Below are 57,671 nucleotides of genomic sequence, written 5' to 3'. Positions count from 1 at the left end.
TTGCTGCGCAATTAAAGAAATTTAATGAAATATTGTACAAAATGGTCTCTAACAAGAAGGACAAAATGGCTATCAATAACGTGTACGAAAAAAAATGGGCGTTAAACAGTATTCATAATTTCCCTTATATTTTACATAGTTCAAATTTTTTGCACGCGGGCTCAGAGCATATTAGGGACAAGCCAGTCTTAGTAATATCTGCTGGCCCTTCGCTTAACGACGAAATTGAACACCTGCGACATATTCGTGAGCACAATCTTGCTTATCTGTTTACAGTAGGATCGGCAGTGAACACGCTGGTGGAGCATGGCATTTATCCGCACGGCACGTTCAGTTATGACCCGAACGAATACAACGTAAATGTAATTCAAAAGGTGATCGACAAGCGAATTGATTCAATTCCACTTATTTTCGGCAGTACGGTCGGTAAACACACACTCGATCATTATCCAGGTCGTCTTATGCATATCATCATTTCTCAGGATGAACTCTCCAAGCACGTATTGCGGACACCGGAGGGAAATAAACCAACGATTATTAACGATGCTCCTTCAGTAGCGGTCATTGCACTCCAATGTCTGATCCAGATGAAAGCAGACCCTATTGTGTTGGTGGGGCAAAATTTAGCCTATCGGGATGAACAATATTATGCTGAGGGGATTACTCATGCCCAAGGTGTTCCAGCTAGTGCGGATTTGCCGCGTGTAGAAGGCGTTCATGGCCAACAGGTGGTTACACGACATTCTTTTATCAAAATGAAAACAGAGATGGAGTTTTACATTAGTACAGTGAAGGGAACCGAATTTATAAACACAACGCGTGAAGGTGCTGTTATTAAGGGAACATCTTTTCAGAACTTGGAAGAGATCATCCAGACACGGTTAAAAGGTGTTATTGACGACACGTGGCTGCAAACCAGCAGTAATTCGGAATACGATCTCTTGTTTCTGAGGTCACGCATTGAAGAGCTTCAGCGGGAAAAAGAGGTTTTTCAAGCCATTATGGAGCAGATTCATCATGTATTGCTCGGCATCAAACATAAGCTCAGTCTGAAGCAGGCCAATATGCTGAACGAGTCCTTTGGACAGTTTGACGACTTATTTGCCTCATTATTAGGTAATTGTTTTTTCAAAATATATGTTCTGCCTCGCCATCGTATGCGGTATGAGTTTTTGTACAGTAAAATGGACGCCATTCAGAGCAGCAGGAATCCTCTGATCAGAGGGGAACAAATTTTGCTATACTTCGGAGATTTCATATGGAAATGCCAGCAGGATTATATGGAAATCAAGAACGAGATCCATGAATTTCACCGTTCCATTCACACCTAGATAAAAAGGAGCACGTATATGAGCAAGAATAAAAGAAATAAGAATCATGTAAATCGAATGATTAAGGCAGGTGTGCTGACAACACAGGTGCTCAGCCTGGCAAACCCATATATTTCAGCGACGTTTGCATCGGAGAGCGTAAGCGACAATACGACGGAGAATGTGTCGGTGTCGGACGGGTTCATACAAGACGCTTCCTCATCCCCCGTGGCCTTATCAGTCTATATGCAGGCGCAAATGGACGAGCCTCCATACTATACATGGCTTTCACCTCAGGAAAGCGGCGTTTCTTTGTCCGCAAATCTGGCTATGTCGTTCAGTGAAGAGGTGCAACTGGGCACAGGTCATCTAGTGGTGCACCAGGAGGATGGAAGTGAAACGGGACGGATTAACGTGAGCGGAGGTACGGTCGTAGGTGGTACGGTACATATCAGCGGTCAGAACGTGTCAATGGAGTTGGATTATCCGCTGGCAGATAGTACTCGGTACTATGTAGAAGTTAGCTCGGGTATGTTTGTAGATCGCGCGGGTCAAGGCAACAATGCGATTTGGGACAAGGACATGTGGACCTTCCAGACGGCAGACACCATAGCGCCGAAGCTGGTGAGGAAGGGACCAGAGGGCCCAGACATGAGTGGCGTAAGTCCCTACGATGCGAACTTTATGCTGGAGTTTAATGAGCCAGTGAGATGGGACCACGGCTACGTAAGGTTGCACGAAGCCTCGGGTGGGGCAGTGGTTCGTGAGTTACCGATATCGGGTCAGTGGGGAACGGGGAAATCCCTATCAGTCTGGGAAAATACAGCCTACTTTTCCTTTTCGGGTGGGCTGGAAGAAGGAAAGTCGTACTATCTGGAAATCACTTCGGGAGCACTAACGGATTTGGCGATGAATCCATATGTAGGGATGCATACTTCGGAGGACTGGACATTCCGCACACGAGATGAGAGACCCCGTTATACGCATCTGTATCCAGAGGGGAGTGGTCAAACGCTCACCTCGAACCTGCACATGAGCTTCAGTGAAGAGGTGCAACTGGGCACAGGCCATCTGGTGGTGCACCAGAAGGATGGAAGTGAAGCGGGTCGGATTAACGTGAGCGGAGGTACAGTCGTAGGTGGCACGGTACATATCAGTGGTCGTAATGTGGTGATGAAACTGGATCACCCGCTGATGGACAGCACCCAGTACTATGTAGAAGTTAGCTCGGGTATGTTTGTAGACCGTGCGGGTCAAGGTACCAATGCGATTTGGGACAAGAACATGTGGAACTTCCGGACAGCAGACACCACCGCGCCGAAGCTGGTGAAGAGAAGAACGCCTGAAGGATTGGAGCTCAGTGGTGCAGGCCAGTATGCAGGCTTTATATTGGAGTTCAATGAGCCGATGAAGTGGAACCAAGGCTATGTAAGGCTTCACGAAGCCTCAGGTGGGGCAGTGGTTCGTGAACTGCGAGTATCCGGTGCAGGGAATTTAAACAGTACGCTAGAAGGACATGATAATGTAGTCGAATTTATGCTATCAGGCGGGCTGGAGGAAGGAAAGTCTTACTATCTGGAAATCACCTCGGGAGCCCTAACGGATTTGGCAATGAATCCGTATGTGGGTACGCGTATTCCAGAGGAGTGGACGTTCCGCGTGCAAGATGAGAGACCCTATTATACCTATATGTCCCCCCACGGAAATATGTGGACGCTCACACCGGAGTTGGGAATGGCATTCAGTGAAGAGGTGCAACTGGGCACAGGTCATCTGGTGGTGCACCAGAAGGATGGAAGTGAAGCGGGTCGGATTAACGTGAGCGGAGGTACAGTCGTAGGTGGCACGGTACATATCAGTGGTCAGCATGTGCGGATGGAACTGGATCATCCACTGGCGGATAGTACCCAGTATTATGTGGAGGTCAGCTCGGGTATGTTTGTAGACCGTGCGGGTCAGGGGTCAAATGCGATTTGGGACAAGAACATGTGGAACTTCCAGACAGCAGACACCACCGCGCCGAAGTTGGTAAAGAGAAGAACACCTGAAGGATTGGAACTCAGTGGTGCAGGCCAGTATGCAGGCTTTATATTGGAGTTCAATGAGCCGATGAAGTGGAACCAAGGCTACGTAAGGCTTCACGAAGCCTCAGGTGGGGCAGTGGTTCGCGAACTACGAGTATCCGGTGCAGGAAATTTAAACAGTACGCTAGAAGGACATGATAATGTAGTCGAATTTATGCTATCAGGCGGGCTGGAGGAAGGAAAGTCTTACTATCTGGAAATCACCTCGGGAGCCCTAACGGATTTGGCAATGAATCCGTATGTGGGTACGCGTATTCCAGAGGAGTGGACGTTCCGCGTGCAAGATGAGAGACCCTATTATACCTATATGTCCCCCCACGGAAATATGTGGACGCTCACACCGGAGTTGGGAATGGCATTCAGCGAAAAGGTCCAACTAGGCACAGGCCATCTGGTGGTGCACCAGAAGGATGGAAGTGAAGCGGGCCGGGTTAACGTGAGCGGAGGTACAGTCGTAGGTGGCACGGTACATATCAGTGGTCAGCATGTGCGGATGGAACTGGATCATCCACTGGCGGATAGTACCCAGTATTATGTGGAGGTCAGCTCGGGTATGTTTGTAGACCGTGCGGGTCAAGGTACCAATGCGATTTGGGACAAGAACATGTGGACCTTCCAGACAGCAGACACTACCGCGCCGAAACTGGTGAAAAAGAGATCACCGGAAGGGTTGGAGCTCAGTGGAGTAGGCACGTATGCCGGTTTTATGCTGGAGTTCAATGAGCCCATGAAGTGGAACCAAGGCTATGTAAGACTCCATGAAGCCTCAGGTGGGGCAGTGGTTCGCGAACTGCGAATATCGGGTGCAGGAAATTCGAATTTTACGTTAAAAGGCGAGGAAAATATAGCGTACATTGAGCTATCAGGTGGGTTGGAAGAAGGAAAGTCGTACTATCTGGAAATTACCTCGGGGGCGCTAACAGATTTGGCAATGAATCCGTATGTGGGGATGCATACTCCAGAGGAATGGGCGTTCCGCGTACGAGATGAGCGCTCACATCGTTCTAAGGATAAAGAAACGTCAGCTCAGGATACCTCGTCAGCGGCTTCCCCAACAGAGACTAAGACTGGTGTCCTATTAACAGACGCTAAGACGGTAACTGATAAGAGCCACACTATTCAACTTATTGGTTTGAATGATGGGGACGCCAGCCAAGCCCTGAATGTTACAAATGTTGACCAGAAAGAACTGATAGTTGATGCCTCGGGATACAGCAAAGCAGCAAAAGTAAGTATACCTTCTGACTTTTTAAAGGAATATGAGAGAGAAAATACAAAGGTGCCGATTAGTATTCACACGGCAGTAGCTCAGTTTACTCTTTCTGCTGAATTGGTTGGCAAACTGGCCTCATTATATCCTGAAGACAACCTAATCGTTGAAATTTCAGCGTTGACAGGCGAAAACAGTGCACAAGTAAGGCAGGCTATTGCTGACAGGGGTTTAGCGAATGTTGTGGTAAACCCGGTTGATTTCAAGCTTATGGCTGGAGATCAAGAGATCACTGAATTTTTTGGGCACTATGTGGAGCGAAAATTGATTGTGGATCATGAAGTTGATCCTGAGCATGTAGCGGCCGTATGGTTTGATCCTCAGACAGGTGTGTTGTCATCTGTTCCCGTATTGATTCGGAATGTAAATGGACTAACAGAGGCAATTATCAAATCAAATCATAACAGCATTTATGCTGTAGTCTCAGCAGACAAAAAGTTTAAGGATCTGGAGAATCATTGGGCACGAAAAGATGTCGAGATGCTGGCAAATAGGCTAATTGTCAAAGGCGTCCAGCCTGATATTTTTGAACCAAATCGGGCTGTAACAAGAGCTGAATTTGTGGCAATGCTTGTTCGCGGACTTGGTATGCAGGAGAAGCCGTTAACAGAGCCTTTTACAGATGTGAAAGAAAATGCCTGGTATGCTGGTAGTGTTGGAGCTGCGGTGGAAGCTGGTTTGATTCGTGGTTATGGGAATCAGTCATTTGAGCCAGAAAAGGTGATTACACGTGAGGAGATCGCGGTCATTGCTGAAAAGGCTGCACATTACGCTCAGACTCTAAATGCCAGTCCTTCTAGTGAGAAATATAAAGAGGTTTACAGCGATGCATCTACTGTTTCTCCTTGGGCTCAAGATGCTATGGCGCAGGCTACAGAGCAAGGCTTAATTAAGGGTGTCTCTCCCGACTTGCTTGCGCCCAAACAGCAGGCGGCCCGGGCGGAGGCTACTTCCATAATAAAACGATTTTTGCAACTTATTAAGTTCACGAATTAAAAGTAACGAACTAGACGAATAGGCACCCTCTTTTTTGGCGATCCAGGTGGATCGCCATTTTTTATACTTTATATAGATGATATTATTAGATTTATTCGTGTTAATGATAGAGTTTGTCTAGCAAAAAGGAGGTGCGATGGTGATGGTGGAGGTGACTGGAATTATCGTGGCAGGTGGGCGCTCTAGCAGAATGGGACAGGACAAGGCGCTGCTTCAGCTGGGAGGTGTTACGGTACTGGAGAGAATAGCCGCTGTGTTGGGGCAGGTAGCAAAACGGGTTATTGTAGTGACTCGGGATGCACAACAGTATAGAGAGTTTGATCTGGAAACGACAAAAGACCTGTGTCCCGGCTTAGGGCCTTTGAGCGGCATTCATGCGGGGCTTTCTGCTTCCACAACGGAGTGGGGCATTGTCGTTGCCTGCGATATGCCCTTCGTGCAGCCAGAGATATTGTGTGCTTTGCTTACTCACGCAACGAACTGGGCAGCGGCGCAAGAGACAAATAGTGAACAAGGAAAGCAACAAGTACAAGGAGATCATACAACCTTGACAGGAAATGGCTCATTGCCCCAGCCAGCACAACCTGAGTTACAGGCAGTGATCGCCTCGGTGGATGGACGTATACATCCGCTGCTAGGCATATACCATCAAAGTGTGTTGCCGTCTGCCGAGCAATGTCTGCGTAGTGACCGTCTTCGTCTGATCGACTGGCTAGATTCATTGAACGTTCGTTATGAGACAGCGGGCGATTGGCCAGGTGCGAGCTTAGAGATGTGGCGGCAAGCTGTGTTTAATATGAACTACCCGCAAGATTATCAGACTACAGTGGAGCAATTGGAGCATATACAAAAACGTACCGAACGTGCACAGAACCTGGAAAAACCAGAACGATAACCACATCAAGAACGGAAGGAAATAACAGGAGATGAGAGAGAAGAAGTGTAATGATTTTGAGGGGAGTACATAACATGCTGGAAGCTATTATCCATGCTGTTTTATTGGCATTGGGATTGATTTTGCCTTTGGGGGTACAAAATGTATTTGTGTTTAATCAGGGGGCGTCTCAGTCGCGGTTTCGCAATGCACTGCCTGCTGTCATTACAGCGGGTGTCTGTGACACAATCCTGATCACGCTTGCGGTTGGGGGCGTGTCCCTTATTTTGCAGCAATTTCTATGGCTCACGAACGTACTCTATGCGGCGGGCTGTTTGTTTCTGCTGTATATGGCCTGGACTTTATGGAGATCGAAGGCGGCTTCCTCGGGAGAAAGTCAGGCGATGCGGCCGAAACGCCAGATGATTTTTGCCGCTTCGGTATCGCTATTGAATCCACATGCCATACTCGACACGGTTGGCGTAATTGGAACCAGTTCCCTTCAATATGACGGCGGGGAACGCTGGGCCTTTGGTCTGGCCGCCGTGTCCGTATCTTGGATATGGTTTATCGGTCTGGCAACAGCGGGGCGTCTCGTGGGACGTATGGATTCGGAAGGGAAGTTTGGGACTGTGCTCAACAAAATATCGGCACTGATTATTTTAGGCTTGGCTATTTACATGGCGATAAATTTCATTACTGGTATGTGATCCAAACCTGGTTAGAAGAAAAATTTCAATACAGCGAATACCCCGCTCAAAGCAAAGGGAACACCGATCAAAAACAGCATAAAGGCCAGACAGCCTGCACCATTTACACCGCCTGCAATTCGGGCGTCTCGAGGGTTAGATGGATTGTATAATACCTTGATCTTGCTGCCAACCCGGTTGAGGCTTAGGTTGGTGCTATAAGGATTCCAGAATTCTACGGCTTCAGCTGAAGCTGTATAGAAGCGCACCTTTAATCGGCGGGTGTAGCTAGTATCTACCGGATCATCTCGGTCAAAGGGAACGACATCAATATCTACTTCGATATGCGCATCAACGATTTGCCCCTTGGTACGGACCCAGTGGCGTTTACGATAACGATGACGACGGATCGTTCTGAATCCAAAATAGATGAGTAGCAGTCCAATCAAGCTGAACAATGGCATCAGCAGATCAGAACTAAAATGAAACCAATACACATTGAAATCAGTTGAGATGATAATCTACTCCTTTAAACAAAGCGATAATTAATATATCGGATGTTTTTTAGGAACAGTTTAATTCTTCCATAGAGATAACGACAGAGCTGTATGGAATATAAAAAGATCCTACTTCACCGGGAAGTGGATCTTTTTAATAGCTATGAGAATTACTTATTGCTAGATAAGGACATATCAAAATCAACATCCTCGATAAATTCGATAACCTCACCATTGGGGCTGTGGACTAATGCATTTGTTACAACTAGAGGAGGTTCGCCAAGTGTAAGCTGATTGGGTTCCACAAAGGTTCTTGCTCCGTGGGCAAGGGCTTTTTGATATATTTCATCCACATTGTCTACGTAAAATGCCAAGTGTAATAAAGCCCCGTGGGCAATCTCTTGCTCGGATGCAGCTTTTTTTCCTTGGGCAGGAATGACAGCATCATTATCAAAAATTTCGAGACAGGTTCTCTGATCGGGTGAGATCAGCATGGAAGCCTCTTGAATTCGAAAAGACGGAAGACTCCAGTGATGTCCTCTTTTAAATCCCAATACCTTGGTATAAAATGCAATGGTCGCTTGATAGTCACGGGCTTGTATGGCAACATGCGCTAGTCCCTTCACACTCATTTCAGATCCTCCTTTTGATTCAGGATTTTGCAAAATTCGATTCCAGTCGCTCCGAAGTGCAATATATAGACGAACTAAACCATTTCGATCTATATATTGTTCATTGGAAGTCGCTTATGAGATTTTTGCAAAATCCTCATGTAAGTGAACCTTATTATATGAATAATGTTGTGGTGCTTATATATTTAGAGTAAGGTTTTTATACTATATTAATTATTGAAAAAAAGTTAATTTGGGTGAAAAACGTTATTTTTTAAATTCAGGTTAGGAGGGGCTCGATATGCAGCATCACATTGACGATATAGATCACAAAATCATGAAATTGCTACAGCATGATGCTCGGATAACTATTTCCCAAATCAGTAAAGAAATCTCGATGTCACAGCCGTCTGTTAAAGAAAGGATAACCAAGCTTGAAGAACGAGGGATTATTTCGGGATATAGTACCGTATTTAATTTACGGGAACTGAATCGAGGAACGACTACATTTATTCTAATAAAGACAGAACATTGCCAAGAGTTGGTTGAATTTTGTAGAGAGGCGAAGGAAGTCACCGATTTATTTCGCATCAGTGGGGAATTTAATTATCTCATTAAGGTGCAAACCGCGTCGGTAGAGGAAATTGCAGAGCTTCAGGATTCATTAGTTAAGCTGGGGCCTTCGAAGTCGCATATTTGTATGAAAAATATACTGGAAAACAGGGTTTTGCTGTAAGCAACTCGAAAACCCACATTTGGAATATAGAGCATTCGGAATAACTGTATTTGTGAAATGAAGATAAGCGAATGCTTAAATGAAATAAAAAAAATGACGCTGAATTACAACAGCGTCACCGTAATGCCCTGCTCCAGACGCTTCACGTCCTGGAGCTCGATCTTCCCGGCCATGGCGTGCAGAGCTGCCGCTGTGCCGCAGGCCGCTCCCTGCCGTAGCATGGCAGGGAGATCCAGCCCCGTAGCTGCGCCGGTGACCAGCCCGGCGACCATAGCGTCACCGCTGCCGAGCGCGCTGACAATGTCCGCGTCTGGCAGGCTCACGCGGTAGCGCGCATCGTGCGTTACCGCCAGCGCCCCGCGCGCGCCGAGCGAGATGACGGCCAGCTGCGCTCCGGCTTCCAGCAGCTTCGATGCCGCCGCTTCAGCGGCATCCGGACGCAGTGCGTCGATTCCCGCGAAGTGAGCGGCCTCGTCCTCGTTAGGCTTCACGAGGTCGGGCTTTCCGCGCAGCCCCAAGCGCAGCGCCTCACCGCTCGCGTCCAGCGCCACCCGCGCGCCGCGCGCCTTCGCCAGCGTGCACAGCTCGGCGTACAGATCGGGCGGGCAGCCGGGTGGCAGGCTGCCGGAGAGGACGACCCAAGCCGACTCCTCGGCAAGGGTCTCGATTTTGCGCCGCAGTGCGGCTAATTCAAGCGGCCCAACCGTCGGTCCGCTCTCAATCAGCTCGGTCTGCGTGCGCGCGGACGGGTCGAGCACGGTAATGGCGAGACGGGTCTCCCCATGTGCCGTTTCAATGAAATCGGCGCTTACGCCTTCTGCGCTCAACCCGTCAATGAGCAGCCGTCCGGTGTGTCCGGCAGCAAACCCGGTCGCTCGTACAGGCTCGCCTAGCGAGCGGATGACGCGGGCGGCATTCACGCCCTTGCCGCCCGGTACCGTCAGGCCGCCTTCCATGCGGTGGACGGCATTCAAACCGAAGCCTGCAACCGTGTAGATTTTATCCACAGCCGCGTTAAGCGTTACGGTGGTAATCACAAGGCATCACTCCTTTAAGATCAGCAATTCGCAATATTTGATGCCATTCGCTCATGCTAAGATATTAGCTTTAATCCCAATGCTGCGGCAAGAATCATGGCGATGAATAAAACACGCAGTACGCTTTTTTGTTCACCGTACAAGAACATGCCTGTAATTGTGCTGCCAACCGTTCCGATGCCTGTCCATACGGCATAGGAGGTGCCCATAGGCAAACTTTTCATGGCATAGCTGAGTAGAGAAAAGCTAAGAACAAAGGATAGGACCATGAGCACTAAGGACTTCCAGCCTTTGCCCACCGTAACTCCCTTCATACCGATGACTCCTAACACTTCCGAGCACCCCGCGATAACCAATGCAATCCAAGCCATTATGCGCCACTCCCTTCCTGAACATCACGGTCGGTAACTAACTTCAGACCGACCACACCTGCCAGCAAAAGGGCGATTAATAGCGTTTTGGACCATTGAAACGGTTCTCCGAATAGCAGCATTTCGCCTACGACTGTTCCCCCTGTCCCTAGTCCGGTGAATACAGCATACACTGTGCCTACAGGCAGTCGGTTCGCAGCCTTCATGATCAAATAAAAGCTGGCTACCACAGCCAGCACGGTTACAGCCCAGGCGAGTGCAGAATCCGCATGCTTCAAACCCGATACCCATACGACCTCAATCAGGCCGCCAACAAAAACGTAAATCCAACTGCGATTCATGATGAATGTTCTCCTCAAAAATAGATTTTATAAGTTCGACGGCTTCACGCTTCATGAGGTGAGGTTAACGTAATCCCACGCCAAAAAATAGGCCATGCAGCGTTCAGTCTTCGGTGGTAGTTGATGCTTCCACTGTACAGTAGCTCCACCATGATTCCATCCACCAGTGTCATGAAGGCTAAAGCCACATCCACTGGCTCCATATGCCCAAAGGGTTCCCGATCCCGTGTATTCCGGAGGCGGCGAGTTAATTTTCGCTCCATTTTATCCAGAAAAGGATTAACAATATCCAACATCTCGTTATACAACGATACAGGCGGAAAGAAGGAAAAGCGAAGCATAAACTTGGCTGAGTCGTTGCTCTCATATTCCTGTCCCATCCAAAACAAGAAGTCATGCAGGGTATGCTTAAGCGGCTGATCTTTACGTTCCGTAAAGTATTCGAAAATACGTAAATTCTGCTCTTGAAAAGCGTACCTCGCCACCTGTAGAAACAGATCCTCCTTGCCTTGGAAATGCGCGTATATAGACGGTTTTCGGATACCGACCTCAGCGGCAATACTGCTCAAGGAGGCACCCTCATACCCATTGGTGGCAAACTGAAAAAGAGCGGCCTTTCGAATCTCTTCCATCCCCATTATTTTCACCTACCTAACGTTCGTTAGTTTATTTTTACACGAAAAAAAGTAAGTGTCAACCCAGCATCCTTGCGTTTTGTATAAAGCTTTTCTTTGGATTTTTTTTATCAACATTTTAATAAAAAAGTGGGAAGAAATAAGGGGCTCATGTACAATATAATGAAGAATACCTGTCAAATGCAGTCCACTGGAAGTGAGGTTAGTTATGAGGCGAAGCTTACTGGCCGTATTGATCGCGGCTATGGTGTTTATTATTTATTATTTTGGCTTGTTTAATTACATCGGCAAAAATGAAGGAACTGTCATCAGTATTTTTTCCACCCTGACAGTGATCTCCATCAGTCTGATTATTTTTACGGAGAATCGTAATCCCTCCACTACGATGTCCTGGATTTTGCTGCTGGCATTGCTGCCAGTCGTTGGACTTCCTCTTTATTTTCTGTTTGGGCAAAATGTATTCAAGCGTCGCAAGTATGATAAAAAGGCATTGCGTGACCAACAGGCTTACGACCGCATAGAAAAGGATGCTTTGCGAGTCAAACGAGATCTGACCTGCTTTACAGATGAGCAGCAGCAGTTGATGCGTTTGGCCCGCAGACTGGCCCGATCCCCGATTTATTTTGCGACAGAAACTCAAATTCTGAACAATGGAGATGAAACCTTCTCCACTTTGCTGGAAGAACTGCGCAAGGCGCAGCATCATATCCATATGGAATATTACATTTTCCGGTCGGATGATATCGGTACCAGCATTCAGAAAATTCTGATCGAAAAGGCTAAAGCGGGTGTTAAGGTTCGGTTTATGTACGATGCGGTGGGCAGTATTCAGTTATCGAAGTCATTTTTAAAGGAAATGAGAGATGCAGGAGTAGAGGTCGTTGCGTACGGCGGCGCTCGGATCTTGTTCTTCTCCAGCCGGGTAAACTATCGTAATCACCGTAAAATTGTAGTTATCGACGGTAATATCGGATTAATTGGTGGACTAAATGTAGGGGATGAGTATCTCAGCCGCAACAAAGCCTACGGCTTTTGGCGTGATACGCATATGATTGTGAAGGGCGAAGCTGTGCGGACGTTGCAGCTTATATTTTTACAGGATTGGCTTCACATGACGGGCGAGTCGGTGCTCGATAGCGAATATCTGTCTCCCAATATTGAACCCATTACGGATGGAGGCGTGCAGATTATTGCCAGCGGCCCGGATAATGAGCGGAGAGTACTTAAAAATCTCTTTTTCTCCATGATCACATCTGCCCGAAAATCAGTCTGGATTGCCACTCCTTATTTTATCCCGGATGAAGATATCCTGACTGCCTTACGGATGGCTGCCTTGTCCGGGTTGGACGTGCGTATTCTGTTTCCCGCAAAACCGGATAAATGGCTACCGTTCCTCGCGTCCCATTCGTATTTCCAGTCGTTGCTGGAGGTTGGAGTCAAGGTATATGAATATGAAAAAGGGTTCCTCCACTCCAAGCTCCTCATCATTGACGGGGAAGTTGCGACCATCGGGACAGCCAATATGGATATGCGTAGCTTTCATTTGAATTTTGAAGTTAACGCTCTGTTAATTCAAACGCACAGTGTGCAGCAGATGGTAACGGACTACGAACGAGATTTGCACTCTGCCAGTCTGATCGTACGCGAAGAATTCATGAAAAAACGTCTGTTCAAACGTTTGATGGAATCACTCGCGCGGCTGCTTTCACCGCTGCTGTAAGCATAAACGAATTCGCTACAGCAGTATCCCGTAGTTAAAATGTAGTAAAGCCTAAAATATCCTGTAGACGGTATATAATATCTTTCCAAAATGTTGAATGATCCTCGTAAGCTGCTAGATCCAAACTGTATTCAGCCCCCTGATTATTCCATAGCTTATCAAAATAGGCCGCAACCTGTCGGGTCAGCTTGCTGTCCGCCGGAGCGGCCACCCACAACTCATTTTCCAGATTCAAATCATCCAGATTACGGGGGGTCAGATTGGTAGAGCCACCCCAAATGATATGCTCTCCTTGCGCCTTGGCGATATAAATCAGTTTGGTATGGAACTGCTCATGGGTGGTATGATACCAGCGAATTTGAATGTTCCCGCCCGATTTATCGGACAACTCCTGGGCAACCGGACGATTGGGGATGCCGATTTTTTCCTGACCAAACGCGTTTTGATTGGGGTCCAGCAGCAATTGGATGTTTACACCGCGGGCAGAGGCATCCAGCAGGCTGTTCAATACTTTGCGGTCAGCCAAATAAAACATGCCCATATGAATGCTGTCACCTTTCTTCGTCTGCCCGATGCCATCCAGAACCGAGGTGTACACCTTGCCCTCAGTTAGATATTTGATCCGGTAGCTGTCCTTACCCGATGGAACTTTGGGTTCGGCCTGTGGTGTATAGGCAGGAAGCTGCCCGCCACCCGAGAAGTCCAACACCGCCTGCTCTGTTTGTAAAATGTCTCCGATGATAGGCCCCTTCACCTCCAGCGCTACATTGGAGTGATAGGCGCTCGCGTCGTGCACGTTGCCTGTAGAAATGAGCGCTGTCTGTTCGTTGGCAACCAATTTTCGGTGATTGGCCTTGACGTTTAACAGCTTAAGATAGGAGCGAGCCGTAACATCAGGTCCGTCACTGGCCATAAGGTTGGGAATCCAGCCTGTGCCCTGCTGCCCGAACCATTGGAAAAAGGTACGCCACACCGCCGAATAGATGGGCGTGGAGTCCCGCAACGGGTCTACATCGGTCTGCACGACTTGAATCCCTGCTCGCTTCATATTCTCCAACAAAGGATTGGGGGCAGAATTGTAGTTGGTATTGACTTCATCTGTAATGAAAAAGATAGGCATATCCGGATGAGCTTTCTTTTTGGCAATAAGATGATCGGTCATTTGTGCGCTGACTTGGGGGAAGTGCTGACCTTTATGCTTATAGTCATTGAACAGAAACAGGTCGATGACAATAAATTGTTGGGCTTCATCAATGATCCCGAGCATACGATTCAAAATTTGACCTTCATGCTGTACAGTGCTTCCATCCCCGGTGGGATAGGTCAAATCTGTCCAGAAGTTTACCTCATGGGTCGAATACTCCTGACTCTCATAAGAGACGAACGGAGGCAATGGTTTATGGGTCTGATACAGCATGACGGCAATCAGCCAGAGGATAAGTACCAGAATGGCGATTTTAAAAGCCCGACCCTTTTTCTCAGTTCTTCTTTGATATTCCGGCACAGAATGCAGCGGATCACGTGTAGTCATATGACGATCAACTCCTCAATTGAATGCTGCATTCCATTTTATCGTGCCGGAACATGCAGTTTTATGATGGGATACTGTCAAGTTATTAACGCAAGTGTGCAGGATTGACGCGGATAATAAATGGAATTAAATGGAATTAAATGGAATATAATTTACTATTCGTTGAGGACATATGTCCTTTATAGGAAGTCTGCCCTATAATTTAATATATATAAAAGTCATTTACATGGGGAGAATAACGATTTATGAGAGGAATCTTGTTTGCTTTTCTGGGAGGAGCGTGTATTACGCTACAGGGGGTAGCGAATACACGGATTAGTCAGGATATCGGTACATGGCAGGCGGCCACTGTTACTCAGCTAATAGGCTTTATTTTGGCAGCATTAGTCTGGATGTTTACAAGGGATGGCAATGTGGCTGAACTGAAACAGGTAAAGCCGATGTATCTTTGGGGCGGTGCCTTTGCAGCAATTATTATATTTAGTGAAGTCACGGCAATCCAACATATTGGGGTTACGTTCACGATCTCGGCGTTGTTGATTGCGCAGTTGTGTTTAACCTTCCTGGTAGATATTAAGGGATGGTTCGGTATAGTGAAGCAAAAGATGAAGCTGCCACAATTTATAGGTATTGGTATGATGATCGCGGGTGTAATTATTCTGAAGCTCTAAAATAGAAATTTAACTTGTAAAGAAAGCTTAGAATGAAGAGATTGAAGGTGAGCTTAGGAATGAGAGAAATTCAGGATCAAGAGCAGCTAAAATATTTTTTGCAGCTGCATGAGTTGGAATCCATACTCTACGAGCCACTACATCCTTATTTGTCGTTGCATCGTTTGGAGCAAGGGGAAAAGCTCTGTTTACAGGGGGACCCCATCGAGCATCTATATATACTGGTGCAGGGCAAGGTCAAGATTTATACCAGCTCTACAGAAGGGAAAACCCTGATCCTTTGCTTCAAAACACCGATCGAGGTTATAGGAGATGTTGAATATATTCGGAGTAGTCACGTCATCAACACAGTAGAGGCAGTGTCTCCGATCTATGTGATCGGTATTCACCACCAATGGATGAACAAATACGGCAGAGACTATGCTCCTTTGCTGCAATTTCTATTGGATATTGTCACGCGAAAGTTTTGCCTGGACTCCGACTTTTCCAGTTTCAATCTCATGTATCCGGTGGAAGTCAGGCTGGCGAGCTACCTGCTATCGGTTTCTTTTGACGAATCGAATACGGCTTTTCATGAGGAATTACGTGCATCCAGTCTGGTAGATGTGGCGAATCTGATCGGAACCAGCTATAGACATCTCAACCGTGTTATTCGCAAAATGATTGAAGATGGATGGGTTGAACGGACAAAAGGCTACATTGTCATTCGGGACAGAAAAGGTTTGAGTGAACTGGCAGGACATAATATTTATGAATCATTGTAATATGGGCATTTATGAAAGCAGAAGAATATCAAGGATCATCAAGGGAGAGTTAACATATGTTATTAGGAATTGTATTGGCGATTATCGCAGGTGCCTTGGTCAGTCTGCAAACGATATTCAATAATAAGGTGAATGAACGGACAGGATCGTGGGCTACAACAACATTGGTGCTGGGAACAGGGTTCGTGGCTTCCTTACTCGGAAGTCTTATTTTTGAAGGGAAAAATACATTTACTTTACAGCATATGCAGCCGTGGTACTGGTTTAGTGGCATGATTGGTGTCGGTGTTGTGTTCTGTCTGGTGCAAGGAATGAAGCGACTTGGCCCGACCTATGCGATCTCCATAGTATTGACGGCGCAATTAGGTACGGCCCTGTTGTGGGATTCGTTAGGATGGCTGGGATTAGAAAAGATTCCTTTTACCTTTAACAAGTTGATCGGAGTATTGGTCATTATCGGTGGTATTCTGGTATTCAAATTTGGACATGGGCGTACGAAGGAGCAAGCAGAAAGCATTTCATCTGTACCTGATTCAATGAAGGGATAGAGGAGATTGTAAATGGCCTTTATCTTGCTGGGATAGGGATCGTCCTTTCAAATAGGCATTTTGCAGAAAAGCGGCAGCTCAATTAGGAGCGGCTTTTCTGTAGAGTTTCCGAAATAACTGGTTTATTGCAAATTTTGAACATGGCCATGGGTAAGAAAAAATGTCCACGATCGTGTATATATTTTTCCATCCATGATACAATGAAAGTATCTTAAAATAGCCACTTTAAGGGTTACGATATTTGATATAAGAGACGATAAATAGATCGGTTACCGTGTTCGGGAACGGTCTTATTTGTGCTTCTTGAACTTGATACAATAAACAGAGTGACTTTGGATGAGGTGGAACATAGATGAGTAGTACAGAAAATGAAAAAGGAGCACCTGACGGTTTTAATAGATCCGGCTCTTTGTTGCCTGCCGCGAGGACAGGCGAACGGAAGATTGAGCACGTCCGCCTTTGTTTGCAAGAAGATGTGGCCGGACAAGGCATTACCAGCGGGCTGGAGCGATATGCCTTTAAGCACTGCGCTCTGCCGGAGTTGCATTTTGACGAGGTTCGTCTGGATACTACTTTTTTAGGACGAGCTGTACGAACACCGCTGCTTATTAGCTCCATGACAGGCGGCAGCGCCGAGACAGGAGCGATTAATGAGCGATTAGCAGAGACAGCGGAGAGACGCGGCTGGGCATTGGGGGTCGGTTCGGTACGGGCTGCGGTGGAAAGGGAAGAACTGGCTTCAACCTTTGCGGTTCGCCGTCTGGCACCCAGTATCCCGATCCTTGCCAATCTGGGTGCGGTGCAGCTGAACTATGGATTTGGCGTGGATGATTGTCGCGGTGCAGTGGAAATTGCCGGAGCAGATATGTTGGTGCTGCATTTGAACGGATTGCAGGAGATTTTTCAACCTGAAGGGAATTTGGATTTTAGCGGTTTGCTTCAACGCATTGAGGAGTTGTGTCGTCAGCTTTCAGTGCCTGTAGGAGTGAAGGAAGTAGGTTGGGGCATAGATGGCGAGACGGCATCGAGACTGTATGATGCGGGTGCAGCCTTTATAGATGTCGCTGGCGCAGGCGGGACAAGCTGGAGCCAAGTGGAGAAATTTCGCAATCCTGATCCTGTGCGTCGCGCGGCGGCGGAGGCGTTTGCGGATTGGGGCAACTCGACCGCTGATTGTATCGTGGAAGTCAGAGCCGTTCAGCCACATGGTGCTCTGATCGGCAGCGGTGGACTGAGAGACGGTGTCGATGCAGCGAAGGCGCTTGCTTTGGGAGCTGACATGGCAGGCTTCGGGCGTTCTTTGCTCGGTTCTGCGGTTGCTTCTAGGGAAGCGCTGGAGGCACGTATGGAGCAGGTCGAACTGGAACTCCGCACGGTTATGTTTGGTATTGGGGTAGATGGAATAGAAGGACTCAAAAATACGACTCGACTAAGAAAGAAGGTAAACGGATGAGCGGACTTATTACATTGGTTCCGATGAATGCAAAGCAATATGATCAATTTGAACAACGCTCGCTTGCCGACTACGCGGATGAGAAAATCCAAGCGGGTACATGGACGGTAGAAGAAGCACCAGAACGTGCGGCAGAAAGTTTTGCTCGATACCTGCCACAGAGACTAGACACACCTCATGCTCACCTGTATATGTTGATGTTTTCCGATGCCGGGGGGCAGAGTCAGGAGGAAGCTGGCTACATCTGGTTCAATATTACGGATGGGGTGCAAGGAAAAGAAGCTTTCCTACTGGATATTCTTGTATACGATTCATACCAAGGGAGGGGTCTAGGCACGCTGGCGATGGAGGCTTTGGAACAGGAGGCTCGCAGGCTGGGAGCTGTACGCATCGGTTTGCATGTATTTGGGCATAATGAGCGAGCTTTGCATGTATATCGCAAGTCGGGCTATCGGATTACAGATATCCAGATGAGCAAAGAAATCTAAATAGGGATATAGCAATATCCTGAATTTCATAACCGTATGCTTGCCGCGTGTATAGGTTCTCATATATAATGTGGGTTGGTAAACTAACGGATGGCATAACGCATATTTTATATAAACGGGAGTTGTTCTGATTATGGCTTTAAAAGCGGGGATTGTGGGCTTGCCGAACGTGGGCAAATCAACACTTTTTAACGCAATAACGCAGGCGGGTGCGGAATCCGCAAACTATCCATTTTGTACGATTGACCCCAATGTAGGCGTCGTTGAAGTACCAGACGAGCGGCTGGATAAGCTGACCGAACTGGTTGTGCCGAATAAAACGGTGCCAACGGCATTTGAATTTGTTGATATTGCAGGACTTGTGCGCGGCGCGAGCAAGGGCGAGGGTCTGGGTAACAAATTTCTGGCTCATATTCGTGAAGTGGATGCGATTGTACATGTGGTACGTTGCTTTGAAGATGAGAACATTACCCATGTGGACGGCAAAATTGACCCGATCAGCGACATTCAGACCATTAATTTGGAACTGATTCTGGCGGATATCGAAAGTGTAGACAAGCGTATTGAACGTTCCCGCAAAAACATGAAGGGTGGCAACAAGCAGTACACCCAAGAGGTAGAAGTGTTGGAGCGGATCAAGGAATCGCTGTATGCTGATAAACCTGCGCGTAGCTTAGAGTTGTCGGATGAAGAACGGTTGATTGTACGCGATCTTCATTTGCTTACGATGAAGCCTGTACTCTACGCAGCTAATGTTAGCGAAGATGGCGTAACGGAAGCGGATAGCAATCCATATGTGCAAAAGGTACGCGATTTTGCCGTGGCGGAAAATGCAGAAGTGGTGCCGATCAGCGCCAAGGTAGAATCTGAAATTGCTGAGCTGGAAGGCGAAGACAAGGCGATGTTCCTCGAGGAGCTGGGATTAGCTGAATCCGGATTGAACCGTCTGATTAAAGCAGCTTATCGCTTGCTGGGTCTGTATACGTATTTCACAGCAGGTGTGCAGGAAGTACGCGCTTGGACGATTCACAAAGGAACGAAGGCACCGGGTGCTGCGGGCGTAATTCATACGGATTTTGAGCGCGGATTTATTCGTGCCGAGGTTGTATCCTACAACGATTTGGTCGCTGCTGGTTCGATGAACGGGGCTAAGGAACGTGGTCAGCTTCGTCTGGAAGGTAAGGAATATGTAGTGCAGGACGGAGACGTTATGCATTTCCGTTTTAATGTTTAATATATAATTTCCAGAATACAATACCTGATTCGGATATATAAAAGACGATGACTTCATTATGTGTGTTCTGAAAGGTGCTAGATTACGTGGTCGCTGCCTATATTAGGGCGGCGACTTTTTTATTGTTTTGCATGTTGTGTGGATTTTTGCAAAATCCTAAATTAGTCAGTATTTCTTGTAGCTAATTCATGAATTAGTTGGTATAATAAAGAGCTGTAGCCAGTGAAATTGAAGCTGGTTTCATATTAATTTAACTGAAGAGGTGAATCGCTTGTTGGACCGATTGCAATCATTGGCGGACCGCTACGATAAACTGAGCGAACTGCTCTGCGATCCGGATGTAGCGAACGATAGCAAAAAACTTAGAGATTATTCCAAAGAACAGTCTGATTTACAGCCTGCTTATGAAGCATATACCGAATATAAAAATGTCGTTGAAGAGCTGGAAGCTGCAAAAACCATGCAGGGTGAAAAGCTGGACGACGAGATGCGTGAAATGGTCAAAATGGAGATTGAAGAACTGAGTGTTCGCAAGCGGGAGCTGGATGAAAAAATCCGTATTTTGCTGCTGCCAAAGGACCCGAATGATGATAAGAACGTTATTATTGAGATTCGTGGTGCAGCAGGTGGTGACGAAGCGGCACTGTTCGCAGCTGACTTGTATCGGATGTATACTCGTTATGCCGATACTCAAGGCTGGCGTGTAGAGCTGATGGACGCGAACATGAATGATCTCGGGGGCTTTAAAGAGGTTATTTTCATGATTAACGGTCGTGGTGCATACAGCAAGATGAAATTCGAAAGCGGCGCACACCGCGTACAGCGGATTCCGACGACGGAATCAGGTGGGCGTATTCATACGTCGACATCTACAGTATCCGTTATGCCTGAGGCCGAAGAAGTGGATATTGAAATTTCCGATAAGGATATTCGCGTGGATACGTTCTGTTCCAGTGGTGCGGGCGGACAGTCCGTTAATACGACCAAGTCGGCGGTGCGTGTAACGCATATGCCAACAGGTATTATGGCAACCTGTCAGGACGGAAAATCCCAGAACTCCAATAAGGAGAAGGCGCTGCAAGTTTTGCGTGCCCGTATTTCGGATATGTTGCGTCAGGAAGAGGAAGCCAAATATGCAGGCGAGCGTAAGAGCAAAGTAGGTACTGGAGACCGCAGTGAGCGTATACGTACCTACAATTTCCCGCAAAGCCGTGTAACGGATCATCGTATTGGCCTAACTATGCATAAGTTGGACCAGGTGATGAACGGGGAGATCGAAGAAATCGTATCGGCGCTCACGATTGCAGAGCAGGCTGATTTGATGGAACAAGAGGTTTAAGTTTTGGGAAACGAACGCGATTGTGTGTATCGGATGTCGCCGGAACGGAACATGAGTGTCAGAGAAGCCTTAGTTGAGGCTTCTTCTTTTTTAGGAAGCTGTGGCGTTCTGGAGCCGCAGCATAATGCCCGTTTGCTGCTGGAGCATGTGCTCGGGTTGGAAGGTACGGCGTTTTACGCCGCTCTGGGTGATCCGTTCCCTTCCACCGCCAAGGAGGCGTGGGAACGGATCATAGCCCGCAAAGCTGCGGGTGAACCGGCGCAGTATATTATCGGACGGCAGGAATTCTATGGCCGCCCGTTCATGGTTTCGCCGTCGGTGCTGATCCCACGCCCGGAGACAGAACTGCTCGTCGAGGCGATACTCCAGCACGGTGATCGGCTGTGGCCAAGCGGCGCTCCGCAGGCGCTCGACATCGGCGCGGGCAGCGGTGCGATTGCCGTGACGCTGGCGGCTGAGCGACCGAGCTGGCGCGTGGCGGCAGGGGATATTTCGGCTGCCGCCTTAAAAGTAGCGGCTCATAACGCTGCTGCGAACGGCGCAGCCGTAGAATTCCGCGAGGGCGATCTGCTGGCGCCGTTCGCGGGAACGGCGGTGGACATTCTCGTGTCCAACCCGCCGTACATCCCGGCTGCTGACATCGCTGGCTTACAGCCGGAGGTCCGCGACCATGAGCCGCGGATGGCGTTGGATGGTGGTCCTGACGGGCTCGGCCCGTATCGGGCAATGCTGGAGCAGCTCGGACTCCTTCAGGCTCCGCCCCGGCTAATCGGGTTTGAATTGGGGATGGGACAGGCCAGAGACGTGGCTGACCTGCTGGAACAGGCGGGTCATTGGAAGAACATTATAATCGTTCCTGACCTTGCTGGGATCGAACGACATGTCCTAGGCGTCTCGGAGTAGTGCTGCATTTTCTTTTTGCGAGTCTTTCCTTTAGAATAAGAGGGGTATGACCGAGAAACGGCTCAGGGGGAAATCATGCTTCAGAAATTGAAAAAAATTGACGGTCCGGTTATCTTTATTCTGGTTTTGCTCATGGCGATTAGTATCATAACGGTATACAGCGCAGGTAGGGGCCCTACGAACTTAGCAGAGCACGGCAATGACTATCAAAAGATGATCGGGTATTATATATTGGGTTTTGTGGCGATCTTGGGTTTAGCGATAGTCGATTTTCGGATATTCATTAAAAAAGCCCTGTACGTATATGGAGGCGGAATATTCCTGCTGGGTCTCGGATTTTTTGGCGGGACGGTTAACAACTCTCAGGGCTTTCTGAAAGTTGGTGGCTTGAATCTTCAGCCTGCTGAGGTATTCAAGCTGGTCCTTATCATTTTTCTGACTTATATGCTGATCAAAAAGCGCAAGAGCAAGCTGTATTTCATTCAGGATGTTCTTCCAGTCGCTCTGGTGAGCTTTGTCCCGTTTGCCATGGTTATGGCACAAAATGACTTGGGTAATGCGCTCGGTTACATTGTCATCGTCATTGGTATGCTATGGATTGGTAATGTGAAGGCATCCCATGCGTTAATCGGATTCATCGTATTTGCAGTCGCCGTTGGCGGCGGGATCAAGGCTTATATTTCGTTTCACGATGAGATTGATTCCTTTATGAAGGGGATTGGCCGTAGTCACTGGGTTGAGCGTTTGGACCCTTGGTTGGTACCGGAAGAGGCAACCGCGAAGGCGTCTTATCATACCAAAAATGCCAAGCTGGCGATAGCCTCTGGCGGGATGATGGGCAAGGGCTTTTTGCAAGGAACCTCGGTACAGTCCGGGCGTGTTCCTTATACGTACGCGGATTCTATTTTTGTGGTCGTAGCGGAGGAATTTGGCTTTGTAGGCTCTTCAGTGCTGCTATTGTTATATTTTATTTTGATTCACCGAATGATCCTGATTTCGCTGGAATGCCGGGATCGCGCCGGACCGTATATTATTGTCGGGATTGTGTCCATGTTGCTGTACCAGATTTTTGAGAATATTGGTGCGTTTCTGGGCATTATGCCGCTTACGGGGATTACGCTCCCGTTCATAAGTTATGGTGGTACCTCGTTGCTTATTAACATGGCTAGTATCGGCTTGGTTATGAGTATTAAGGTGCACGGCCAAGAGCTGGAGGACGATCTGCCGCAGCCTTCCAGAGTAAGCTTGACGAAGGCGAAAAAAGCCTAGTGCAGGTGGATTTGGCTTGAAACTGATTGGCATTTGTGTGAGTTGAAACGGTGCAACGAAAGAGTCCAGATTGTGAAATCTGGGCTTTTTTATATGCCTCGGTGAGGGTCAGAAGCTTGGTGTTCCTGAATCTTTTATAAGATTCATAGGTTTAGACTCTCCCAAACCGGACAGACTGATAGACATGATAGAGTTTGGGTTTGGGGGAGACGAAGATGAGAAGTTGGATCAAGCAAGCTGCAATGATACTATTTTGTATTTCGATATTAATGATGTCTTGGGAAGGTCAAAAGACGGATGCTGCTATGACCACTGGAACAAGAGGAACCTTAGCATCAGGAGTAGCTACAACAGGGCTGAATATGATTCCACATGACTCCATTCGACTGCGTATTTTGGCCAACTCGGATCGTCCGGAGGATCAGCTGGTTAAACGCGAAATACGGGACGCTATTGTCCAGCAGATGAATGCCTGGGTGGGTGAGCTGGAAAACCCGCAAAGCTTAGATCAAGCTAGATCATTGATTGATGCCCATTTACCTGAAATTGACCGTTTGGTAGGTACGGAACTGGCTCGTCGCGGCATTGCATATGATCATCAGGTGGAACTGGCGAGCGTACCTTTCCCGACGAAAATGTACGGTGGTCTGATCTACCCAGCAGGGAATTATGAAGCGCTTCGGGTTACGCTGGGGCAAGGAAAAGGGCAAAATTGGTGGTGCGTGCTGTTTCCTCCGCTGTGCTTTATTGATGCAGGCAGTGGGGAAGCAGCGGCACAAACGGTATCAGCAAAAACGGATCACGGAGAAAGTCGGACGAATGCCGCTGACAAGGAGCCGGAAGTACGTTTTTTTCTGTGGGATGCACTTGCGGGACTGTTTAGCTGGGTGAGTGGCTTGTTTGCCTAAACGTTGAGGAGTGTAAGTTTCCCCATATGCTATAATGGAGCTTACGACAGATATACACATGGCAGAGCCAAATAAACTGATCTTTCAAAGTAGCCTTATAGGATCAAGCGAAATCACTGGCCTGTATATGACAATAAGATATGGGATGATCTGATATGAGTGATAAATCGAATCAAATGCAAGACTTGCGCGGAGATTTTGTGCAAAAGGAAAAATCGGAGCAAAAGCTGGACGAACAGGAAAATTGCGAGCTGAAGCAGGCATTGAGGTCTTCCCATACCCAATGGTGGGATGTAAGATGTTTGGTTCCTGTGAGCAACATTGACGGGGATGTTTCTGACCAAGTTTGGGCTGAACAGACTCGGATCGCGGCGGAAAAGGGCATACGGGAGGCCGGCGTACTCCTCCAAGCTGGAGAGACGGTAGCCTTTCCTACGGAGACCGTGTACGGCCTGGGGGCCGATGCTCGTAGTACAAAAGCGGTGGAGGCGGTATTCGCTGCCAAAGGACGTCCCTCCGATAACCCGCTCATTGTACATATTTCTGATGCTGATCAATTAGAGGGTATGGTAGCAGAAATAAACGATACGGCCCGAGCGCTGATGAATATGTTCTGGCCGGGACCGCTGACTCTCGTATTGCCGGTAGTGCCGCAGGCACTGTCATCGCGTGTGACAGCCGGGCTGGATACAGTCGGAGTGCGCATGCCGGATCATCCGATAGCCCTTCGTTTGATCGCTGAAGCGGGTTGTCCACTGGCTGCGCCAAGCGCCAACCGGTCGGGAAGACCCAGTCCCACCCTTGCACAGCATGTGCGAGAGGATCTGGAGGGCCGCATCGGCGGCATTTTGGACGGAGGTCCCACGGGGGTGGGACTGGAGTCCACGGTAGTGCAGGCGGGTGACGACGGAACCGTCACCATCCTGCGCCCCGGCGGCGTGACGGCCGAGCAGCTCGCTGCGGTTGCTCGCGCCGTCGTGCTGGACCCGGCGTTGGCCGCTACGCCTGGGGAAGACGCGGACAGCCCGGCGCCGCGCTCGCCAGGCATGAAGTACACGCACTACGCGCCCCGAGGCCGCTTGAGCGTGGTACAAGGCCCGTCGTCCGTTGAGGTGACGGGCTGGATTCGCGCCGCGCTGGCGGAGGCTTCCGCGCGCGGGGAGCGCACGGCAGTGCTCGCGTTCGACGAGCATGCCGCCGGCTACGCCGGAGAGCGCGTCTACACGCTAGGCAAGTTGGACGCGCTCCATGAGGCAGCGCAGCGTCTGTACGGCGTGCTGCGCCGCTGCGACGAGGACGGCGTCACCTACATTTTGTCGGAATCCTGTCCGCCGAAAGGATTGGGAGATGCCGTCATGAACCGCCTGCTTAAAGCGGCAGGTCACCGAATCGTCCGCCTGTAGCTTCTGTGGAATCAGAGTCTCTTATATTAAATTTTCCTCCCTCCTCGTCTCGGTATGGGGTACTTTCAGTGTATGCTTGTACTGATTTGCCCCTTGTCCGCATAACGTGTACAAGAACAGACGGATAATGGAGGGATGGAGTATGCTGGCAGCCTCTGCCCATGCCGGGCAGGTTGTAACGATTCTGATCATGGCGGTAGCGCTAGGAATGGATGCGTTATCGCTGGGCGTAGGGATCGGCATGAAGGGGATACGCCTGCGAGACGTGCTGCGCATCAGTACTGTTATTGGCTTTTTTCACATTCTGATGCCATTGCTGGGAATGTTCACAGGCCATTATATGAGTTCTTTATTAGGTCATGTGACGGCCTACTTCGCAGGGGGGTTACTCATCCTTTTGGGCGGGCATATGGTGTATAATTCCTTTAAAGGGGACGGCGTACAGGTATTGGATCATCGTTCGCCTTTAGGCCTTTTGCTGTTTGCACTTGGGGTGAGCGTTGACTCATTTTCTGTAGGAGTGTCACTAGGTATGTTCCAAAGTGATCTGGTGCTGTCCGTTTTGGCGTTTGGTTTTTGCGGGGGAGCAATGGCGATGTTGGGTCTGCTGCTGGGTCGCAAGGTCAGCCGCAATCTAGGAGATTATGGAGAAGCAGTGGGCGGTGCCATTTTGCTGGCATTCGGCTTTATGTTTATGTTTTGATTTTAGCGTAGACAGTGTAAAATAAATGCAGGATTATAGTAAGGGATTAGAACTATAGTAATCCTCTGTTTATATATTTTTTTAACATACGGGGGGTGAAAACGTTGAAGAATATCTTATTCGTATGCACAGGGAATACCTGTCGCAGTCCAATGGCTGAAGGGATGCTACGTAAGTTGGCTGCTGAGCATGGGCTAGAACTGGAAGTGCGTTCTGCGGGAGTAGCCGCGATGGAAGGCACGCCGATATCCCGACATGCAGAGGCGGTTCTACGTGATCACGGTATATCCGATCAGATCACTTCGACCCCTTTGAGTGACGGGCTTGCCGGGTGGGCGCATCTGATCTTAACCTTGACGCAAGGACATAAACAGCACGTAATTCAGCGCTTTCCCCAAACGGCGGGCAAAGTATTTACGCTTAAGGAATATGTGGAGAACCGGGATGCGGTGTTGAATGATGTACAGGAGTTGGATGGTTTATATGCTTCACAGCAGTTGATGGCTTCACTCGGACAAGAGCTATCGGCGCAGGAGCGTGAACGAATGATTGAATTACACCAACGGATTCCGGGCTTTGATATTTCTGATCCGTTTGGCGGTTCGCGAGAAGATTACGATGTCACAGCTGCGGAAATCCGTACAGCGTTGCATAAGCTGTTGGACAAGCTAAAGGGTTCTTCCGAATAAAATTGGTATTACTCATCTGTTTTGTACGGAATCTGTTGATTTTCGGCGGTTAATCCGTTAAGATAAGGTGGAAAAATGAGAATCCGATGTAACTGGCGACAAAAGTGGGATTAACCACGATGGAGCATCGGATATACGGCCGGTCGCCTGGGCAAAAGAGCAATTCCACATAGGTGTGGACTGCTCTTTTTTTCATATACAAGTTATGCCAGATTTTTAGCTGAGAGTTGATTCCATTAAAGATTCTTCCATTTTTTCTGCTCGAAATCTGAAACATCGGCTATAATATAGTCAGATTGTGATCAGGAGAGAGTGTGTTGAACTTGGGGCATGAGACCGTGCCTAGTCTCTGAGAGGCTGTTCAACCAAAGGAGGTTCCAATGGTGGAACAATTAGATCATGAGATTCCGCTGGAAGCACAGACCACTTCTGTCGTGCGGGAAATCGCAGAAGCAGCCAGTCTCAAGGCTGGTCGCCTGCTGGTTATCGGCGTTAGCACAAGTGAAGTGGCTGGAAGTCGGATTGGTACGGCGGGAGCGCTCGATGTGGCTCAGCAACTGTTGTCTGGAGTAGAGTCTGTTCGCAGGGAGTATGGCTTTGATGTGGCGTTTCAATGCTGTGAGCATTTGAACCGAGCGCTGGTCGTTGAACGGGCTGTGCTGGAGCGACTGGGACTGACGGAGGTTGCAGCTGTTCCTGTTCGTACAGCAGGAGGCTCTATGGCCACCGCCGCCTATCGTTCTATGAGTGACGCGTGTTTGGCGGCGAACGTGCAGGCTCATGCCGGGATAGACATCGGCGAAACGCTGATTGGCATGCATCTGCGACCCATTGCTGTTCCGTTTCGCCCAAGCCTTCGCTGGATTGGCGAAGCACGTGTGACAGCAGCGTTCACCCGTCCTCCACTTATTGGCGGACAACGGGCGGTGTACAGTCTGGAGCAAGAAGTCGGCGGAAACTGCGATTAGCATTTGGCATGGCGGCATGTTTGTACTAATCTTTTTTGCATTGATGATGAGGTACCCAACAGAGGAGCAGGCGTTTGCTTGTATATCCGACAATTGACTATGGAGAGGGAGTAATCAATCATGATGGAACACCTGCGTAAAAGTGACCCGGCAGTGATGGAAGCAATGGGACTTGAACTGAAACGACAACGCCACAATATCGAGCTAATCGCATCCGAGAACATTGTCAGTGAAGCAGTAATGGAAGCTATGGGCTCCGTGCTGACGAATAAATATGCTGAAGGTTATCCGAACAAACGCTACTATGGTGGCTGTGAGCATGTAGATATCGTTGAAGACATCGCACGTGACCGCGCGAAAGAACTGTTCGGCGCCGAGCATGCTAACGTGCAGCCTCACTCTGGAGCACAAGCCAACATGGCGGTGTATCTGGCAGCTCTCAAACCTGGAGATACTGTACTGGGTATGAATCTGGCGCATGGTGGCCACTTAACACACGGAAGTCCGGTTAACGCTTCCGGCTTGTTGTATAACTTTGCTGCCTATGGTGTACGCGAAGACAACTTCCGCATCGACTACGATGAAGTGCGTAAGGCAGCCTTCAAGCACCGTCCTCGTCTGATTGTAGCTGGCGCGAGTGCATATCCGCGTACTATTGATTTTGAAGCTTTTGCTTCCATTGCCAATGATGTAGGTGCTTTGTTCATGGTGGATATGGCACATATCGCAGGTCTTGTGGCAGCGGGAATTCACCCAAGTCCAGTTCCGCATGCCCAATTTGTAACAACAACGACACACAAAACGCTGCGTGGTCCGCGTGGGGGTCTGATTCTGACTCGCAAAGCATGGGCGCAAGCGATTGATAAAGCTATTTTCCCTGGTACTCAAGGGGGGCCACTGATGCATGTGATCGCGTCCAAAGCGGTTGCTTTGGGTGAAGCGCTCCAGCCATCGTTCAAAACCTATGCGCAAAACGTAGTCCGCAACGCACAGGTGCTGGCTGAAACACTGCTGGCTGAAGGGATTAACATTGTATCCGGTGGTACGGATAACCATCTGATGCTGTTGGATACGCGCAATTTGAATATCACAGGTAAAGAAGCGGAGCATGTATTGGATTCCGTGGGCATCACAGTCAATAAAAATGCGATTCCTTTTGACCCGACCAGTCCATTCGTAACAAGCGGAATTCGTATTGGTACACCTGCTGCAACATCTCGTGGTATGGATGAAGAGGCAATGGTCAAAATCGGTAAAATCATTGCTGAAACCCTTAAAAACCCGAAAGATGATACTGTATTGTCCAAAGCAAGCCAAGCGGTTGGCGAGTTGACAGATAAGTTCCCGATTTATCCAGGAACTCAATACTAATTCATCGACATTCATAATTTTTATGTTATAGGCTGTTTTCCTTCCGTAAGCCGGAGGAGAACAGTCTTTTTTTGCTTCCGAACGACTCGAAACATACATTTTTGGGTAATAAGCGATTACAGTAAGGGTTTATGCGCGCTATCCTTCATGATCTACGACAAAGGAGTGATTGCATTGAGTCAAAGAAAATCCGCGCAATTTTTGCAGCAACTCGTATTTGTAGGACCGATGGCGTTGTTTTTTGTCTTGATTATGGTCATTCCGTTCCTGCTGGGGCTGTATTATTCTATGACCAACTGGGATGGAGTATCTGAAAATATCCGATGGCTCGGACTGGGGAATTACATTCATATTTTTAGGGATGATCCAGATTTTCGTAATGCATTCTGGTTTACGGTCCGGTTTACCGTATGTGGTGTCGTTCTGACGAACCTGATTGGCTTTTTCCTAGCCTATGCACTTACCAAACCGTTGCGTACCCGTAATGCACTGCGAACTGTATTTTTTATGCCCAATATGATTGGCGGCTTGCTGCTCGGCTTTATCTGGCAATTTATATTTGTACGCGGCTTTTCTGCAGTAGGTGAGGCAACAGGGCTTTCTTTTTTTAAACTGCCGTGGCTGGGTGATGGGCCAACTGCTTTTTGGGGAACTGTCATTGTGTTTGTGTGGCAATATGCAGGTTATCTCATGGTTATTTACATATCCTCGTTAAATAATGTCCCGCATGCCCTTATTGAATCGGCACAAATCGACGGTGCGAGCCGAAGACAGATTCTGCGTCATATTGTAGTGCCACTTATTATGCCAGCGGTGACCGTCTGCTTGTTCCTGGCGATATCCTGGTCCTTTAAAATATTTGAGTTGAATTTGGCTCTCACAAAGGGGGGACCTTTCAAGTCGACAGAGTCTGTAGCGTTGGACATATATAATGAAGCGTTTACAAATAATCGACTTGGATTAGGGACTGCCAAAGCTATGATTTTCTTTGTGGTCGTTGCAATCATAACCAGCATTCAGGTGCGTCTCACGAAGAAAAAGGAGGTCGAAATGTAATGGGAAAAACGTCAAACTATCGTTTGGGCACATGGGCTGCTGAAATAATGCTAATTGTGATCGGGTTAATCTTTCTGGTTCCGTTTTATTTTTTGCTCGTAAACTCCGTTAAATCCTTTGGCGACATTTTGGCCCATTCCGCTTCGTGGCCGACAACCTTCCGTTTTGAAAACTATGCTAACGCCTGGAATAAAATAAACTTTCCCACAGCACTGGGGAATTCACTGATTGTCACGATCGTCAGTAATGCGCTTTTGCTACTAATCAGCTCGATGGCCGCTTACCAGATGGTTCGGCATGACACTCGTTTTAATCGGTTCCTGTTCGGTTTGCTTGTGGCTGCGATGGTAGTTCCCTTTCAATCGATTATGTTGCCGCTTATGGAAGTGTCCAACGTATTGAGCTTGAACAACAGTATACCGGGACTGATCTTATGTTATCTGGGTTTTGGAGCGCCTTTATCCGTTTTTCTTTTTCATGGCTTTATTAAAGCGGTACCTATTGAGATCGAGCAGGCGGCAAGGGTGGACGGTTCATCCCGGTACGGGGTGTTCTTTCGCATCGTTTGTCCGCTGCTGCTGCCTATGTTCGTAACCGTGCTTATCTTGAATACCTTATGGATCTGGAATGACTATCTGTTGCCTTCACTCATTTTGAATGATCCTGAGCTGCGTACCATTCCGATTGCAACCTATATGTTGTTTGGTCAGTACACCAAGCAATGGGACTTGGCGCTGCCAGCACTGGTGTTGGGGATCACGCCAATTGTTGTGTTTTTTCTGGTGATGCAAAAATACATCGTTTCTGGCATTGCAGCCGGCGCGGTCAAAGGCTGAAGGGAGAGATAATCGATGAAAAAAACAGCGTTACTTGTCATCTCCTTGATGGTGCTGCTCGCATGTACACTTGCAGGTTGTGGAAATACGAAGGCTCAACAGAGTAAGACAAAAACGATACACATTTATCAATTCAAAGTAGAGATATCGGAACCGTTAAACAAGCTGAAGGCTGAATATGAAAAGACCCACCCTGGCATCAAGCTGGATATCCAATCTGTCGGTGGTGGTACGGACTACGGTGCTTCGTTGAAGGCAAAATTCGCATCAGGCGATCAGCCGGACATTTTTACAAATGAGGGCTACCAAGACCGCGATACGTGGTTGGAGTACTTGGAGGATTTGTCGGATCAGCCATGGGTGAAGGATCTGGACGATTTCGCTCGTAAGCCGATGACGGTTAACGGTAAGATTTATGGACAGCCTATGAATCTGGAAGGATTTGGATTTGTTTATAACAAGGATTTATTTAAAAAAGCGGGCATAACCAAACTGCCTCAGACGATAGATGAACTGGAGCAAGCAGCCAAGCGACTGAAAGCGGCAGGGATTATACCTTTTGCTAACGGGTATGCGGAATGGTGGGTTCTGGGGAACCATTTTATCAATATCCCGTTTGCCAGACAGCCGAACCCGGAAAGTTACGTTGAGGATTTAAACAAAGGAACGGCTCGCATCCCCGGTAACCCCGTGTTTGATCAATGGGTAAAGTTGCTTGACCTGACTATAAAATATGGGAACCGCAATCCGCTCACGACGGATTACAATACACAAGTGACACTGTTTTCGACAGGTAAGGCTGCTATGATGCACCAGGGGAACTGGACGCAACCGCAAATGGATGGAATTAATCCTAACTTGAATTTGGGTATTCTGCCTACGCCTATAGACAATGATCCCTCCACAGGAGGTAGACTCGCGGTGGGAGTGGCCTCGAACTGGGTGATCAATAAAAATTCGCCTGTGAAGCAGGAGGCAAAAGAATTCCTCAATTGGTTGGTCACATCAGAAACAGGCAAACATTATATCATCAAGGAATTTAAGTTTGTTCCTGCCTTCAAAAGTATCACGTCCAGTGACGAGACGACAGGTGATCTAGGTGCAGAAATATCTCGGCATGTGAGGGAAGGCAAGATATGGAGTTGGAACTTTCAACGCTTCCCGAAAGGGCTAAATCAGGATTTAAGCAGTAGTATGCAAGCCTATATTGCAGGGGTTATCACGAAGGACGAAATGCTTCAGCAATTTCAGGGGGCATGGGACAATTTGAAGTATAGATAAAAGAATACCGCTGCATGAGGAAGCAAAGGCTATAGCATGGGCAGGAAGTTTAAAGCCAGCAGGCTTTGACGGTCAAGTGCCGTCAGAGCCTTTTTAATGTAGTTTTATGTGACGAAAGTCACACATGAAGTGGTCCTATTAAGTATTTTACATGTCATATCTTTCCCTTGACAAAAGGTTACGGTGGCAGGTGTTAAATCAATCAAGGGAATGTTATAATAAACAGGATTTACAGGCACGCATTGCATCTGTGCTTATTTGGTTTGTGCAAATAGGTTACATAGATCCTTTCGACTCAGGATAGTTCGATATGCTGGCGCGAAAGAACGTGACGATAATACCGGAGGGAATATATTATGGCGAAACTGGTGGTTTGCGATCACCCTTTGATCCAACACAAACTTACATTTATCCGCGATGTGCGGACCAACACCAAGGATTTCCGCGAGCTGGTGGATGAAGTAGCAACATTGATGGCTTATGAAATTACACGGGATATCCCGCTGGAAAGCATTACGGTGCAGACACCGGTTGCTGAGACAGAAGGTAAAGTGATTTCAGGACGTATGCTGGGTCTTATTCCGATTCTGCGTGCAGGCTTGGGTATGCTGGATGGCGTAGTAAAGCTGCTGCCTGCAGCAAAGGTAGGTCATGTGGGACTGTTCCGCGATCCTGAGACGCTGCAACCCGTAGAATACTATACGAAGCTGCCTACAGATGTAACTGAGCGCGAACTGATCGTGATTGATCCGATGCTTGCAACGGGTGGCTCGGCAATTGCGGCGATTGATGTGTTGAAAAAGAGAGGCTGCACTCAAATTAAAATGATGAATCTGATTGCTGCTCCTGAAGGAGTCAAAGCTGTGCAGGATGCGCATCCTGATGTAGACATCTATGTTGCTGCACTGGACGAGCGTCTGGATGATCATGGATACATCATTCCGGGTCTTGGTGACGCGGGAGACCGCTTGTACGGAACCAAGTAGACTGCTTTTGGCAGTTCGGCAAAATCTATGGACGTTATGACAGGTCGTTTTTCTGAATAATGGAAGATCTGTGAAGCGGACATTTATTATGAAAAGGGGTTCAACAGAAAATGTCCAAAATCAAAGTGATGACAATTTTTGGTGTGCGTCCGGAAGCGATTAAGATGGCTCCTCTTATTTTGGAGCTTCAGCGTCACCCGGAGCATATCGAGTCCGTGGTATGCGTTACGGCTCAACATCGCCAGATGCTTGATCAGGTTCTGGAAGTTTTCAATATTCACCCTGACTATGATCTGGATGTAATGAAGGATCGCCAGACACTGAATGAAATCTCCATGCGGGTACTTCAAGGTCTGGAGCCTGTATTGCGTGAGGCCAAGCCCGATATCGTGTTGGTTCACGGTGATACGCTGACGACTTTCCTGGCCAGCTATGCAGCTTTTATGCAGCAGATTGAAGTAGGGCATGTGGAAGCAGGCTTGCGGACGTGGAACAAGCTTTCTCCATATCCTGAAGAAATGAACCGTCAGCTCACAGGCGTGCTGTCTGATCTGCATTTCTCGCCTACTTCTTTATCGGCTGGGAATTTGCGGAAGGAAAATAAGCCTGAATCGCGAATATATGTTACAGGCAATACAGTAACTGACGTATTTCAGTATACGGTTCGCCAGGATTACGAGCACCCCGTACTGGACTGGGCTCAGGGCAAACGTCTGATTCTCATGACAGCACATCGCCGGGAATCCCAAGGGGAACCGCATCGTCAGATCTTTAATGCGGTTAAGCGAATTGCGGATGAGTTTGAGGATATCGCTATTGTTTATCCGGTTCATCCGAGTCCGGCTGTGAAGGAACCTGCATTTGAGATTTTAGGCAACCATCCGCGTATTAAGCTGATTGATCCGCTGGATGTCGTGGATCTTCACAATTTTTATCCACATACACATCTGATTCTTACGGATTCCGGTGGGCTTCAGGAAGAAGCACCTTCGTTCGGAGTACCTGTTCTGGTGCTGCGTGATACGACTGAAAGACCGGAAGGAATTGAAGCGGGCACCTTGGAACTAGTGGGTACGAGTGAAGAGAACGTGTACAATCGGACCAAGGCACTTTTGACAGATTCCGCGTTGTACGAATCTATGAGCCAGGCAGCGAATCCTTACGGCGATGGACAAGCATCAGTAAGAATTGTCAATGCGATTTTGCACCATTATGGTGTTCAAACCGAACGTCCTGAAGAATTTCACACAATGTTCACAAAAGGTGTTCGTCCGATATAATTATTCTTTACAAGGCAAGCATACAGTTAAACTGTACGGTTACCAAGGGATACAGCAATTTAAGATGCTTTGTCGTTTGATTTTATACTTTAGGGCGCTAAAATATCTCAATTGACAAAGCATCTTATATTTAAGTAAAATGGACTGGAATTGCAGGGGTGACATGGAAAAGTGGTCAAACCTTCCAAGCAAAACAACAACCGAAATAACACCGGAAATGCCTTTAAGGCTATAGGACTGGTGAGCGCGATCGGCATTGATTTGGCGATATGCACACTGGGTGGCTTCTATGCAGGAAAATGGCTTGATGCCAAACTTGGTGGCTCCGGAATTTGGATTGGCGTAAGCGTTCTCGCAGGCTTGGTTGTAGGCGCATTAAGTATTGCCCTTGTGATCGGAAAGGTACTGAGGGATAACCATGAATGAGATGACCCGTATGCAAAAAATGTTATGGATCGTAGCGCTTGGTATTATGGCTCTGTGTTTCCTGGTCTCCGCCTTCATGCCCCAACATCGTGACATTGCTCACGGAATCATTCTGGGAACGGGAGTAAGCTGTCTAAATGTGCTGTATATGGCCTACAAAATTCGACAGGTTGCGAGTGCGGCCGCCGGTGAAAGAAAGAAGAGAGTGTTTGGTATTGGCTTTGGCGTTCGATTAGGGACCTCGATTTTGGCAGTGGTGCTGGCGATAGAATTTCCGGCCTATTTCCATGAGATCGCTGTAATGGCAAGCCTGGTGACTGGGCAATTTCTTCTGTTAATTATAGGCATCATATTCGCGCTTCAGGAAAAATGATGGCTCAACTGAGAAAGGGGTGAGAAAACATGTTGCATGAATCACCGATTATCCAATTGGGCGGGTTTAACATTGACTTGTCCGTCATTATTATGCTTATTGTGACTTGTGCGATTGTATTTGGACTGGCATTTGCTGCAACGCGCAATTTGTCTGTGGACAATCCAAGCAAGCTGCAAAATTTTATGGAATGGGTCGTTGAATTCGTTCAAGGACTGATTACCAGCACGATGGATTTGAAAAAAGGGAAGCCATTCCTCTCCTTGGGGATGACGCTGATCATGTTCATTTTCGTGGGAAATATGCTGGGCTTACCGTTCGGGATTGTGACCGAATTCGATAATGTGCAAAGTGCCCAAGTATTTGGACATGAAATCATTCCAGTCAAAGAAGCATTAGAACAAGCACAGGCGTCTCACCCGGGCGAAGCTGCCCATGTAGGTATCAGCTGGTGGAAATCACCTACTGCAGATGCAGGGGTATCTATTGGACTCGCTTTGATGATCTTTGTCCTGGTTCATTTCCTAGGGATCTTCCGCAATACCAAAGCTTACTTCAAGCATTACGTTCAGCCATTTCCATTCTTTTTGCCAATTAACTTGATTGAGCAGTTCTCGAAACTGTTGACACATGGTATGCGTCTATTCGGTAATATTTTTGCCGGCGAAGTTTTGATCAGTGTTCTGCTGAAATTGACAGCACTTGGTGTAGGAGGCTGGATTGCTTCCGTATTGGGACTCGTTGTTTGGCAAGGATTCAGTATTTTTGTCGGCAGTATTCAAGCGTTCGTCTTCACGATTCTGACGTTTGTATACATTTCGCAGTCCATTGACACGCATGAAGAAGAGCATTAGACAAGCTTGTTTTCCGGTTTTTAGTTAAGTTCAGGAGTACGCTTCGCTCTTAACTGCAAATACATGTACAATACAAATACACATCACTAAGGAGGATTTTTAAAATGGGAGTTTGGGCATATATCGCAGCTGCAATCGCAGTAGGTTTGGGCGCTTTGGGCGCAGGTATTGGTAACGGTCTGATCGTAAGTAAAACAGTTGAAGGTATCGCTCGTCAGCCTGAAGCAAAAGCAACGTTGCAAACGGTAATGTTTATCGGTGTAGGTCTGGTCGAAGCCCTGCCAATCATCGGGGTCGTTCTGGCATTCATTTTCTACGCAGGTGCTTAATTGAATGGAAGCAAGGTTTGGCGGGGAAGGCACAGCCATCCGCGCCTTCTTTGTTCGTTTGAACATGAAAGATCCAGAACCGACGTTCACCGGAAAGGAGTGACTTCAATTGAGTTTAAATTGGACAAGTATCGTTTTCACAATCATTGCATTTTTGATCTTGTACTGGTTACTGACGCGTTATGCATTCGGCCCTCTCTTTTCCGTTATGGAGAAGCGCCGTCAGCTTGTATTACAGCAAATGAATGAAGCGGCACAGACGCGTGAACAGGCTGCTGCTTATGTTGAGGAGCAAAAGCAGGCTCTCCAGCAGGCACGTAAGGAAGCGTACGACATTATTGAGCAGTCAAAACAAACAGGTAACAAGCAAGCGGAGCAAATTATTGTTCAGGCTAAAGACGAAGCTGTCCGCCTGAAAGACGAAGCTGTTCGTGAAATCACAAGCGAGCGTAATAAGGCGGTTGCCGAACTGCGCAGCGAAGTGGGTAAAGCTTCGGTACAAATTGCTTCCAAACTGATTCAAAAGGAAATCAAGGAAGACCAAGTCCAAGGAGAGCTTGTCGACCAATACCTTAAAGAGGTAGGAGGCAAAGCATGAGCCGGGATACGGTAGTTGCCAAACGGTATGCGAAAGCTTTGTTTGAAGTGGCAGAGCAAGAACAGACCATTATGGAAACCGAGCAGGAGCTACGTGCTTTTGTAGAGGCTGTATCGGGGGATGCTGAAATCCGTAAATTCATTAATTCTCCTAACATTACGGAAACGGTCAAGCTTCAAGTTCTAGCTAACAGTTTTGAAGGCAAGTTGTCTGCCTCGCTAATTAACACGATCAAACTGTTGATTCAGCGTAGTAGAGCAGATTTGTTCGAATCTCTCCTTGCCGGATACCTCGATATTCAGGAATATAAGCTGGGACTTGCTCATGCAAAGGTGTATTCGACTTATGCTTTAAGTGATCAGGAAAAAACAGCGGTAGCCGAGCAATTCGGAGCCCGTGAACATAAAACAATCCGCGTGGAAAATATAGTAGACCCGAGTCTGCTGGGCGGATTGAAAGTGGTTATCGGCGATACACTGTACGACGGCAGTCTGGCCGGCAAGCTGGATCGTCTCGAGAAATCCTTTAACAGACGAGTATAGAAGATAGGGGTGAACACACTTGAGTATCAAACCTGAGGAAATCAGTTCATTGATTAAAAGTCAGATTGAACAATATAAAAATGATATCGAGGTCGTTGAAGTCGGCACTGTTGTTGAAGTCGGCGACGGTATTGCCCGCGTCTACGGACTGGAAAAAGTTATGGCCGGTGAATTGGTTGAATTCGACACTGGCGTATTGGGCTTGGCGCTCAACGTGGAAGAAAGCAATGTCGGTGTTGTTATTTTGGGTCAATTCTCCGACATTCGTGAAGGCGGTCAAGTAAAACGTACAGGTCAGATCATGCAGGTCCCTGTAGGGGAAGCGCTGATCGGACGTGTAGTTAACCCACTGGGACAACCGGTAGACGGTAAAGGGCCGATTGCTACAACAGAATTCCGTCCGGTTGAAAGTCAGGCTCCAGGTGTTATGGCCCGTAAATCGGTACATGAGCCTATGCAGACGGGGATTAAAGCTATTGATGCAATGGTTCCGATTGGTCGTGGTCAACGTGAGTTGATCATCGGTGACCGTCAAACAGGTAAAACTTCTATCGCAATCGATGCAATTTTGAACCAAAAAGGCAATGGCATGAAATGTATTTATGTCGCTATTGGTCAAAAACAATCCACGGTAGCTCAAGTTGTTGAAACATTGCGTCGTCACGGTGCGCTGGAATACACGATTGTCGTTACGGCATCTGCTTCCGAACCATCACCATTGCTGTACATTGCTCCTTACTCTGGCTGCGCCATGGGTGAGTATTTCATGTACAAAGGCGAGCATGTCCTGGTTGTTTATGATGACTTGACTAAACAAGCGTCAGCTTACCGGGAACTGTCCCTGTTGCTGCGTCGTCCACCGGGTCGTGAAGCTTATCCAGGTGACGTTTTCTATCTTCACTCTCGCTTGCTGGAACGTGCAGCGAAGCTGAATGATGAGTTGGGCGGCGGATCACTTACCGCATTGCCGTTCATCGAGACACAGGCTTCCGACGTTTCTGCATATATCCCAACTAACGTTATTTCCATCACGGATGGACAGATCTTCCTGGAAGCTGACTTGTTCTATGCAGGGCAACGTCCAGCGATCAATGTAGGTATTTCCGTATCTCGTGTAGGTGGTTCTGCTCAGATTAAAGCGATGAAAAAGGTAGCAGGTTCCCTGCGTCTGGATCTTGCTCAATATCGTGAGCTTCAAGCGTTCTCCCAATTCGGGTCAGACTTGGATAAATCCACAAAAGCCCGTCTGGATCGCGGCGCACGCATGATGGAAATTCTGAAACAGGGCGTTAACCAACCGCTTGCTGTAGAGCAACAAGTAGTGAGCTTGTATACTGCAGTAAAAGGCTTCCTTGATGATATCCCTGTAGCGGATGTAAAACGTTTTGAAAAAGACTTCCTGTCTTTCATGGTGTCTGACCATCAGGACGTGCTTCAATCTATCCGCGACACGAAAGACTTGGTTGCTGATAACGAAGCGGCTTTGAAGGCGGCTATCGAGAAATTCAAAAAATCATTCGCCACGTCGGTTTAATACATTGGAATTTGCCTGTTTATGATGAAAGATGTCCTAAGGAAGCGTGCCCTCCGGGTTTTGGCTTCCTTGGCATGTTTTACCCTCTATAACAGGCCCTTTAACATATGTCCGGCTGGATTTGAATCTTACGAAGTGCTTAGACTTGGTCCAAGCTAAGCTAAGGGATTGCTTACGAAGTTAGCTTTGGCTTTGCTAGAGCTTAAAGGTGGTGAAATCATGGCAAAAGGTATGCGCGAGATTAAACGTCAGATTAAAAGTGTGCAGAGTACGAAGCAGATCACGAAAGCGATGGAAATGGTCGCTGCATCCAAGCTGAGAAAAGCTCAGGAGAAAGCGGAGTCGGCTCGTCCTTACTCGGAAAAGCTTAAGGAAGTTGTGAGTAGCATTGCTTCTGGAGCGAATAACATCAAGCATCCAATGCTGGAAACGCGTCCGGTTAAAAAGACTGCTTATCTTATCATTACATCTGATCGTGGTCTGGCTGGTGGTTATAACGCCAATATTTTGCGACAGGTTACGCAGACGATTGCTGAACGTCACCGTTCACAGGATGAATTTGTGATTTTCATCATTGGGCGAAAAGGACGGGATTATTTCAGACGTCGTGAATTCCCTATCGCTGAATCGGTAACAGATCTGTCAGATACACCTGCTTTTGCAGATATCAAAACAATTGCAAGCAAGGCTGTACAAGGCTTTGAACTTAAAGAATTTGATGAGCTTTATCTATGCTATAACCGCTTTGTCAACGCATTGACTCAAATTCCAACAGTTGACCGTCTGTTACCAATGGCAACACCGGATTCAGCTACAGCTTCATCCTCAATTAACTATGAGTATGAGCCTTCACCAGAAGGAGTGCTGGAAGTATTGCTGCCGCGTTACGCGGAAACGCTTATTTACGGCGCTTTGCTGGATGGTAAAGCTAGTGAACTGGGAGCGAAGATGACGGCGATGGGATCTGCTACGAAGAATGCTTCCAAGTTAATTGGTGAGCTTTCCTTGACCTATAACCGTGCTCGTCAAGCGGCTATTACCCAGGAAATTACGGAAATCGTTGCAGGGGCAAGCGCTCAGTCTTAATCAGGCTTGTTGCGACTGTTTTATAGCATGTCTACACTATTATGATAAATTGCGGGCGCAAAACAAATCAGAGTGGTTCGGATTTGCGGCTGTGCAAGCTTGTAGGAGGGAAACCAAAAGATGAACAAAGGACGCGTAGTGAGCATCATGGGTCCGGTTGTTGACGTTGAGTTCGAACGTGGACAGCTTCCGGAAATCCTGAATGCCATTCATATTGGGACTGTGCTGGAGAGCGGAGTCAAAATTGACCTGACGCTCGAAGCTTCAAAACATCTAGGTGACAACCGTGTGCGTTGTATTGCCATGTCTTCCACAGATGGTCTGGTTCGTGGAGCTGAAGCCATAGATCTGGGAGCACCTATTTCAGTACCTGTCGGCGAAGCTACTCTTGGACGCGTATTTAACGTACTTGGAACGCCAATTGATAATGGTGCTGATATGAGTGAAACGGCTAGAAATCCGATTCACCGTCAAGCTCCTTCTTTCGATGAGCTGACAACTCAAGCAGAGATGCTCGAAACAGGTATTAAAGTTATCGACTTGCTAGCTCCTTATGCCAAAGGTGGTAAAGTCGGATTGTTTGGTGGTGCTGGTGTAGGTAAAACCGTAACCATTCAAGAATTGATTAACAATATCGCTCAGGAGCATGGTGGTATTTCTGTATTTGCGGGTGTAGGTGAACGCACACGTGAAGGAAATGACTTGTATCATGAAATGAGAGATTCCGGCGTTATCAACAAAACTGCGATGGTGTTCGGACAAATGAACGAGCCTCCGGGTGCACGTTTGCGTGTAGCTCTCACAGGTCTGACGATGGCGGAATACTTCCGTGACCAAGAAGGCCGTGACGTGTTGCTCTTTATTGATAACATTTTCCGCTTTACTCAAGCGGGTTCTGAGGTTTCGGCCTTGTTGGGACGTATGCCTTCAGCAGTAGGTTACCAGCCTACGCTGGCTACTGAGATGGGTCAATTGCAAGAACGGATTACTTCTACTAAAAAAGGTTCTGTTACTTCCATTCAGGCGATCTATGTGCCTGCGGATGACTACACTGACCCGGCTCCTGCTACGACGTTTGCCCATTTGGATGCTACAACGAATCTGGAACGTAAAATTTCCGAAATGGGTATTTACCCGGCGGTTGATCCACTCGCATCAAGCTCCCGTATTTTGGCTCCAGACGTTGTGGGTGAAGAGCATTACAATGTAGCTCAAGGGGTAAAACAAATTTTGGCCCGCTACAATGAGCTTCAGGATATCATTGCGATCCTGGGTATGGACGAGCTGAGTGAAGAAGATAAAATGTTGGTAGCACGTGCACGTAAAATCCAGCGTTTCCTTTCTCAACCTTTCCACGTTGCCGAAGCATTTAACGGCTTCCCAGGTAAATATGTGCCGGTTAAAGAAACTGTACGAAGCTTCAAAGAAATTTTGGAAGGCAAGTATGACCATCTTCCAGAAGCGGCTTTCCTTTTTGTAGGAGCCATCGAAGAAGCAGTTGAGAAAGCTAAAACGCTGTAAACAACAGGCAAAGAATAGCCGAGCCTTACGAAGTGAGCTGTCTGTGGACAGCTTCCAGGAGGGATTCAAGTGAGCACGTATTTACTAGAGATTGTGACGCCGGAGCGCCTGGTCTATACAGAACAGGTAAACAGCATCAGTGTTCGCGGCTCGGAAGGCGATCTTGGGATTTTACCCGGACACCTTCCCTTGGTCACTCCCTTGAAGATTGCACCGATACGCATTAAAATCGGTGGTCAAACCGAAGTGATCGCGGTCAATGGGGGCTTTCTTGAAGTCCGCAAGGATAAAGTGGTCATTTTGGCTGAGAGTGCGGAACGTTCCGAAGAAATTGATGTGGAGCGTGCCCGTGCGGCAAGGGAGCGGGCAGAACTGCGGCTCCAGAGCAAACAGGAGCAGATAGATCACCATCGGGCGGAAGTAGCTCTGCAACGGGCGCTTAACCGTTTAAATGCTACAAGCATTAGAACCAATAAGAATTAATATTGGATTTTAAGTGGAATTTTAAAAGGGTTCGGCATAGTATACGGATGGAACGACAAGGAGACCACTTCATAACTTCTGCCAAAGAATGTCCGGTAGAAGGTGAGGGAGAACCTTGCTTCCTTCGATCACTGTGATCGGGCCCTTTTTTAGCTGTTATTACCAAATGTACAGTCCTATTTCTTGCCCGGTTGCTAGGTATTTAGTACCTTTTAAATTCACGAAACAGAAGTGATTAATCACATTTTGTCGAAATAAATGTCCTAAAAGCAGAAATAGCACTGGCATATTAGGCGTTCGCCGAGTATTATAAAGAAGTCTGTGACGCAGATGGGAGGAATTATGGTTGAACGGGAAACAGCAATTGGCTGAACAGCTAAGTCAATCGGCGAGTATGACCGCGCTGATCTCCATGATCGTGTCGCTTATCTGTATAGCGTTAGCTTGGTGGGCTTTACAGAGCTTAAAGCTGGATTTGTTAATTCGGCAACCCAAAGGACCGCAGGGCAGATTGCTGCACTTGTTTCTTGCTATAATCTTGGGACAGTTGGTTTCTGGGTTCCTGTTGAGCTACATCTCTTGGAGCCAGATGCTCTAGAATTTGTTTTAACATGAAGTAGGCGGGTTATATGACCTTATGACTGTGTCTCTGCGGGAATTGTCGAATAACATCGCGTCATATTGTTAACAATGGTAAACAAAAGAACCATACATGTATAGCTGGCTGAATCAGTTAGAGTACAATGGTCATCAAGTACAAAAAACGCTTGTATACTTGTTTTAATCAGTGGTATGATGGCAGTTAGGGTATTAGTAAAACCTTGTTTTTTTATGTAATGAAAAAGCAAGGCATGAAAATAGCGGAATATGTTCTTTTTTTCCAGAATGGAAAAGGGAAATGACGCGCGGAGGGAACCATAGATGAGCAAATTTATCGTCCGCGGTGGCAACAGATTGACCGGGAGTGTCAAAGTCAGCGGAGCCAAAAACTCAGTTCTGCCGATCATCGCCGCTTCTCTGCTAGGAGAAGAAGGAGAAAGTGTTATTATTGATGCACCTCCTCTAGACGATGTGATGACCATTAACAAAGTGCTGGAGTCCTTAGGAGCAGGCGTTACATACCAAGATGAGGTCATTCGTGTTGACGCGCGGAAGATAATTTCCTGTGAAGCCCCTTACGAGTGGGTTAGGAAAATGCGCGCATCATTCTTGGTTATGGGACCGCTGCTTACACGTTTGGGACGTACAAGAATCTCGCTTCCAGGCGGATGCGCAATCGGAACGCGACCAATTGATCAGCATTTAAAGGGTTTTGAGGCATTGGGCGCGGAGATTAGCCTGGGCCAAGGTTTTATTGAAGCTAAAAGTAACGGGCGTCTGCGTGGAGCTAAAGTTTATTTGGATGTAGCCAGCGTAGGAGCAACTGAGAATATTATGATGGCCGCTACTCTTGCTGAGGGCGTAACTACCATCGAGAATGCTGCTAAGGAACCTGAGATTGTTGATCTCGCAAATTTCCTGAATGGAATGGGTGCCAAAGTACGCGGTGCGGGCACGGGCGTTATTCGTATTGAAGGCGTTGAGAAGCTGCATGGTGTAAAACATACCGTCATTCCCGACCGGGTAGAAGCAGGTACTTATATGGTTGCTGCTGCGATCACAGGCGGGAACGTATATGTAGAAGGCGCAATATCCGATCATTTAGGACCGGTTATTTCCAAGATGGAAGAAATGGGTGTAACCATTCAACCTGATGAGAACGGAATTCGTGTCATTGCAGATAAGCCGTTAAAGGCCGTTGATGTTAAAACATTGCCTTATCCTGGTTTTCCTACCGATATGCAGTCCCAGATGATGGCACTTCAACTTGCCGCTGAAGGAACGAGCATTATTACGGAAACCGTGTTTGAAAATCGTTTCATGCATGTGGATGAATTTCATCTCATGAATGCGGAAATTAAGGTCGAAGGTCGTTCCGCCATTGTAACTGGTAATGCTAAGCTGACAGGTGCGAAAGTAACCTCTACAGATTTGCGTGCAGGTGCTGCGTTAATTCTGACCGGACTCATTGCGGAAGGTACAACGGAGGTATCCGGCGTACATCACATCGATCGCGGTTACGTTCATTTGGCTGAGAAGCTGACTGGATTGGGAGCGGACATTTACAGAGTGACCGTGGAAGAGTCCAAACTGGATCATTCACCCAGTACAGAGCGCGTAATGCCGGAAGAGACGTCGGGGAATCTGTTTAAGAAGATCCAGCCTTCCCTCGCCTAAGCCTTAACGTATGTAGCTTCATGTTGCATAAGTATATTCTTGTACAATAAAGAACCAAGTCCGAAAGGGCTTGGTTTTTTGTTGTTTGCAGCCAGTCTTTTTCATTCTTTCAGTTCTCTTAAAATGGTTCTATCAAAGTGGACGACTTCATATGATTGAAAATATCTGCTGGAGTATATCTGTACTTCCAGCCGGACACTTAGCCCTTTGATGGAGGTTTCAGCCTATGAAAGATTCACAGGTTCGCATCCGTATACCCATTCATCATCCTAAGGAACATTGCCAGACTTCACTTGCGGAGGAACGCTCTGGCTCTATAGCTACTTCGTTACAGAAAAATAAGCTTATGCAACAGCAGCCGGACACAAGAGGTACATTGCCGACTGGCGTCAAGCTCAATCGGCGTACAACAGCCGTGCCTTCCGCTGTGAACTCCGTTGAAACGGCTCTGCCTATCGCTGGAGCAGCGGCCCATGACACACGCACTGCAACCCCGCTGCAAGTGACGTTGCCGCACCTGCGTCCATCCGCCGGGCGTACCCCGCGCTGGGGCAGCAGACGCCCATGGCTGCCATTCGCTGCCATGGCAGGGGTGCTGGTGCTTGCCATGGCTGTGCCCGCGCTAATGGCGTGGCCTCGCCAGACGGCGCAGCCGTTGCCGCCGAGCAGTCGCACGGCAGCACCAGCTGCGCCTAGCGTGACGGCAAAGGGCGAGATGCCCGTCACGCGCTTGCCGGGCGTCCCGCCGATACCGGCGGTGCCCGCTGCTCCAGCGCGCAGCGTGCCGGTGGCAGCAGAGCCGGACGTGCGCGTGTACGTCACGTCTACCGGTCGCACGGAGACGTTACCGCTGGAGCAATACATTGTCGGCGTAGTAGCCGCTGAAATGCCGCCTAGCTTCGAGCGCGAGGCACTAAAAGCACAGGCTATTGCCGCGCGTACCTTCATTGCCCGACGTTTGCTGGCTGATGATACTAGCGGTGCGCCGGCGGGAGCTGATGTGACGGATACGGTTAAACATCAGGCTTATATCTCCAAAGCCAAACTTACTAGAGAATGGGGGCGTTCTGGTAAATCCGCAGAGCTGGCTAAAATTCAGCAGGCTGTACGAGACACCAAGGATACGATCATGGTATATGAGGGGAAGCCCATAACGGCATCTTTTTTTTCTACTAGCAATGGCTATACCGAAAATTCAGAGGATGTATGGGCGAAGGCAGTGCCCTATTTACGAAGTGTGTCAAGTCCATGGGACAAGCAGTTGGCCCCACGTTATACAGAAACCGTCACACTGAGTCGTCAGAGTATGTTCGATAGATTGGGATTGAGTCGTACTGCAATTGCCGCCTCTACTGGAGGAGGAAGTATGCCAGAGATTCGTATACTCTCCAAGACGGAAGGACATCGCATCAAGAAGATTGAGGTTGGTGGCTCAATCTTTACAGGGCCGGAAATCCGTAACAAACTGGGGTTACGTTCGGCTGAGTTTACGTGGAAGGCTGAAGGGAATCGGATTGCTATAACAACCTATGGTTATGGCCATGGCGTTGGTATGAGTCAGTGGGGAGCCAATGGAATGGCCAAGGAAGGTCATACTGCCACTCAAATTCTCCTTCACTATTATACTGGCATTTCTTTTGCGCAAGCCTCTCGTATTCTAAGTTAGTAAATATTTCGAAACTTTGAAGTATAAAAGAGTTGCACCCGGTAACACTGGTTACTGAGGTGATGAGCAAATGAATGAACAAAATAAAAACCAGAACCAAAACCATGAAGAAACACCCAAAACCTTTCAGGGTGGAAGAGCTTCACGGCCGTCTTCGTGGAAAAAGCTGTTGTCCAAAAGGTGGGCATACCCGGCAGCCTACATTGCCGCAGCAGCCATTATACTAACCTTAGTGTGGGTCTATCAGGATGCCAGCCAGAAGTCTTTCAAACCTGACCCAGCTAGTCCATCGGTACAAAGCACAAGTGCAGTGGATACCGATGTTAACGGACAACAGCCAGAAAGTGTGGAAGTAGTTGCCCAGTCGGAAAATATCGCATGGCCAGTGGCAGATGCTGGCGCAGTACAAGTCGTAAAGCCGTTCTTTGATGAGAACGCGACCGCTGATGAGCAGGCGGCAGCTATGGTAGAGTACGATAAAACATTTACCGCTAACACTGGAATTGATCTTTCCCGGGCCGATGATCAGGCGTTTGAAGTGAGAGCCGCCCTGAGTGGCAAAGTATCCCGTGTAGAACAACATCCGCTGGTAGGTAATGTCGTAGAAATCACGCATGATAATAATCTCAAAACGGTGTACCAAAGCTTGAGTGATCTGAAAGTAAAAGAAGGCGATCAAGTGAAACAAAACGATGTGATTGCTTCAGCGGGTCGTAACGAGCTTGAAAAGGATTTGAAAACACATCTGCATTTTGAAGTGTATCAAGATGACAAGCCGGTGAATCCAGCAGGTCTGCTTCCTAAAAAATAAATTTGGTCATGGCTTTGCATGCAAAGCGGGGAATCCATATTCCCTGCTTTTTTCTTGTGTAGTTTTTGTGCATAAGGTAAACATAAGCTGCTTTTGCCAAATAAATAGGCCTTCCGAAGCATGTCTTCCCGCCAAACCGCGAATATATAGGCACGCTCCTCATATAATGTACCAAACTATCCACAGTAGGGAGGCGGGAGCGTGCACGATTACATCAAGGAACGGACCATCAAAATCGGTCGCTGTATCGTGGAAACAAGGAATACGGTCCGTACGATTGCCAAGGAATTTGGTGTCTCCAAGAGCACGGTGCATAAAGATCTGACCGAACGGCTGCCTGAAATCAACCCGGATCTTGCCGATCAGGTGAAGCACATTCTCGAATACCATAAATCCATCCGCCATCTGAGGGGAGGAGAAGCAACGAAAATTAAGTACAAAAAAACGAGTGGCAAACGAAGGGAGATTCTCGTTTCCGGCAAGTCCTAAAAATATATAGTGAATTGGCTGGCAAAGCCATTGAATCAACCCCCTGAAGTATGATATGTTAAAAGATGGTACAAGACGAAAAATGACATGTAACCATAGGTTTATACATATATTTGCCGCTTCTTGTCGAATCTTAGCTTTTAAAATATCACTTTGGGGGCCTTTTTAATATGTTCAGTAATGATATCGGTATCGACCTCGGTACGGCCAACGTGCTTATCCACGTCAAAGGGAAGGGGGTTGTTCTTGACGAACCTTCCGTTGTCGCGATAGAAAGCGATACAAAAAGAGTTCTGGCTGTCGGAGAGGAAGCGCGCCGTATGGTGGGACGTACTCCTGGTAATATCATAGCCATCCGTCCATTACGTGATGGTGTCATCGCCGATTTTGAAGTAACAGAAGCGATGTTAAAATATTTTATCAATCGGGTAGGGGGAAAAAGCTGGTACAGCCACCCTCGTATTCTAATTTGTGCGCCGACGAACATTACCTCAGTGGAGCAAAAAGCGATTCGTGAAGCGGCGGAGCGTAGCGGGGCCAAGGAAGTATTTTTGGAGGAAGAACCAAAAGCGGCTGCCATCGGGGCAGGAATGGATATTTTTGAGCCTAGTGGCAACATGGTAGTGGATATTGGTGGCGGAACGACTGACGTTGCAGTCCTCTCTATGGGGGATGTCGTAACAGCTTCTTCCATTAAAATGGCAGGGGACAAATTTGATACAGCCATCATGAAATATGTAAAAACGAAGTACAAGCTTTTGATCGGGGAACGTACGGCTGAGGATATCAAGATTGCTATCGGAACCGTGCATCCGAGCGGACGGCGTGCAGAAATGGACATCCGTGGACGGGATATGGTATCCGGATTGCCCAAAACGTTAAGTATTTCTGCGGATGAAGTGCAGGATGCGCTTAGAGATCCTGTGTCGGCGATTGTTGCTGCGGCCAAGTTTGTATTGGAGCAGACCCCACCGGAACTGTCAGCTGATATTATTGACCGTGGTGTTATTTTGACTGGTGGCGGTGCCTTGCTTAGCGGATTGGACGAGCTGCTTGCTGAAGAGTTGCGTGTTCCGGTACTGGTCGCCGAAGATCCGATGCATTGTGTCGTTAAAGGTACAGGAATTATGCTGGATAATTTGGATCATGTGGTTAAGAAAAAGTTCTAATCTGCCGATAGTGACTATAAGAGACTCGTGTGCGGTCAGACAGGTTGCCTGCCTCCGCGCGAGCATATGATTTTAGCAGAGTATAGGATTGGGGTGCACCATACATGTTGAGAGGTTTATATACTGCGGCCGCCGGATTGATGACACAACAACGACGCCATGACACCGTGACGCAAAATATTGCTAATATGAATACGACGGGATACAAACAGGAGAACAGTGTTCAGCGTTCTTTCCCCGAGATGCTTATTTCCATGACGGGTGGTAACCCTGATAACCCGGACCGTACGGTCGGCAAGCTCAATACTGGCGTTTTTGCTGAGGAAAGCCTCTCCCCTTACATTCAGGGAGCATTAAAGGACAGTGGACAAGCGACGGATTTCGCGATACAGTCCAATATTAATGTGAACGACCCAGCTACTGGTCAACCTATGGCTTTTGATCAGGCAGGGAAATTCATCAATGCTAACGGTGAAGTCACCTACCGTCCAGAAGCGTTTTTTACGGTGCGGGACAGTAATGGTAACGTTCGTTATACACGTGATGGACATTTTCAAGTAAATGGAGCAGGAGCATTGCTTTCATCGACTGGCTCAGCGGTGCTGGATACGAATGGAAACCCAATTCAATTGACGGGGGCTGTCTCAGCGCTTAAAGTAAATGAGCGGGGCGAATTGGTAGATAGCCAGTCCAACCAGACGTTAGGGACGACGCTCGGTATTAGTGTCATTGATCGTCCGTACCAGCTCGTTCGTGAGGGCAATGGAAATTTCCGCCTGAATGATACGGACGGTGCTACAGCTAGAATGATGACCGCTAATGACGCTGTATCCGTTCGTCAAGGTTATCTGGAGGTATCTAATGTAGATGCTTCACAGTCGATGGTGGATATGATGGCTGCGTTAAGAGCGTATGAGGCGAATCAGAAGGTAATTCAATTTTATGATAAAAGCTTGGACAAGGCCGTTAATGAAGTAGGCCGTGTATAACAGGGGGTAAGTGATGAACAACTCCATGATTGGCGCAATGGTATCTATGGCCAGTGTGCAGCAGCGTTTGGATTTAATTGCCGATAATATTGCTAATATCAATACAGTTGGTTATAAGAGTAAACAGGGTTCCTTTGAAGATGTATTGGCCAATGTGCAGCAACAGCCTTCAACGTATCTCCAAAATGGACGAGCCATGCCGCTCGGCTATAATTTGGGCTACGGAGTTAAAACGGCCGCAATCATGAAAAATATGGAGCAAGGTCCGCTCAAGGAGACGGGACTTCCTACCGATCTGGCGATTCAAGGTAATGCCATGTTTGAAGTCCAGGGGAATGGGCAAAAAGCTTGGACCCGTGACGGTAGCTTTCATTTTGTTCCTGATCCGAATGATAGTGCGACGATGATGTTGACCACTGCTGAAGGTTACTCCGTGCTGGATAACAATGATGTTCCTGTGACTGCTCCAGCGGGTTCCAAGGTGGCTATTAACTCGGATGGCGAATTGCTGATTCGTGCTAATGGAATTGGGAATCCGACGGTTGGTCAGAGAATCAAGCTAATGGATGTACAGCGTCCAGAGGGACTGGAACAGCGGGATGATAACCTATTCGTGTTGTTGAATGGTGTAACAGAGGCAAATGTATTCGGAGCAGCAGGTGTGGCAGGTGCTGTTCCAGCGGACGTATCTGTGCGTTCCGGTTATCTTGAGGAATCTAATGTGGATTTAGCGGGCGAAATGACGGATATGATGCAAGTTCAGCGGATGTATCAAATGGCGGCACGGGCACTAACTTCTAGCGATACGATGATGAACCTGGCCAACAATCTGAGGGCTTAAGGATTTGGTGATGAAAGAAGAACAATCTGATTCCCGTCCGGTGCCTGAAAAGACGAAGTCCCGCTGGCGTACTGCTCGTTATTTCATAGTTCCGTTGCTGCTCCTGTTATCGCTGTTAGGCGGCTTAATTGCAGGATATGTAATTGTAGGTAAGCAAGGGTTGTCAGGCGTGTTCGAGTGGAGAACCTGGCAGCATGTCATTGATCTTATATTTGCGCCTTAGTTTACTTTAAATGAGTGGGGGCGGGAAAAGGTCGCTCCGCGTGCAGATTGTTCTTCCGATTGCTGTTATCCCCAGATTCCTTTTGGTTTTAAAACATTGGAGGTTTGAATCCGGGGATAAAGGCAAACGCTGCGCTTCTTCAGAACAATTCTGCCCGCTCCGCTGGCTACCCGCCATCAGGCCACTTTTATTAAAATAAACCACCCGCAATTTGTGTGGGTAGTATATAACAAAACCCTGTGCCAGTGGCGCAGGGTTTTGTTATGCTTTTAAGGGAGGGGCCTCCAGCGTAGCACGCATGGATTGTGGCCAATGAAGGCCATCATAGAGGCCTTCGGTTTTCTCTGCCCTTCACGGCAAGCGAGCATTATTGAAGCGAGCTTTCTTTTTGAGCCAAAAGTAACTCGGCGGAGGGGATGGAATCGTTCTGAAGAAGAAGCGATAGCGTTCGCCTTTAACCTCGGATTTTACCCTTGAATTATTATACAATGAAAAAATCCGAGGTTAACAGCGATCGGAAGAATGATCCATCCCCGCAGCCCTTCCCCCCTTGGCTCAAATGAAACTTCGCTTCACCCCATAATAGGAGCACCCAATATGGTACTTCCGCGTAATTTTCTTTTTGCATCTGATAACTGTATAATGATGGGGAAGTTTATAACACTGCGGGGTAAAACCAAGCACGGGCAAAAGGGCTTCTTCGCGCCTCAGGTTGCATAACCGGCGGAAAAAGCCCCTTATCTCAACCTCCACTTCTGCAGTAGGTGAAGGATATCTAACATTGTTGCCGTTATGAGCTGTTTTTATGCAGCGTAAGCGGGGTAATATTATGCTTGCAGTAACTCATGACTGATACAGAGTCAAACCTGCAAGCGGGAGGAGTTATTAAGGTAAATGGACAAATTGCAATTGGATGTTAATCAAATTCAGGAGATTATCCCACATCGAGCGCCATTTTTATTGGTGGATCGTATTATTGAGCTGGAGGAAGGGAAAAGAGCAGTAGGCATTAAAAATGTAACGATGAATGAACCTCATTTCATTGGACATTTTCCGGGGTATCCTGTTATGCCTGGTGTGTTGATCACCGAAGCACTGGCTCAAGTTGGGGCTGTCGCATTACTGCACCTAGAGAGCAATCGTGGCAAAATCGGGTTCTTGGCAGGGTTGGATGGTTTCCGTTTCCGTGGGCAGGTGGTTCCTGGGGATACACTGACGCTTGAAGTGGAAATCACTCGTTCCAAAGGCGCATTTGGCAAAGGGAAAGCTACGGCTAAAGTAGGCGATACGGTAGTAGCTGAGGGCGAAATTATGTTTGCTTTATCTGACCCTCCCCAATAAATAAAGCTCTGCCGACATAAGCACGACGTCTGAACCGAGTGCATGTGTACATAGAAATCCTGTTTTGACAACCCAAAAATGGAGAGGGGAAATTCCGTATGACGCAGTTGAGTAAAAAAGCACTAGAAGGCATTGAGAGCTGGCTGCAAGACCCTTATATTGATGAAGAGACCAAACAGGAGTTGCGCGCATTGGAAGGCAACGAGCAGGAACTGGAGGATCGCTTTTACAAAGAGCTGGAATTTGGTACAGGCGGTCTGCGTGGAGTGATCGGGGCAGGAAGTAACCGGATGAACCGTTACGTCATTGGACGGGCGACTCAAGGGCTGGCTCGCTATATTTTAGAACAGCATGCTGGTAAAGAAGGAAAACCTTCGGTTGTTATTGCACATGATTCGCGTCATTTTTCACCAGAATTTGCTCTGGATGCAGCTTTGGTGCTGGCGGGCAATGGTATCGTGGCTAAGTTGTTCCCTTCCTTGCGTCCAACGCCACAGCTTTCGTTTAGTGTACGTCATTTGGGAGCCAGTGGAGGGATTGTTGTGACAGCGAGTCACAATCCTCCTGAGTATAATGGATACAAGGTATACAACGATGAAGGGGGTCAGCTTGTTCCAGATCAGGCTGAACAGGTAATTGGTTATATCCGTGAGGTTCCTTCTTTTGCCGACATTCGCAGTCTGACACGTGAGGAAGCAGAGGCACAGGGATTGTTGGTTTGGCTTGGAGAAGAGGAAGATGAAGCGTTTGTAGATACGGTAGCCAGTGTGAGTGTGAACCGTGAGCTGATTGCAGCCGGACCAGGCAAAAACTTCAAAGTTGTGTTTACACCTCTCCATGGCACTGGAAATGTACCGGTTCGCCGTGTGTTGGAGAAAATCGGTTTTGAACAGGTGCATATTGTGCCTGAGCAAGAGTTGCCAGATGCTGAATTTTCGACTATCAAGTCGCCAAACCCAGAAGAACGTGATGCGTTTAAGCTGGCAATTGCGCTGGGTGAGAAAATTGGTGCAGATCTGTTGATCGGAACAGACCCTGATGCTGACCGTATGGGTGCAGTTGTGAAAAACCGTGATGGCGAATATGTGGTATTGTCCGGTAATCAGTCTGGCGCGATCATGGTTTACTACTTGTTGAATCAACTGAAAGAAACAGGCAAGCTTCCTAATAATGGGGCTGTTATCAAAACCATCGTAACCAGCGAAATGGGTGCAGTCATTGCCGAACATTTTGGAGCAACCGTGTTTAACACGCTAACTGGCTTTAAGTATATTGGCGAGAAAATGAACCAATTTGACCAAACTGGCGAGTACACCTACCTGTTTGGCTATGAAGAGAGCTATGGTTATTTGGCAGGGAATTATGCTCGCGATAAGGATGCTGTCTTGGCGGCTATGCTGATCGCTGAAGCTGCTGCTTATTACAGCACACAAGGTAAGACGCTCTATGATGTTTTACAAGAGCTGTACGAGCAGTTTGGCTACTTCCTTGAGAAGCTGGAGTCTCGTACCCTTAAGGGTAAGGATGGAGTGGCACAAATTCAGGGCAAAATGACCGATTGGCGTAGCAACGCTCCTCAAGAGATTGCAGGCGTGAAGGTAGACAAGGTACTGGACTACTCACAAGGTCTGGACGGACTTCCACAGGAAAATGTACTCAAATTCTTACTGGAGGACGGTTCGTGGTTTTGCCTGCGCCCTTCGGGCACAGAGCCGAAAATCAAAGTATACTTTGCGGTACGCGGTTCCTCGCTGTCAGACGCGGAGCAAAGAATCAGCCACCTGGTCGATGCTGTTATGGCTCGCGTAGACGCTTGAGAAAAATCCCTTTATAATAGAATAGGTTAAGGTAATTGGATAAGATATAGTAATCGGTGACCTCTCACGGCAAAGGGCAGTACGCCGTGGAGGTCATTTCTGTATTGCAGAATAACCTGGAAGAGGCTTTGGGAAAATAGGCTTATTCCGGCAACGGAGGATTTTGCAAAATTCAATGAGTGACCTACCAAAAGGCTGAGTACGGCAAGGTGGGCAGCATTGAATTTTGCAAAATCCCGACTATTAAGGAGGTTCTTTGGTGTATCAGAAATGGCAGTATTGGAATACGGCTTCTCGAAAATGGTTATGGATTTTGGTGGCTGTCGGCTTGCTGGCTTCCATTCCGGTCATCGCCGATCGTATGAAGACAGAATCCTCGAGTAAAAAAGTAGAGATTGTATTCGATTATCGGGATTTGACAGAGGCAGCCTCGTATCAGGCTCACCCGCAGGACTATCTGAATGAGCAACTTGACCGCTTACAGCAAGCGGGTGTGAACAGCATGGCGATGTATGAAAGTACGTTGGATGATTTCCGTAAAGCGGGTCGCGTCGTAACCTATACGACTCAGAACATTGCCGATATGGAAAAACGGCTTTCACCTGCAAATGAGAATTTTACGTATATTGTTTTCGCTGATAAAGAAAATGCCGAGGCATTAAAGCCGTTAATTTTACGTACGTTTACAAGCCTGGACATCAATGTAAAACCTTGGACTTATCAGGGACAGGAAGGGTTAGTTGTGGAAACATCTCCAGAGGATGCGTATCTCAAGCCCATGCAGCCTGACCCGATTGCGATGAAGCAGCTTCGGAGCAAAGGATTTTTTATTGTTCCACGGATGAGCGATAGTCTTCCTTACAACCAGGAGTTGACGGAAGAGATGCTTGCTTCCTTTCAGCAAAATGGTGTAAAACGCATTTTGTTTGAAGGTGATTCAGTCAAAGGCTTCACCGATAACGAGAAAGAGCATAGCTTAGTGGCATTTGCTAAATTGCTGAACAAATACGATATTGGCCTAGCTGCTATCGAAAACTTAAAAAAACCGCAAGCAGGCTTCAATAAGCTCGCTTACGATATCCACTATAACGTTGTGCGTTTATACTCATTGAGCGATAAAGATTCAACGCTCGATGTTGAAACGTTGGCCGATCGTTTTGCATTGGCCACCAAGGACCGTAATATTCGCATGTTGTATCTGAATACTGCGCCTAGCCGTAGTATTGCTGAAGCCAAGGTGAAGGATTCGGTAGATAACCTAATCCACAGCTTGGACAAGCCGGGTAACGCTGTACAACGGATGGAGAAAAAGGGGTTTGAACTCGGACAGGCTGAACCGTTCCAAGTCGTCGATTCATCCATTCAGCGCTATCTGAAAATGATTGTCGTACTAGGTGCACTGGCATTCTTCTCCATTATGGTGTCCTATTTCGTCCCGGCATTGACTTTGCTGGCATTTGCACTTGGCTTGGTAGGTTCAGCAGGACTTTATGTTTTGAACTCTAGCTTGATGGAGCAAGGCCTGGCCCTACTCGCAGCGATTAGCGGACCTACGGTTGCAATGATCATCGCTGTGCGTACGATTAGAATTAAACGTGAACAGGGTGCTGAACTTTCTGTAGGTCAGCGTTTGATTCAAACGTTTATACTGTACGTGCAGACGGCGATTTTGTCGCTGGCTGCGGTGCCTTTCGTTATTGCGCTGTTGAACAGTATTGCCTACAGCCTTGTGCTGAATCAATTTAGAGGTGTAAGCTTGCTTCACATTCTGCCGATCTTCTTGGCAGCGATATATATTTTCTTTTATCGTGGCGTTTCTATACGGGAGGAAATTTCCAAGCTGCTACGTACGCCGATTACTGTATTGTGGGTTATCGCACTGGCTGTTATCGCAGCCGCAGGTTATTACTATTTGACTCGTACCGGAAATGCGGGTACGGTGTCGAACACGGAGTTGGTCTTCCGGAACTTCCTTGAAAATGCGTTTGGTGTACGTCCGCGCAATAAGGAATTTTTGATGGCTCACCCACTGTTTATTGCAGGGGCATTCCTGGCTTTGAAATATCGCAAAGCAATCTATTTGCTGATTATAGCTGCTATTGGTCAAGCCTCTATGGTGGATACCTTTGCTCACATTCACTCTCCAGCGGCATTGTCGCTTAGTCGCGGGCTGTTAGGATTGGGCTTGGGCCTGGTGCTGGGAATCATCGCAATTGTCGTGTGGCAAGTGCTGGAAGGGTGTTGGAAGAAATGGTCACCACAGCTCAAACGATAATCATCTCGGGTTATTACGGTTTTAACAATAGTGGAGATGAGGCGGTGCTTAAGTCGATTTTGACAGCTTTAGAGGAGGAGAGTCGTCAGGCGGGGATTACAATCAAGCCTGTTGTTCTGTCTTCTGACCCCGCTTGGACACAGAAAATGTACGGAGTAGAAGCAGTACCACGGATGAGTCTGGGGGAAGTTCGTAGAGCGATTAAAAACAGCGATGGGCTAATAAGTGGCGGCGGGAGTTTGCTCCAGGATGCAACAAGCCCTAAAAGTATTCCGTATTATCTGGCGATTCTGAAACTGGCCCAATGGGCTGGAAAACCGACGTTTGTATATGCTCAGGGCATTGGTCCGGTACAACGGAAGATATTTTATCCTATGATCCGTTCTGTGTTTCAGCGCTGTGAATATGTTTCTGTAAGAGATGAGCAGTCTGCCGCACTACTGGGTACTATGAAACTAAAGAACCCGGTTGTCGAAGTTGTTCCTGATCCGGTAATGGGGCTTCCATTGCCCTCGGGTTCCGAGCTGCATAAAGCAGCAACTGAAACGGATAAGGATAAACTTCCGATCGTTGGTGTATCTGTACGTTACTGGGATAAGGAGCGTCGCGATTTAACGGCTATTGCGGACGGCTTGAAAAAATTAGCTGCTGAGCGCCGTGTACACTTACGCTTTTTACCTTTCCATCTGCCTGATGACGAGCAGGCTTCAAGGATGGTAATGGATTTGTTGGGGGATATTAGGGGGACGGGAAGCCTTGTCAGCATGTGCGATCAAGTCACCGATCCTCAACAGATGCTTTTGGAAGTCAGTCGTTGCAGTTTGATGATCGGGATGCGATTACACAGCTTGATCTATGCAGCATCCCACCAGGTGCCTCCGTTGGGGATATCCTACGATCCCAAAATTGATCATTTCCTCAGCCGTGTCGGTAGCCAGCCTGTAGGCACTACAGAGGCACTGGATGGACAAAAGATGGCTAATGAGTCTATGCGGTTGCTGGATCAGCGAAGTCAATGGATCGAGAGCCAGGGAGCGGCCATTGCTTTGTTAAAAAGTGAGGCTCGCTTACCGGCACAGCATATCGTTAATTACTTGTGTCGCAAAGGATGATGGATACAGTGACAGTTGATAAGGTTACGAATGTGCCTACCGTCCCGATTTTCGGTGTTCCGG

General features: G+C 47.7%; 58 protein-coding genes and 1 riboswitch (2 of these 59 only partly in view). Of the genes, 51 read left to right on the top strand and 7 right to left on the bottom strand.

Going from position 1 to position 57,671, the window contains the following annotated elements; all coding sequences use genetic code 11:
• From G9G54_RS10215 to G9G54_RS10200, 4 genes are all read left to right on the top strand, one after another.
• Positions 1 to 1,331: the 3' portion of a motility associated factor glycosyltransferase family protein gene (locus tag G9G54_RS10215; protein WP_165177783.1), read on the top strand. Its footprint begins 493 nt before the window's first position; 1,331 of the gene's 1,824 nt are visible here — the last part of the coding sequence; the start codon falls outside the window, past its left edge; the stop codon is at positions 1,329 to 1,331.
• 18 nt (positions 1,332 to 1,349) lie between these two features.
• Positions 1,350 to 5,660, top strand: a complete 4,311-nt coding sequence (locus tag G9G54_RS10210; RefSeq protein ID WP_165177781.1) for an Ig-like domain-containing protein — start codon at positions 1,350 to 1,352, stop codon at positions 5,658 to 5,660.
• 142 nt (positions 5,661 to 5,802) lie between these two features.
• On the top strand, positions 5,803 to 6,555 hold the full coding sequence (gene mobA, locus G9G54_RS10205; RefSeq protein WP_185156293.1) for a molybdenum cofactor guanylyltransferase: 753 nt from the start codon (positions 5,803 to 5,805) through the stop codon (positions 6,553 to 6,555).
• 74 nt (positions 6,556 to 6,629) lie between these two features.
• Entirely contained in the window at positions 6,630 to 7,244 is a 615-nt protein-coding gene (locus tag G9G54_RS10200; RefSeq protein WP_165177779.1) for a LysE/ArgO family amino acid transporter, read from the top strand.
• Positions 7,245 to 7,255: 11 nt separating this feature from the next.
• On the opposite strand, the gene G9G54_RS10195 is transcribed toward G9G54_RS10200, so the two are convergent.
• Complete coding sequence (locus G9G54_RS10195) at positions 7,256 to 7,720, bottom strand: DUF3592 domain-containing protein (protein WP_165177777.1); 465 nt, start codon at positions 7,718 to 7,720, stop codon at positions 7,256 to 7,258.
• Positions 7,721 to 7,890: 170 nt separating this feature from the next.
• The gene (locus tag G9G54_RS10190; RefSeq protein ID WP_165177775.1) at positions 7,891 to 8,352 is read right to left on the bottom strand and encodes a VOC family protein; all 462 of its coding nucleotides are present in this window, start codon (positions 8,350 to 8,352) and stop codon (positions 7,891 to 7,893) included.
• Between the two features lie 280 nt (positions 8,353 to 8,632).
• Here G9G54_RS10190 and G9G54_RS10185 point away from each other — a divergent pair, with 280 nt between their 5' ends.
• The gene (locus tag G9G54_RS10185) at positions 8,633 to 9,067 is read left to right on the top strand and encodes an Lrp/AsnC family transcriptional regulator (RefSeq protein ID WP_165177773.1); all 435 of its coding nucleotides are present in this window, start codon (positions 8,633 to 8,635) and stop codon (positions 9,065 to 9,067) included.
• Between the two features lie 104 nt (positions 9,068 to 9,171).
• Here G9G54_RS10185 and G9G54_RS10180 read toward each other — a convergent pair whose 3' ends face one another.
• Genes G9G54_RS10180 through G9G54_RS10165 form a run of 4 tightly spaced genes read right to left on the bottom strand, consistent with a single transcriptional unit; the run spans position 9,172 to position 11,454 of the window.
• On the bottom strand, positions 9,172 to 10,104 hold the full coding sequence (locus G9G54_RS10180) for a 1-phosphofructokinase family hexose kinase (protein ID WP_165177771.1): 933 nt from the start codon (positions 10,102 to 10,104) through the stop codon (positions 9,172 to 9,174).
• A 56-nt stretch (positions 10,105 to 10,160) separates the two neighbouring features.
• The gene (locus G9G54_RS10175; protein WP_013312355.1) at positions 10,161 to 10,475 is read right to left on the bottom strand and encodes a DMT family transporter; all 315 of its coding nucleotides are present in this window, start codon (positions 10,473 to 10,475) and stop codon (positions 10,161 to 10,163) included.
• A complete protein-coding gene (locus tag G9G54_RS10170) occupies positions 10,475 to 10,816 on the bottom strand; it encodes a DMT family transporter (protein ID WP_165177769.1) in 342 nt (113 codons plus the stop codon). Before G9G54_RS10170 ends, G9G54_RS10175 begins: the two co-directional genes overlap by 1 nt.
• Positions 10,817 to 10,860: 44 nt before the next feature.
• On the bottom strand, positions 10,861 to 11,454 hold the full coding sequence (locus G9G54_RS10165; protein ID WP_165177767.1) for a TetR/AcrR family transcriptional regulator: 594 nt from the start codon (positions 11,452 to 11,454) through the stop codon (positions 10,861 to 10,863).
• Positions 11,455 to 11,659: 205 nt separating this feature from the next.
• On the opposite strand from G9G54_RS10165, the gene cls reads away from it, so the two are divergent.
• A complete protein-coding gene (gene cls, locus G9G54_RS10160) occupies positions 11,660 to 13,171 on the top strand; it encodes a cardiolipin synthase (protein WP_023990731.1) in 1,512 nt (503 codons plus the stop codon).
• A 34-nt stretch (positions 13,172 to 13,205) separates the two neighbouring features.
• Here the strand turns inward: cls and G9G54_RS10155 are convergent, their stop codons facing one another.
• A complete protein-coding gene (locus G9G54_RS10155; protein ID WP_165177765.1) occupies positions 13,206 to 14,702 on the bottom strand; it encodes a phospholipase D family protein in 1,497 nt (498 codons plus the stop codon).
• 245 nt (positions 14,703 to 14,947) lie between these two features.
• Here G9G54_RS10155 and G9G54_RS10150 point away from each other — a divergent pair, with 245 nt between their 5' ends.
• The 45 genes from G9G54_RS10150 to G9G54_RS09935 form a co-directional block, all read left to right on the top strand.
• Positions 14,948 to 15,373, top strand: a complete 426-nt coding sequence (locus G9G54_RS10150) for a DMT family transporter (RefSeq protein WP_039271579.1) — start codon at positions 14,948 to 14,950, stop codon at positions 15,371 to 15,373.
• A gap of 59 nt (positions 15,374 to 15,432) precedes the next feature.
• Positions 15,433 to 16,137, top strand: coding sequence for a Crp/Fnr family transcriptional regulator (locus G9G54_RS10145; RefSeq protein ID WP_165177763.1), 705 nt, complete (start codon positions 15,433 to 15,435; stop codon positions 16,135 to 16,137).
• Between the two features lie 56 nt (positions 16,138 to 16,193).
• A complete protein-coding gene (locus G9G54_RS10140; protein WP_039271577.1) occupies positions 16,194 to 16,685 on the top strand; it encodes a DMT family transporter in 492 nt (163 codons plus the stop codon).
• Between the two features lie 352 nt (positions 16,686 to 17,037).
• Positions 17,038 to 18,138, top strand: coding sequence for a type 2 isopentenyl-diphosphate Delta-isomerase (fni, locus tag G9G54_RS10135; protein WP_165177761.1), 1,101 nt, complete (start codon positions 17,038 to 17,040; stop codon positions 18,136 to 18,138).
• The gene (locus G9G54_RS10130; protein ID WP_165177759.1) at positions 18,135 to 18,626 is read left to right on the top strand and encodes a GNAT family N-acetyltransferase; all 492 of its coding nucleotides are present in this window, start codon (positions 18,135 to 18,137) and stop codon (positions 18,624 to 18,626) included. Before fni ends, G9G54_RS10130 begins: the two co-directional genes overlap by 4 nt.
• 133 nt (positions 18,627 to 18,759) lie before the next feature.
• Positions 18,760 to 19,860 carry a redox-regulated ATPase YchF gene (gene ychF / locus G9G54_RS10125; protein WP_039271572.1) on the top strand — a complete coding sequence of 367 codons (1,101 nt, stop codon included), beginning with the start codon at positions 18,760 to 18,762 and terminating at the stop codon, positions 19,858 to 19,860.
• Positions 19,861 to 20,131: 271 nt separating this feature from the next.
• A complete protein-coding gene (prfA, locus tag G9G54_RS10120) occupies positions 20,132 to 21,199 on the top strand; it encodes a peptide chain release factor 1 (RefSeq protein WP_013312344.1) in 1,068 nt (355 codons plus the stop codon).
• A 3-nt stretch (positions 21,200 to 21,202) separates the two neighbouring features.
• A complete protein-coding gene (prmC, locus tag G9G54_RS10115) occupies positions 21,203 to 22,102 on the top strand; it encodes a peptide chain release factor N(5)-glutamine methyltransferase (protein ID WP_165177757.1) in 900 nt (299 codons plus the stop codon).
• Positions 22,103 to 22,177: 75 nt separating this feature from the next.
• Entirely contained in the window at positions 22,178 to 23,371 is a 1,194-nt protein-coding gene (locus G9G54_RS10110) for an FtsW/RodA/SpoVE family cell cycle protein (RefSeq protein ID WP_165177755.1), read from the top strand.
• Positions 23,372 to 23,586: 215 nt separating this feature from the next.
• Positions 23,587 to 24,279, top strand: a complete 693-nt coding sequence (spoIIR, locus tag G9G54_RS10105) for a stage II sporulation protein R (protein ID WP_165177753.1) — start codon at positions 23,587 to 23,589, stop codon at positions 24,277 to 24,279.
• 155 nt (positions 24,280 to 24,434) lie between these two features.
• On the top strand, positions 24,435 to 25,682 hold the full coding sequence (locus G9G54_RS10100; protein WP_165177751.1) for an L-threonylcarbamoyladenylate synthase: 1,248 nt from the start codon (positions 24,435 to 24,437) through the stop codon (positions 25,680 to 25,682).
• A gap of 142 nt (positions 25,683 to 25,824) precedes the next feature.
• A complete protein-coding gene (locus G9G54_RS10095) occupies positions 25,825 to 26,385 on the top strand; it encodes a manganese efflux pump MntP (RefSeq protein ID WP_023990719.1) in 561 nt (186 codons plus the stop codon).
• 104 nt (positions 26,386 to 26,489) lie between these two features.
• On the top strand, positions 26,490 to 27,074 hold the full coding sequence (locus tag G9G54_RS10090) for a low molecular weight protein arginine phosphatase (protein ID WP_165177748.1): 585 nt from the start codon (positions 26,490 to 26,492) through the stop codon (positions 27,072 to 27,074).
• 78 nt (positions 27,075 to 27,152) lie between these two features.
• A riboswitch (ZMP/ZTP riboswitch) is annotated at positions 27,153 to 27,234 on the top strand.
• Positions 27,235 to 27,454: 220 nt separating this feature from the next.
• Complete coding sequence (locus tag G9G54_RS10085) at positions 27,455 to 28,042, top strand: TIGR01440 family protein (protein ID WP_165177746.1); 588 nt, start codon at positions 27,455 to 27,457, stop codon at positions 28,040 to 28,042.
• Positions 28,043 to 28,162: 120 nt separating this feature from the next.
• Complete coding sequence (locus G9G54_RS10080) at positions 28,163 to 29,413, top strand: serine hydroxymethyltransferase (protein ID WP_013312336.1); 1,251 nt, start codon at positions 28,163 to 28,165, stop codon at positions 29,411 to 29,413.
• A gap of 174 nt (positions 29,414 to 29,587) precedes the next feature.
• Positions 29,588 to 30,469 (top strand): carbohydrate ABC transporter permease, encoded by an 882-nt coding sequence (locus G9G54_RS10075; protein WP_165177744.1) that lies wholly within the window; start codon positions 29,588 to 29,590, stop codon positions 30,467 to 30,469.
• Positions 30,469 to 31,305, top strand: a complete 837-nt coding sequence (locus G9G54_RS10070) for a carbohydrate ABC transporter permease (protein ID WP_165177741.1) — start codon at positions 30,469 to 30,471, stop codon at positions 31,303 to 31,305. The genes G9G54_RS10075 and G9G54_RS10070 overlap by 1 nt, the downstream gene beginning before the upstream one ends.
• A gap of 15 nt (positions 31,306 to 31,320) precedes the next feature.
• Positions 31,321 to 32,586 (top strand): ABC transporter substrate-binding protein, encoded by a 1,266-nt coding sequence (locus tag G9G54_RS10065; RefSeq protein ID WP_165177739.1) that lies wholly within the window; start codon positions 31,321 to 31,323, stop codon positions 32,584 to 32,586.
• A gap of 356 nt (positions 32,587 to 32,942) precedes the next feature.
• Positions 32,943 to 33,572, top strand: a complete 630-nt coding sequence (upp, locus tag G9G54_RS10060; RefSeq protein WP_013312332.1) for a uracil phosphoribosyltransferase — start codon at positions 32,943 to 32,945, stop codon at positions 33,570 to 33,572.
• 110 nt (positions 33,573 to 33,682) lie between these two features.
• On the top strand, positions 33,683 to 34,852 hold the full coding sequence (gene wecB, locus G9G54_RS10055; protein ID WP_061832041.1) for a non-hydrolyzing UDP-N-acetylglucosamine 2-epimerase: 1,170 nt from the start codon (positions 33,683 to 33,685) through the stop codon (positions 34,850 to 34,852).
• A gap of 171 nt (positions 34,853 to 35,023) precedes the next feature.
• The gene (locus tag G9G54_RS10050; protein WP_023990711.1) at positions 35,024 to 35,278 is read left to right on the top strand and encodes an AtpZ/AtpI family protein; all 255 of its coding nucleotides are present in this window, start codon (positions 35,024 to 35,026) and stop codon (positions 35,276 to 35,278) included.
• A complete protein-coding gene (locus tag G9G54_RS10045) occupies positions 35,271 to 35,651 on the top strand; it encodes an ATP synthase subunit I (RefSeq protein ID WP_013312329.1) in 381 nt (126 codons plus the stop codon). The genes G9G54_RS10050 and G9G54_RS10045 overlap by 8 nt, the downstream gene beginning before the upstream one ends.
• A gap of 29 nt (positions 35,652 to 35,680) precedes the next feature.
• Positions 35,681 to 36,505 (top strand): F0F1 ATP synthase subunit A, encoded by an 825-nt coding sequence (gene atpB / locus G9G54_RS10040; RefSeq protein WP_013312328.1) that lies wholly within the window; start codon positions 35,681 to 35,683, stop codon positions 36,503 to 36,505.
• A 104-nt stretch (positions 36,506 to 36,609) separates the two neighbouring features.
• A complete protein-coding gene (gene atpE, locus G9G54_RS10035) occupies positions 36,610 to 36,834 on the top strand; it encodes a F0F1 ATP synthase subunit C (protein ID WP_007432750.1) in 225 nt (74 codons plus the stop codon).
• A gap of 109 nt (positions 36,835 to 36,943) precedes the next feature.
• Positions 36,944 to 37,432 carry a F0F1 ATP synthase subunit B gene (gene atpF / locus G9G54_RS10030; RefSeq protein WP_023990709.1) on the top strand — a complete coding sequence of 163 codons (489 nt, stop codon included), beginning with the start codon at positions 36,944 to 36,946 and terminating at the stop codon, positions 37,430 to 37,432.
• Positions 37,429 to 37,974, top strand: coding sequence for a F0F1 ATP synthase subunit delta (locus G9G54_RS10025; RefSeq protein WP_061832042.1), 546 nt, complete (start codon positions 37,429 to 37,431; stop codon positions 37,972 to 37,974). Before atpF ends, G9G54_RS10025 begins: the two co-directional genes overlap by 4 nt.
• A gap of 19 nt (positions 37,975 to 37,993) precedes the next feature.
• Positions 37,994 to 39,508, top strand: a complete 1,515-nt coding sequence (atpA, locus tag G9G54_RS10020; RefSeq protein WP_013312325.1) for a F0F1 ATP synthase subunit alpha — start codon at positions 37,994 to 37,996, stop codon at positions 39,506 to 39,508.
• A gap of 219 nt (positions 39,509 to 39,727) precedes the next feature.
• Positions 39,728 to 40,594, top strand: coding sequence for an ATP synthase F1 subunit gamma (atpG, locus tag G9G54_RS10015; protein ID WP_039271553.1), 867 nt, complete (start codon positions 39,728 to 39,730; stop codon positions 40,592 to 40,594).
• A 120-nt stretch (positions 40,595 to 40,714) separates the two neighbouring features.
• On the top strand, positions 40,715 to 42,115 hold the full coding sequence (gene atpD / locus G9G54_RS10010; RefSeq protein ID WP_013312323.1) for a F0F1 ATP synthase subunit beta: 1,401 nt from the start codon (positions 40,715 to 40,717) through the stop codon (positions 42,113 to 42,115).
• Between the two features lie 69 nt (positions 42,116 to 42,184).
• The gene (locus G9G54_RS10005) at positions 42,185 to 42,598 is read left to right on the top strand and encodes a F0F1 ATP synthase subunit epsilon (protein ID WP_013312322.1); all 414 of its coding nucleotides are present in this window, start codon (positions 42,185 to 42,187) and stop codon (positions 42,596 to 42,598) included.
• Between the two features lie 346 nt (positions 42,599 to 42,944).
• Entirely contained in the window at positions 42,945 to 43,196 is a 252-nt protein-coding gene (locus tag G9G54_RS10000; protein WP_013373430.1) for a DUF1146 family protein, read from the top strand.
• 323 nt (positions 43,197 to 43,519) lie between these two features.
• A complete protein-coding gene (murA, locus tag G9G54_RS09995) occupies positions 43,520 to 44,875 on the top strand; it encodes a UDP-N-acetylglucosamine 1-carboxyvinyltransferase (RefSeq protein ID WP_013312320.1) in 1,356 nt (451 codons plus the stop codon).
• Positions 44,876 to 45,101: 226 nt separating this feature from the next.
• Complete coding sequence (spoIID, locus tag G9G54_RS09990) at positions 45,102 to 46,541, top strand: stage II sporulation protein D (protein ID WP_165177737.1); 1,440 nt, start codon at positions 45,102 to 45,104, stop codon at positions 46,539 to 46,541.
• A 70-nt stretch (positions 46,542 to 46,611) separates the two neighbouring features.
• Positions 46,612 to 47,352 (top strand): M23 family metallopeptidase, encoded by a 741-nt coding sequence (locus tag G9G54_RS09985; RefSeq protein ID WP_165177735.1) that lies wholly within the window; start codon positions 46,612 to 46,614, stop codon positions 47,350 to 47,352.
• A gap of 201 nt (positions 47,353 to 47,553) precedes the next feature.
• Positions 47,554 to 47,841, top strand: a complete 288-nt coding sequence (gene spoIIID, locus G9G54_RS09980; protein WP_007432737.1) for a sporulation transcriptional regulator SpoIIID — start codon at positions 47,554 to 47,556, stop codon at positions 47,839 to 47,841.
• Between the two features lie 170 nt (positions 47,842 to 48,011).
• Positions 48,012 to 49,010, top strand: a complete 999-nt coding sequence (gene mreB, locus G9G54_RS09975; RefSeq protein ID WP_023990703.1) for a rod shape-determining protein — start codon at positions 48,012 to 48,014, stop codon at positions 49,008 to 49,010.
• Positions 49,011 to 49,114: 104 nt separating this feature from the next.
• A complete protein-coding gene (locus tag G9G54_RS09970; RefSeq protein WP_165177733.1) occupies positions 49,115 to 49,999 on the top strand; it encodes a flagellar hook-basal body protein in 885 nt (294 codons plus the stop codon).
• A 13-nt stretch (positions 50,000 to 50,012) separates the two neighbouring features.
• The gene (locus tag G9G54_RS09965; protein ID WP_061831646.1) at positions 50,013 to 50,840 is read left to right on the top strand and encodes a flagellar hook-basal body protein; all 828 of its coding nucleotides are present in this window, start codon (positions 50,013 to 50,015) and stop codon (positions 50,838 to 50,840) included.
• A gap of 10 nt (positions 50,841 to 50,850) precedes the next feature.
• Positions 50,851 to 51,063: a DNA-directed RNA polymerase subunit beta gene (locus G9G54_RS09960; RefSeq protein ID WP_165177731.1), complete on the top strand. Its 213-nt coding sequence runs from the start codon at positions 50,851 to 50,853 to the stop codon at positions 51,061 to 51,063.
• A 312-nt stretch (positions 51,064 to 51,375) separates the two neighbouring features.
• Positions 51,376 to 51,540 carry a hypothetical protein gene (locus tag G9G54_RS25595; protein WP_238807890.1) on the top strand — a complete coding sequence of 55 codons (165 nt, stop codon included), beginning with the start codon at positions 51,376 to 51,378 and terminating at the stop codon, positions 51,538 to 51,540.
• Between the two features lie 417 nt (positions 51,541 to 51,957).
• Positions 51,958 to 52,404 carry a 3-hydroxyacyl-ACP dehydratase FabZ gene (fabZ, locus tag G9G54_RS09955; protein ID WP_013312312.1) on the top strand — a complete coding sequence of 149 codons (447 nt, stop codon included), beginning with the start codon at positions 51,958 to 51,960 and terminating at the stop codon, positions 52,402 to 52,404.
• Between the two features lie 98 nt (positions 52,405 to 52,502).
• Positions 52,503 to 54,221, top strand: coding sequence for a phospho-sugar mutase (locus G9G54_RS09950; RefSeq protein ID WP_165177729.1), 1,719 nt, complete (start codon positions 52,503 to 52,505; stop codon positions 54,219 to 54,221).
• A 259-nt stretch (positions 54,222 to 54,480) separates the two neighbouring features.
• Positions 54,481 to 56,496, top strand: coding sequence for a DUF5693 family protein (locus G9G54_RS09945; RefSeq protein WP_165177727.1), 2,016 nt, complete (start codon positions 54,481 to 54,483; stop codon positions 56,494 to 56,496).
• Positions 56,472 to 57,608 carry a polysaccharide pyruvyl transferase CsaB gene (gene csaB / locus G9G54_RS09940; RefSeq protein WP_165177725.1) on the top strand — a complete coding sequence of 379 codons (1,137 nt, stop codon included), beginning with the start codon at positions 56,472 to 56,474 and terminating at the stop codon, positions 57,606 to 57,608. The genes G9G54_RS09945 and csaB overlap by 25 nt, the downstream gene beginning before the upstream one ends.
• Before the next feature lie 8 nt (positions 57,609 to 57,616).
• Positions 57,617 to 57,671, top strand: the 5' portion of a protein-coding gene (locus G9G54_RS09935) for a WecB/TagA/CpsF family glycosyltransferase (RefSeq protein ID WP_165177723.1). It continues 707 nt past the right edge of the window; the window shows 55 of its 762 coding nt (coding positions 1–55); the start codon lies at positions 57,617 to 57,619; its stop codon lies off the right edge, out of view.

This window comes from Paenibacillus sp. EKM212P (genome assembly GCF_011066115.1).
Taxonomy (GTDB): Bacteria; Bacillota; Bacilli; order Paenibacillales; family Paenibacillaceae; genus Paenibacillus; species Paenibacillus polymyxa_B.
This window is presented reverse-complemented; position numbering and strand designations above follow the sequence as displayed.

Bases quoted from the DNA above. Each gene is read 5' to 3' on its own strand.
- G9G54_RS10080 (WP_013312336.1), top strand. From the start codon at position 28,163: ATGATGGAACACCTGCGTAAAAGTGACCCGGCAGTGATGGAAGCAATG.
- G9G54_RS10070 (WP_165177741.1), top strand. From the start codon at position 30,469: ATGGGAAAAACGTCAAACTATCGTTTGGGCACATGGGCTGCTGAAATA.
- upp (WP_013312332.1), top strand. From the start codon at position 32,943: ATGGCGAAACTGGTGGTTTGCGATCACCCTTTGATCCAACACAAACTT.
- G9G54_RS09950 (WP_165177729.1), top strand. From the start codon at position 52,503: ATGACGCAGTTGAGTAAAAAAGCACTAGAAGGCATTGAGAGCTGGCTG.
- G9G54_RS10130 (WP_165177759.1), top strand. From the start codon at position 18,135: ATGAGCGGACTTATTACATTGGTTCCGATGAATGCAAAGCAATATGAT.
- ychF (WP_039271572.1), top strand. From the start codon at position 18,760: ATGGCTTTAAAAGCGGGGATTGTGGGCTTGCCGAACGTGGGCAAATCA.
- G9G54_RS10145 (WP_165177763.1), top strand. From the start codon at position 15,433: ATGAGAGAAATTCAGGATCAAGAGCAGCTAAAATATTTTTTGCAGCTG.
- G9G54_RS09965 (WP_061831646.1), top strand. From the start codon at position 50,013: ATGAACAACTCCATGATTGGCGCAATGGTATCTATGGCCAGTGTGCAG.
- atpD (WP_013312323.1), top strand. From the start codon at position 40,715: ATGAACAAAGGACGCGTAGTGAGCATCATGGGTCCGGTTGTTGACGTT.
- fabZ (WP_013312312.1), top strand. From the start codon at position 51,958: ATGGACAAATTGCAATTGGATGTTAATCAAATTCAGGAGATTATCCCA.
- atpE (WP_007432750.1), top strand. From the start codon at position 36,610: ATGGGAGTTTGGGCATATATCGCAGCTGCAATCGCAGTAGGTTTGGGC.
- G9G54_RS09985 (WP_165177735.1), top strand. From the start codon at position 46,612: ATGAATGAACAAAATAAAAACCAGAACCAAAACCATGAAGAAACACCC.
- G9G54_RS10140 (WP_039271577.1), top strand. From the start codon at position 16,194: ATGTTATTAGGAATTGTATTGGCGATTATCGCAGGTGCCTTGGTCAGT.
- G9G54_RS10085 (WP_165177746.1), top strand. From the start codon at position 27,455: ATGGTGGAACAATTAGATCATGAGATTCCGCTGGAAGCACAGACCACT.
- mobA (WP_185156293.1), top strand. From the start codon at position 5,803: ATGGTGGAGGTGACTGGAATTATCGTGGCAGGTGGGCGCTCTAGCAGA.
- G9G54_RS10170 (WP_165177769.1), bottom strand. From the start codon at position 10,816: ATGAATCGCAGTTGGATTTACGTTTTTGTTGGCGGCCTGATTGAGGTC.
- G9G54_RS25595 (WP_238807890.1), top strand. From the start codon at position 51,376: ATGAAGGCCATCATAGAGGCCTTCGGTTTTCTCTGCCCTTCACGGCAA.
- G9G54_RS10210 (WP_165177781.1), top strand. From the start codon at position 1,350: ATGAGCAAGAATAAAAGAAATAAGAATCATGTAAATCGAATGATTAAG.
- murA (WP_013312320.1), top strand. From the start codon at position 43,520: ATGAGCAAATTTATCGTCCGCGGTGGCAACAGATTGACCGGGAGTGTC.
- wecB (WP_061832041.1), top strand. From the start codon at position 33,683: ATGTCCAAAATCAAAGTGATGACAATTTTTGGTGTGCGTCCGGAAGCG.
- G9G54_RS10095 (WP_023990719.1), top strand. From the start codon at position 25,825: ATGCTGGCAGCCTCTGCCCATGCCGGGCAGGTTGTAACGATTCTGATC.
- cls (WP_023990731.1), top strand. From the start codon at position 11,660: ATGAGGCGAAGCTTACTGGCCGTATTGATCGCGGCTATGGTGTTTATT.
- G9G54_RS10190 (WP_165177775.1), bottom strand. From the start codon at position 8,352: ATGAGTGTGAAGGGACTAGCGCATGTTGCCATACAAGCCCGTGACTAT.
- G9G54_RS10045 (WP_013312329.1), top strand. From the start codon at position 35,271: ATGAATGAGATGACCCGTATGCAAAAAATGTTATGGATCGTAGCGCTT.
- G9G54_RS10025 (WP_061832042.1), top strand. From the start codon at position 37,429: ATGAGCCGGGATACGGTAGTTGCCAAACGGTATGCGAAAGCTTTGTTT.
- atpB (WP_013312328.1), top strand. From the start codon at position 35,681: ATGTTGCATGAATCACCGATTATCCAATTGGGCGGGTTTAACATTGAC.
- G9G54_RS09960 (WP_165177731.1), top strand. From the start codon at position 50,851: ATGAAAGAAGAACAATCTGATTCCCGTCCGGTGCCTGAAAAGACGAAG.
- csaB (WP_165177725.1), top strand. From the start codon at position 56,472: ATGGTCACCACAGCTCAAACGATAATCATCTCGGGTTATTACGGTTTT.
- G9G54_RS10185 (WP_165177773.1), top strand. From the start codon at position 8,633: ATGCAGCATCACATTGACGATATAGATCACAAAATCATGAAATTGCTA.
- G9G54_RS10200 (WP_165177779.1), top strand. From the start codon at position 6,630: ATGCTGGAAGCTATTATCCATGCTGTTTTATTGGCATTGGGATTGATT.
- G9G54_RS10155 (WP_165177765.1), bottom strand. From the start codon at position 14,702: ATGACTACACGTGATCCGCTGCATTCTGTGCCGGAATATCAAAGAAGA.
- spoIIR (WP_165177753.1), top strand. From the start codon at position 23,587: ATGAGAAGTTGGATCAAGCAAGCTGCAATGATACTATTTTGTATTTCG.
- fni (WP_165177761.1), top strand. From the start codon at position 17,038: ATGAGTAGTACAGAAAATGAAAAAGGAGCACCTGACGGTTTTAATAGA.
- G9G54_RS09970 (WP_165177733.1), top strand. From the start codon at position 49,115: ATGTTGAGAGGTTTATATACTGCGGCCGCCGGATTGATGACACAACAA.
- mreB (WP_023990703.1), top strand. From the start codon at position 48,012: ATGTTCAGTAATGATATCGGTATCGACCTCGGTACGGCCAACGTGCTT.
- G9G54_RS10065 (WP_165177739.1), top strand. From the start codon at position 31,321: ATGAAAAAAACAGCGTTACTTGTCATCTCCTTGATGGTGCTGCTCGCA.
- G9G54_RS10165 (WP_165177767.1), bottom strand. From the start codon at position 11,454: ATGGGGATGGAAGAGATTCGAAAGGCCGCTCTTTTTCAGTTTGCCACC.
- atpG (WP_039271553.1), top strand. From the start codon at position 39,728: ATGGCAAAAGGTATGCGCGAGATTAAACGTCAGATTAAAAGTGTGCAG.
- spoIID (WP_165177737.1), top strand. From the start codon at position 45,102: ATGAAAGATTCACAGGTTCGCATCCGTATACCCATTCATCATCCTAAG.
- G9G54_RS10110 (WP_165177755.1), top strand. From the start codon at position 22,178: ATGCTTCAGAAATTGAAAAAAATTGACGGTCCGGTTATCTTTATTCTG.
- G9G54_RS10175 (WP_013312355.1), bottom strand. From the start codon at position 10,475: ATGGCTTGGATTGCATTGGTTATCGCGGGGTGCTCGGAAGTGTTAGGA.
- G9G54_RS10100 (WP_165177751.1), top strand. From the start codon at position 24,435: ATGAGTGATAAATCGAATCAAATGCAAGACTTGCGCGGAGATTTTGTG.
- G9G54_RS10150 (WP_039271579.1), top strand. From the start codon at position 14,948: ATGAGAGGAATCTTGTTTGCTTTTCTGGGAGGAGCGTGTATTACGCTA.